The sequence below is a fragment of the Gemmatimonadaceae bacterium genome (assembly GCA_035533015.1).
Taxonomy (GTDB): Bacteria; Gemmatimonadota; Gemmatimonadetes; order Gemmatimonadales; family Gemmatimonadaceae; genus JAGWRI01.
This window is the reverse complement of the sequence record DATLUQ010000012.1, coordinates 1-57,671: the sequence shown is the minus strand read 5'-3', so window position 1 is coordinate 57,671 and position 57,671 is coordinate 1. Positions and strand designations below refer to the sequence as shown.

The 57,671-nt window shown below is 68.7% G+C and carries 43 protein-coding genes (1 of these 43 running past the window's edge); 27 read left to right on the top strand and 16 right to left on the bottom strand.

The annotated features are described in order from the left end of the window. The 3 genes in view from VNF92_02150 to VNF92_02140 are tightly spaced (at most 54 nt apart) and all read right to left on the bottom strand, a layout consistent with a single transcriptional unit that may run on beyond the window. On the bottom strand, window positions 1-255 hold the 5' portion of the coding sequence (locus tag VNF92_02150) for a GntR family transcriptional regulator (protein ID HVA56665.1). Its footprint begins 147 nt before the window's first position; 255 of the gene's 402 nt are visible here — the first part of the coding sequence; its start codon is at window positions 253-255; its stop codon lies beyond the left edge, outside the window. A gap of 54 nt (window positions 256-309) precedes the next feature. Further along, a complete protein-coding gene (locus VNF92_02145; GenBank protein ID HVA56664.1) occupies window positions 310-609 on the bottom strand; it encodes a MoaD/ThiS family protein in 300 nt (99 codons plus the stop codon). Beyond that, window positions 606-1,721 (bottom strand): sialidase family protein, encoded by a 1,116-nt coding sequence (locus VNF92_02140; protein HVA56663.1) that lies wholly within the window; start codon window positions 1,719-1,721, stop codon window positions 606-608. The genes VNF92_02145 and VNF92_02140 overlap by 4 nt, the downstream gene beginning before the upstream one ends. 206 nt (window positions 1,722-1,927) lie before the next feature. Here VNF92_02140 and VNF92_02135 point away from each other — a divergent pair, with 206 nt between their 5' ends. Both VNF92_02135 and VNF92_02130 read left to right on the top strand, forming a co-directional pair. After that, window positions 1,928-2,284 carry a metalloregulator ArsR/SmtB family transcription factor gene (locus VNF92_02135; GenBank protein HVA56662.1) on the top strand — a complete coding sequence of 119 codons (357 nt, stop codon included), beginning with the start codon at window positions 1,928-1,930 and terminating at the stop codon, window positions 2,282-2,284. Window positions 2,285-2,371: 87 nt separating this feature from the next. Next, window positions 2,372-2,656, top strand: coding sequence for an SRPBCC domain-containing protein (locus tag VNF92_02130; GenBank protein HVA56661.1), 285 nt, complete (start codon window positions 2,372-2,374; stop codon window positions 2,654-2,656). 41 nt (window positions 2,657-2,697) lie between these two features. Here the strand turns inward: VNF92_02130 and VNF92_02125 are convergent, their stop codons facing one another. After that, the gene (locus VNF92_02125) at window positions 2,698-3,969 is read right to left on the bottom strand and encodes a FecR domain-containing protein (GenBank protein ID HVA56660.1); all 1,272 of its coding nucleotides are present in this window, start codon (window positions 3,967-3,969) and stop codon (window positions 2,698-2,700) included. A 282-nt stretch (window positions 3,970-4,251) separates the two neighbouring features. Here VNF92_02125 and VNF92_02120 point away from each other — a divergent pair, with 282 nt between their 5' ends. Together VNF92_02120 and VNF92_02115 are read left to right on the top strand one after the other, a co-directional pair. Further along, window positions 4,252-6,444: a penicillin acylase family protein gene (locus VNF92_02120; GenBank protein ID HVA56659.1), complete on the top strand. Its 2,193-nt coding sequence runs from the start codon at window positions 4,252-4,254 to the stop codon at window positions 6,442-6,444. 124 nt (window positions 6,445-6,568) lie between these two features. Further along, window positions 6,569-7,459 carry a hypothetical protein gene (locus VNF92_02115; protein ID HVA56658.1) on the top strand — a complete coding sequence of 297 codons (891 nt, stop codon included), beginning with the start codon at window positions 6,569-6,571 and terminating at the stop codon, window positions 7,457-7,459. A gap of 38 nt (window positions 7,460-7,497) precedes the next feature. On the opposite strand, the gene VNF92_02110 is transcribed toward VNF92_02115, so the two are convergent. Beyond that, entirely contained in the window at window positions 7,498-8,151 is a 654-nt protein-coding gene (locus VNF92_02110; GenBank protein HVA56657.1) for a helix-turn-helix domain-containing protein, read from the bottom strand. Window positions 8,152-8,246: 95 nt separating this feature from the next. On the opposite strand from VNF92_02110, the gene VNF92_02105 reads away from it, so the two are divergent. Next, window positions 8,247-8,765: a DinB family protein gene (locus VNF92_02105; protein HVA56656.1), complete on the top strand. Its 519-nt coding sequence runs from the start codon at window positions 8,247-8,249 to the stop codon at window positions 8,763-8,765. Between the two features lie 25 nt (window positions 8,766-8,790). On the opposite strand, the gene VNF92_02100 is transcribed toward VNF92_02105, so the two are convergent. Further along, window positions 8,791-10,059: an MgtC/SapB family protein gene (locus VNF92_02100; protein HVA56655.1), complete on the bottom strand. Its 1,269-nt coding sequence runs from the start codon at window positions 10,057-10,059 to the stop codon at window positions 8,791-8,793. A 208-nt stretch (window positions 10,060-10,267) separates the two neighbouring features. On the opposite strand from VNF92_02100, the gene VNF92_02095 reads away from it, so the two are divergent. The 4 genes from VNF92_02095 to VNF92_02080 all read left to right on the top strand — a co-directional run bounded on the left by VNF92_02095 (window position 10,268) and on the right by VNF92_02080 (window position 16,739). Continuing rightward, the gene (locus VNF92_02095; protein HVA56654.1) at window positions 10,268-13,510 is read left to right on the top strand and encodes an exo-alpha-sialidase; all 3,243 of its coding nucleotides are present in this window, start codon (window positions 10,268-10,270) and stop codon (window positions 13,508-13,510) included. Window positions 13,511-13,580: 70 nt separating this feature from the next. Continuing rightward, complete coding sequence (locus tag VNF92_02090) at window positions 13,581-15,020, top strand: APC family permease (protein ID HVA56653.1); 1,440 nt, start codon at window positions 13,581-13,583, stop codon at window positions 15,018-15,020. A 121-nt stretch (window positions 15,021-15,141) separates the two neighbouring features. Next, the gene (locus tag VNF92_02085) at window positions 15,142-15,993 is read left to right on the top strand and encodes an NAD(P)-dependent oxidoreductase (GenBank protein HVA56652.1); all 852 of its coding nucleotides are present in this window, start codon (window positions 15,142-15,144) and stop codon (window positions 15,991-15,993) included. Further along, entirely contained in the window at window positions 15,990-16,739 is a 750-nt protein-coding gene (locus tag VNF92_02080; GenBank protein ID HVA56651.1) for an HAD family acid phosphatase, read from the top strand. Before VNF92_02085 ends, VNF92_02080 begins: the two co-directional genes overlap by 4 nt. A 42-nt stretch (window positions 16,740-16,781) precedes the next feature. Here the strand turns inward: VNF92_02080 and VNF92_02075 are convergent, their stop codons facing one another. Then, on the bottom strand, window positions 16,782-17,774 hold the full coding sequence (locus VNF92_02075) for a M14 family metallopeptidase (GenBank protein HVA56650.1): 993 nt from the start codon (window positions 17,772-17,774) through the stop codon (window positions 16,782-16,784). Window positions 17,775-17,893: 119 nt separating this feature from the next. Between VNF92_02075 and VNF92_02070 the strand changes: the two genes are divergently transcribed. The 3 genes from VNF92_02070 to VNF92_02060 are packed head-to-tail and all read left to right on the top strand — an operon-like array spanning window position 17,894 to window position 21,557. Next, window positions 17,894-18,898, top strand: coding sequence for an NADP-dependent oxidoreductase (locus VNF92_02070; protein ID HVA56649.1), 1,005 nt, complete (start codon window positions 17,894-17,896; stop codon window positions 18,896-18,898). Window positions 18,899-18,909: 11 nt separating this feature from the next. Then, window positions 18,910-19,560, top strand: coding sequence for a hemolysin III family protein (locus VNF92_02065; GenBank protein HVA56648.1), 651 nt, complete (start codon window positions 18,910-18,912; stop codon window positions 19,558-19,560). A 35-nt stretch (window positions 19,561-19,595) separates the two neighbouring features. Next, the gene (locus tag VNF92_02060) at window positions 19,596-21,557 is read left to right on the top strand and encodes a glycoside hydrolase family 15 protein (protein HVA56647.1); all 1,962 of its coding nucleotides are present in this window, start codon (window positions 19,596-19,598) and stop codon (window positions 21,555-21,557) included. Here the strand turns inward: VNF92_02060 and VNF92_02055 are convergent. Genes VNF92_02055 through glgP form a run of 5 tightly spaced genes read right to left on the bottom strand, consistent with a single transcriptional unit; the run spans window position 21,550 to window position 30,253 of the window. Next, window positions 21,550-23,472, bottom strand: a complete 1,923-nt coding sequence (locus VNF92_02055; GenBank protein ID HVA56646.1) for an alpha-amylase/4-alpha-glucanotransferase domain-containing protein — start codon at window positions 23,470-23,472, stop codon at window positions 21,550-21,552. The genes VNF92_02060 and VNF92_02055 overlap by 8 nt on opposite strands. Continuing rightward, the gene (locus VNF92_02050) at window positions 23,469-24,902 is read right to left on the bottom strand and encodes a DUF3536 domain-containing protein (GenBank protein ID HVA56645.1); all 1,434 of its coding nucleotides are present in this window, start codon (window positions 24,900-24,902) and stop codon (window positions 23,469-23,471) included. The genes VNF92_02055 and VNF92_02050 overlap by 4 nt, the downstream gene beginning before the upstream one ends. 6 nt (window positions 24,903-24,908) lie before the next feature. Beyond that, a complete protein-coding gene (locus tag VNF92_02045; GenBank protein ID HVA56644.1) occupies window positions 24,909-26,549 on the bottom strand; it encodes a 1,4-alpha-glucan branching protein domain-containing protein in 1,641 nt (546 codons plus the stop codon). Window positions 26,550-26,565: 16 nt separating this feature from the next. Beyond that, on the bottom strand, window positions 26,566-28,092 hold the full coding sequence (locus tag VNF92_02040; protein ID HVA56643.1) for a glycogen/starch synthase: 1,527 nt from the start codon (window positions 28,090-28,092) through the stop codon (window positions 26,566-26,568). 7 nt (window positions 28,093-28,099) lie between these two features. Continuing rightward, the gene (gene glgP / locus VNF92_02035) at window positions 28,100-30,253 is read right to left on the bottom strand and encodes an alpha-glucan family phosphorylase (protein HVA56642.1); all 2,154 of its coding nucleotides are present in this window, start codon (window positions 30,251-30,253) and stop codon (window positions 28,100-28,102) included. A 267-nt stretch (window positions 30,254-30,520) separates the two neighbouring features. Here glgP and VNF92_02030 point away from each other — a divergent pair, with 267 nt between their 5' ends. From VNF92_02030 to VNF92_01990, 9 genes are all read left to right on the top strand, one after another. Continuing rightward, window positions 30,521-30,949: an OsmC family protein gene (locus VNF92_02030; GenBank protein HVA56641.1), complete on the top strand. Its 429-nt coding sequence runs from the start codon at window positions 30,521-30,523 to the stop codon at window positions 30,947-30,949. Window positions 30,950-30,977: 28 nt separating this feature from the next. Further along, complete coding sequence (locus VNF92_02025; protein HVA56640.1) at window positions 30,978-31,724, top strand: SDR family NAD(P)-dependent oxidoreductase; 747 nt, start codon at window positions 30,978-30,980, stop codon at window positions 31,722-31,724. After that, window positions 31,721-32,356 carry a YdeI/OmpD-associated family protein gene (locus VNF92_02020; GenBank protein HVA56639.1) on the top strand — a complete coding sequence of 212 codons (636 nt, stop codon included), beginning with the start codon at window positions 31,721-31,723 and terminating at the stop codon, window positions 32,354-32,356. The genes VNF92_02025 and VNF92_02020 overlap by 4 nt, the downstream gene beginning before the upstream one ends. Window positions 32,357-32,391: 35 nt before the next feature. Next, window positions 32,392-32,748 carry a GIY-YIG nuclease family protein gene (locus tag VNF92_02015; GenBank protein HVA56638.1) on the top strand — a complete coding sequence of 119 codons (357 nt, stop codon included), beginning with the start codon at window positions 32,392-32,394 and terminating at the stop codon, window positions 32,746-32,748. A gap of 298 nt (window positions 32,749-33,046) precedes the next feature. Next, entirely contained in the window at window positions 33,047-34,360 is a 1,314-nt protein-coding gene (locus tag VNF92_02010) for an efflux RND transporter periplasmic adaptor subunit (GenBank protein ID HVA56637.1), read from the top strand. Continuing rightward, window positions 34,357-37,530, top strand: a complete 3,174-nt coding sequence (locus VNF92_02005; protein ID HVA56636.1) for an efflux RND transporter permease subunit — start codon at window positions 34,357-34,359, stop codon at window positions 37,528-37,530. Before VNF92_02010 ends, VNF92_02005 begins: the two co-directional genes overlap by 4 nt. 4 nt (window positions 37,531-37,534) lie before the next feature. Continuing rightward, window positions 37,535-40,648 carry an efflux RND transporter permease subunit gene (locus tag VNF92_02000; protein ID HVA56635.1) on the top strand — a complete coding sequence of 1,038 codons (3,114 nt, stop codon included), beginning with the start codon at window positions 37,535-37,537 and terminating at the stop codon, window positions 40,646-40,648. A 71-nt stretch (window positions 40,649-40,719) separates the two neighbouring features. Continuing rightward, entirely contained in the window at window positions 40,720-41,973 is a 1,254-nt protein-coding gene (locus VNF92_01995) for an SGNH/GDSL hydrolase family protein (protein HVA56634.1), read from the top strand. 14 nt (window positions 41,974-41,987) lie between these two features. After that, the gene (locus VNF92_01990) at window positions 41,988-42,269 is read left to right on the top strand and encodes a rhodanese-like domain-containing protein (protein HVA56633.1); all 282 of its coding nucleotides are present in this window, start codon (window positions 41,988-41,990) and stop codon (window positions 42,267-42,269) included. A 57-nt stretch (window positions 42,270-42,326) separates the two neighbouring features. On the opposite strand, the gene VNF92_01985 is transcribed toward VNF92_01990, so the two are convergent. Further along, window positions 42,327-43,559: a M20/M25/M40 family metallo-hydrolase gene (locus VNF92_01985; GenBank protein HVA56632.1), complete on the bottom strand. Its 1,233-nt coding sequence runs from the start codon at window positions 43,557-43,559 to the stop codon at window positions 42,327-42,329. 91 nt (window positions 43,560-43,650) lie between these two features. After that, window positions 43,651-45,705, bottom strand: coding sequence for a M1 family metallopeptidase (locus tag VNF92_01980; protein HVA56631.1), 2,055 nt, complete (start codon window positions 45,703-45,705; stop codon window positions 43,651-43,653). 124 nt (window positions 45,706-45,829) lie between these two features. Between VNF92_01980 and VNF92_01975 the strand changes: the two genes are divergently transcribed. The 3 genes from VNF92_01975 to VNF92_01965 all read left to right on the top strand — a co-directional run bounded on the left by VNF92_01975 (window position 45,830) and on the right by VNF92_01965 (window position 48,313). Then, window positions 45,830-47,101, top strand: coding sequence for an MFS transporter (locus VNF92_01975; protein ID HVA56630.1), 1,272 nt, complete (start codon window positions 45,830-45,832; stop codon window positions 47,099-47,101). Window positions 47,102-47,250: 149 nt separating this feature from the next. Then, the gene (locus VNF92_01970; protein ID HVA56629.1) at window positions 47,251-47,601 is read left to right on the top strand and encodes an Ig-like domain-containing protein; all 351 of its coding nucleotides are present in this window, start codon (window positions 47,251-47,253) and stop codon (window positions 47,599-47,601) included. A 10-nt stretch (window positions 47,602-47,611) separates the two neighbouring features. Then, on the top strand, window positions 47,612-48,313 hold the full coding sequence (locus VNF92_01965; GenBank protein ID HVA56628.1) for a hypothetical protein: 702 nt from the start codon (window positions 47,612-47,614) through the stop codon (window positions 48,311-48,313). Between the two features lie 36 nt (window positions 48,314-48,349). Here VNF92_01965 and VNF92_01960 read toward each other — a convergent pair whose 3' ends face one another. Beyond that, complete coding sequence (locus tag VNF92_01960; protein ID HVA56627.1) at window positions 48,350-49,270, bottom strand: pirin family protein; 921 nt, start codon at window positions 49,268-49,270, stop codon at window positions 48,350-48,352. A gap of 175 nt (window positions 49,271-49,445) precedes the next feature. Between VNF92_01960 and VNF92_01955 the strand changes: the two genes are divergently transcribed. Next, a complete protein-coding gene (locus tag VNF92_01955) occupies window positions 49,446-51,203 on the top strand; it encodes a hypothetical protein (GenBank protein HVA56626.1) in 1,758 nt (585 codons plus the stop codon). 17 nt (window positions 51,204-51,220) lie between these two features. Here VNF92_01955 and VNF92_01950 read toward each other — a convergent pair whose 3' ends face one another. After that, a complete protein-coding gene (locus VNF92_01950) occupies window positions 51,221-52,069 on the bottom strand; it encodes a sugar phosphate isomerase/epimerase (GenBank protein ID HVA56625.1) in 849 nt (282 codons plus the stop codon). A 208-nt stretch (window positions 52,070-52,277) separates the two neighbouring features. On the opposite strand from VNF92_01950, the gene VNF92_01945 reads away from it, so the two are divergent. Together VNF92_01945 and VNF92_01940 are read left to right on the top strand one after the other, a co-directional pair. Then, window positions 52,278-56,024 carry a carboxypeptidase-like regulatory domain-containing protein gene (locus VNF92_01945; protein ID HVA56624.1) on the top strand — a complete coding sequence of 1,249 codons (3,747 nt, stop codon included), beginning with the start codon at window positions 52,278-52,280 and terminating at the stop codon, window positions 56,022-56,024. 52 nt (window positions 56,025-56,076) lie between these two features. After that, a complete protein-coding gene (locus VNF92_01940; GenBank protein ID HVA56623.1) occupies window positions 56,077-57,435 on the top strand; it encodes a hypothetical protein in 1,359 nt (452 codons plus the stop codon). The last annotated feature ends 236 nt before the right edge of the window (window positions 57,436-57,671 follow it).

The following is a 57,671-nucleotide window of genomic DNA, read 5'->3' as shown; positions in this document are numbered from 1 at the left end:
GGCTGACGCGCGCCGTCCCGTGGTGACCACGGTCCCGATACCCGGGCGAACCTCCAGCAGCCCATCGCGCACCAACTCGGCGATCACCTTCTGCGCCGTGTTGGGATTGACCTTCAGCGCCTGGCTCAACTCGCGAACGGAGGGGAAGGCACTGCCGGGCGCGAGTTCGCCGGCGACGATCGCCCGCGTGGCCGCGTAGACGGTCTGGCGGTAGGGCGATTCGCCCGGCTTGAGGGTGACGCTGAACGGAAGCACTGTGTACTATGTGACATAGTACACCTAGGTGTCAAGGGCGATCTGCCGGCGGGCCTACCCGCCCGCGATCGCCCCCACCACGAGATACGGCTCCCGCCCCTCGGCCACGGCGTTGGGCAGCGGCGCGTCGGGCGACTCGTGCGACAGATCCTGTTCGCAGGCAAAGAAGCGCACGAACGGCCGGCGCTGCTGCGTGACGTGATCGCGGATGGCGCCGCGCAGCACCGGATAGCGCAGCTCCACCGCGTCGAGCACCGACCGCTGCGTGGCCGGGCCCGCGACATCGAACGCCAGCTCTCCGCCCGGCAGTTGGGCCAGGCGGTAGAGCGGCGCCGGCAACACCACGCGGATCATGAGAGCGTCTGCACCTCCACCGACAGCACCGCCGGCAGATCGCGGACGATCGCATTCCAGCTGTCGCCGGCGTCGGCCGATGCGTACACCTGCCCGCCCGTGGTGCCGAAGTACACGCCGCATTCGTCCAGGCGGTCCACCGCCATCGCGTCGCGCAGCACGTTCACGTAGCAGTTCTCCTGCGGCAGCCCCTTGGTGAGCGGCTCCCACTCGTTGCCGCCCGTGCGGCTGCGGTACACGCGCAGCTTGCCCTCGGGCACGAAGTGCTCGCCGTCGCTCTTGATGGGGAGCACGTACACGGTTTCCGGCTCGTGCGCGTGGACGTCGACCACGAACCCGAAGTCGGTAGGCAGGTTGCCGCTCACCTCGCGCCACGACTCGCCGGCGTCGTCGCTGCGCATCACGTCCCAGTGCTTCTGCATGAACAGCGTGTTGGGCCGCGACCCGTGCAGCGCGATGCGGTGCACGCAGTGCCCCACCTCGGCGGTGGGATCGGGGATGTAGGTGGAACGCAGCCCCTGGTTGATGGGCTTCCAGGTCTCGCCGCCGTCGTCCGTGCGGAAGGCGCCGGCCGCGGAGATGGCGATGAAGATGCGCCGCGGATTGGTGGGATCGATGAGGATCGTGTGCAGGCACATGCCCCCCGCGCCGGGCTGCCACTTGGGTCCGGTGCCGTGGCCGCGCAGGGCCGACAGTTCGCGCCATGACTTGCCGCCGTCGGTGGAGCGGAACATCGCCGCATCCTCGACGCCGGCGTACACGGTCTCGGGATCGGCGAGCGAGGGCTCGAGGTGCCAGACGCGCTTGAATTCCCACGGGTGCGCCGTGCCGTCGTACCACTGGTGCGTGCCGGTGATGCCGTCGTACACGAACTTGTTGTCCACCGCGTCCCACGTCTTGCCGCCGTCGTCGGAGCGCTGGATCTGCTGGCCGAACCAGCTGCTGGACTGCGAGGCGTAGATGCGGTCGGGATTCACCGGCGATCCCTTGAGGTGGTACATCTCCCACCCCGCGAAGTGCGGGCCGTCGACCTTCCAGTTCTTGCGCTTGCCGTCGGACGTCAGAATGAACGCACCCTTTCTTGTACCGACGAGCACCCGTACCCCGCTCATGACCGCCTCCGTCGTTGATCCGCCGGCGGACAGAATATCAGCCGCCGGTGGCGTTGTCGATCCTCCGGCGTCCCGCCGAGCCGTCCGGCAGGGCGTCCCCGTCCAGGCGGTCGATGGGGTCCCCACGGCCGCCCAACGGCGCCTTGACAGGGTGGGAATCCGGTTGTATTTAACCTATAAGTTATTTAACTGGATGGTTCACCAGAATGGTCACCGCCGTCGACAACCTGAGCGCCACGCTTGCCGCACTCGCCGATCCCACGCGGCGGGCCATCCTGTCGCGGCTGTCCAGAGGCGAGGCCACGGTCACCGAGTTGGCTGGTCCATTCGAGATGAGCCTGCCGGCGGTCTCCAAACACCTCAAGGTGCTGGAACGCGCTGGGCTCATCACGCGCGGGCGGGAGGCCCAGTGGCGGCCTTGCCGTCTCGACGCCGCGCCGCTGCGCGACGTGGCCAACTGGGTGGGCCAGTACCGCCGGCTGTGGGAGCGGCGCCTCGACCGGCTGGACGACTATCTGCAGAGCGCCAAGTCCAAGGAGGCTTCGCATGGCAGAAAGAAGTAGTGGAAATCGCGCCGATCAGGCGGCGTCCGACCGGGACGTGGTCATCACGCGCGAGTTCGACGCGCCGCGCCGCCTGGTGTGGCAGGCGTGAACCCGGAGCGCATCGTGTACACGACGGACCTGTCGGGGCAGCCCGAAGCGTGGACCGATACCCTCAACGAGTTGCGCGGGATGCCGAAGGGCACGCCGGTGGACGACAGCGTGGTCACCGTGATCTTCGAGGAGTTGGCGGGGAAGACGCGCCTCACGATCAGCACGCGCTTCGTCTCGGCCGCCGACGCCCGCGCGTTCCGCAAGATGAGGATGGAGGAAGGCTGGGGCGGCAGTTTCGTGAAGCTCGCTCGCCTGCTGACGAAGGGGAGCGGAGGGTAACCCCCGCTCCCCTCCCCCTCGCCCTCAACGGGACACGACGCCTATTTCTTTTTCGGCTTCTTGGGCGTGGGCGCGGGCGTCGCGTCCCGGAACACCATCGTTTCCCCTTCGTATTCGAACTTGACGTTCCCGCTCTTCTCGATCGCGTTGATGGCCGCCATGGACGAGGTGGTCGGCGCCTGGATGGAGATGTCGCGCGTGAGCAGAGAGCTGTCGAGCACCACGATGTGCGTGCCGTACCAGCGACGCAATTCGGCCAGCGCCTGTTCCAGCGACTCGTGCGCGATGGTCACCGTGCTGTCGGTCCACGACGTGGCCTCGGCGAGCTGGTCGGGGGTGGGCGCGGCCACCTGGCCGCCCGCGGTGATGCGCAGCGCGGCGCCGGACGCGATGGGATGCAGGTCCTTCGTGTCTTGACCCACGCGTACGGTGGCGCTGCCGTTCTTCACGAACACGACCATGGCTGTATCGGACGTATCGGCGCGCACCACGAAGCTGGTGCCGGGCACGTCGATCACCGCGTTGTCGGCCCGCAACTCGAATGGGGCCGACATCCCGGGGGCGACGTCGATCGTTGCCGCGCCCTGAAGGCTCACGACCCGAAGGTCGTTCCCGAAGTGCTCGGGCACGACGAGCTTGGACTGCGGGGCGAGCATGATCTTGGAGCCGTCGTCCAGATTGACGATGGCGAACTGGCCGGGCCCCGTCTGGTGGGGGCGTGCACCGGGCGAGTTGAGGGAGGCGACGATGGCGCCCTCGCGCCCTGCCCGGTTGAGCCACCATGCCGCCCCACTTGCAGCGGCGATCGCGATCACGCCGATCGTGATCGGCACTACGTACGAGCGACGCTTGGCGAGGCCGGCCACGTGGCTGGCGGCATCCCGTCTGGAATGTGCGGCGATGGCGCCGGCGGCCGCTTTTGAATCGGGGTGGAGTGTGCGGTGAATACGCTGCCACGACTCGTCGACGCTGGCCGCCTTCTCGGCGTGGCCGCCGCCGTGCGATCCCGAGCCGCCAAAGTGATGGGCGCTGGCCCGGCGGCTCAATTCGCGCGCGGCCGCGTGGGCCACCTCGCCGTGCAGGAAGTCTTCGAGCTGTTGGGCGGTCTTGAACTCCTCGCGTCCAGCCCAAGCGCCGAGAAAGAGCCCTTCGACCACATGGGGCGCGGCCGCTGGGGAGTCCTTGAGATGTTTCTTGGCCTCTGCGATGAGGGCCGAAAAATGCGAGCGGAACACCCGCTCGAGCGCGCGTTCGTCAGGAAGGGGTGGCCCGGCGGATGGCGCCGGGCCGGACGGCGGCGGGACTGCAGGCATGGAACCTCCAGGAACGTTTGTCTGGATAACTATGCCCGACTGACCCAGTCGGCGGAAGTCTCAGTTGGCAGGAACGTTCAGCTCTCGGGCATGGCCAGGGAATTCCGACGCTTTCCCTTGGCTTGATATCGCGCGTCCTCGGCGTCGTGGCGCACCACGGCGTGGTGGCCACGCGCCCCGGCACGGCGGCCATCCGAGCGGCTGACTGGACCGTTCCCGGTTCGGCAGGCATGTTTGCCGGCGGACGTCTCACCCACCCTTGGACCTTTCCAGCGAGCCCCGATGAAGAAGTTCCTCGTGCTCTGTGCCGCGGCAGCCGCCAGTTTGGCGCCCCGCGCCGCGCGCGCCCAGTCTGCCCAGGAGGTCGCACGCTGGCAGCAGGAAGCCCAGCGCGTGACGATCATTCGCGACGACTGGGGCATTGCCCACGTGTACGGCCATACCGATGCCGACGCTGTATTCGGCATGGAATACGCACAGGCCGAGGACGACTTCAACCGAGTGGAGACCAACTACCTCGACGCGATGGGGCGGCTGGCGGAGGCGGAGGGCGAGTCACAGGTCTGGCGCGACCTTCGCATGAAGCTGTTCATCAATCCCGATTCGTTGCGGAAGATGTACGGCGAGAGCCCGGCCTGGCTGCGGTCGCTCATGGACGCGTTCGCCGACGGGCTCAACTACTATCTGTATACGCATCCGCAGGTGAAGCCTCGGGTGATCACGCATTTCGAGCCGTGGATGGCGCTCAGCTTCACCGAAGGCAGCATCGGCGGCGACATCGAGCGTGTGAACCTCGCCGGGCTGGCGAACTTCTATGGCGGCGTGCCGCTGCCGGCGGGACGTGGGCGGGGAGCGGAGGGCGACGGGCCGCCGCCCGAGCCGTCGGGTTCCAACGGCATCGCCATTGCGCCCAAGAACACGCTCGACCACCACGCGCTGCTGTGGATCAACCCGCACACGTCGTTCTATTTCCGCTCGGAGCTGCAGATGGTGAGCGACGAGGGACTGGACGCGTACGGCGCGGTCACGTGGGGTCAGTTCTTCATCTATCAGGGGTTCAATCCGACCGCCGGGTGGATGCACACCTCGAGCGGCGTGGACAACATCGACGAATTCCTGGAGACGGTCACCAAGCGGGGGGACGGCTACGTCTACAAGCACGGCGACCGTGAACTCCCCGTGGTCTCCACGCAGATCACCGTGCCGTACAAGACGGCCAGCGGGATGGCCAGCCGGACGTTCACCGCCTATTACACGCAGCACGGTCCGGTCATTCGCCAGGACGGGGACCGCTGGGTGAGCATCAGCCTGATGCAGAGCCCGGTGAACGCGCTCATCCAGTCGTACACGCGCACCAAGGCCAAGGATTACGCGGCGTTCCGGAACATCATGCACCTGCACACCAACTCCTCCAACAACACGATCTTCGCGGACGCCGAGGGCAACATCGCGTACTTCCATTCGAACTACATCCCGCGGCGTGATACGAGCTTCGATTGGACCAAGCCGGTGGACGGCAGCAATCCGGCCACCGACTATCACGGCCTGCTGACGATCGACCAGACGCCGGGCCTGCTCAATCCGGCCACCGGCTGGTTGTACAATTCGAACAACTGGCCGTGGTCGGCGGCGGGGCCGAGCAGCCCCAAGCGGCGTGACTATCCCAGGTACGTGGAGACGGGCACGGAGGAGAGCCCTCGCGGCTACCACGCCCTGCGCGTGCTGCCCGGCCATAAGGATTTTACCATGTCGTCGCTGACGGCGGCGGCGTTCGACAGCTATCTGCCGGCGTTCGCGACCATGATTCCGCCGCTGGTCAAAGCGTATGACGCGACCCCGGCGGGCGATCCGCTCAAGGCGCGGCTGACGAAGCAGATGACGCTGCTTCGCGCCTGGGACTATCGATGGGGGATCAACTCCGTCCCGACGTCGCTCGCCGTGTTCTGGGGCACCGACGTGATGCGGCGCGTGGGGCGCGAGGCGCGGGCGGCCGGGATGTCGGCCGAGGACTACGTGGCCCAGCGGGCCAGCCCGCACGAACTGCTCGCGTCGTTGGCCGCGGCCTCCGACACGCTCACCGCCGATTTCGGCAACTGGCAGACGCCCTGGGGCGACATCAACCGCTTCCAGCGCATCAACGACGACATCGACCCGCACTTCGACGACGCCGAGCCGAGCATCCCCGTGCCGTTCACGTCGTCGGTGTGGGGCTCCCTGGCCTCGTTCGGGGCGCACGCCTACTCGAATACCAAGAAGTGGTACGGCACGAGCGGCAACAGCTTCGTGGCGGTGGTGGAGTTCGGCGACAGCGTCCGGGCCCGCGCCGTGACGGCGGGCGGCGAGAGCGGCGACGTTCATTCGCCGCACTTCGACGACGAGGCCGAGCGCTACGCCACCGGGAACCTGCGCGTCGTGTACTTCTACAAGTCGCAGCTCAAGGGACACACCGAGCGCGAGTACCACCCAGGAGGCTGATGGCGACCGCGCCGCATTGGCGGGGAACGCGCGTCCGCCGCGTCGCACCCCGAACGATGGTGACGGAAGGCGAGCGACAGACGCGCAACAGGCCCGGGACGTACGCTGAACAAGGGAGACGAACATGACGAACCTGCCCATTGGCCGCCGTCTCGTTGCGGCCGCCGCGCTGACCGGCGCCTCGATCTTCTCCGCACCGTCCGTGGCCGCCCAGCGCGGCGGGGGCCGCGGCTCCGGCCCCATGGCCGAGGCGTCGCAACTCGACGTGGAGGGGAAGACCGCACAGGCGCGCGTGATCTTCCAGGCGATCATCGACTCCGCCGCCGATCCGGCAGCGAAGGCCAATGCGCAGCGCGCCATGGCCATGTCCCATGCATTCGACGCGGACTGCGCCAACACGCTCAAGTATGAGCAGATGGTGATCGACTACTGGAAGAGCCGCGAGCAGGCGGAGCCGCAGAACGCGTTCTATCAGGAAGGCGAGATGGCCGACGAGGGCGCGCGGGTGTGCATCGACGCGGGCGATCTGAACGCGGCCGAGCAGTGGTACCGGAAGGGATACGAGTTGGGCACCATGGAACCGCAGCCCCGCACGCATCCCGCGAGCCTGTGGGACTTCCGGCTGGCCCATGCCTTGGCGCGCATCGCCGCGCGCCGCGGCGACAAGGCGGAAGCCGAGCGGCAGATCGCCGCCGCGCGCCGGGCGCTGGACGGCGACTCGGCCATGGCGGCTCAGCAGGAGCGATTCTTCCCGTATCTGGTGGGGTACGTGGCGCTCTATACCGGCGACCTCGCGACCGCGGAGGCCGAGTTCGGCAAGATGCTGGCCATGCGCGGAAACCAGAACGATCCGTTCATGACCTGCCTGCTCGGCATGACCTACGAGAAGATGGGCCAGCAGGCGAGGGCCGACGAGCTATATAAGAAAGCATATGGCCTGGCGACCGCGCACAACCCGCCAGCGGCGTTCGTGCGCCCGTTCGTTCGACGGAAACTCGGGCCCGGGGCGGGGTGACGGACCGGGCGCCGGGTGGGCCGTGATCCGGATGCGCGTTAGGACCTGGGCCGCAAGCGCCGCACGGCCCTGAGCGCGCCGCGGAAGTGCAGCCCTTTGGCGCGAGCCGCCGCCAGCGAGAGGCGGCCCGCCAACAGGCCCATGACCACGTGTGGGGGGCCGGCGAGTTCCGCCGCGGCATGGGCGGCGGTGCCGGGCCGCGCCCGGACCGTGCCCCCGGCCACCTCCACCACCATCGGTTCCTCGCCGGTCCGGAGCTGCAGCGCCACCGGTGGTGCGTCCGGCGCCCCGTCGGTGAGGTACAACTCCACCGGCAGCGCCAGCCACCGGCTGCGGAATTCCTGGCCGGGGGTCCACTCCTCCATCAGCGGGCCAGCCCACGCGCCGAGGGCGCGGATCACGGGCTCGAGTTGGCGCCCGCGGGGGGTGAGCCGGAACAGGGTGGTGGCCACTGGCGGTGGGGCGTCTTCCCGGATCACGAGGCCCGCCCGTTCCATGTCGCGCAACCGGCCGGCGAGCATGTTGGTCGCGATGCCCGGCAGCCCGTCGCGCAGGTCGGTGTACCGCGCCCCATCGTGCGCCAGCAGCTCGCGGACGACGAGCAAGATCCAACGATCGCCCACCACGTCGAGCGCTTTGGCCAGGCCACAGTACTGATTGTAGGACCGCATGGCGGCCAGTATACGGGGCATGGAATCAAATTGCAAGTTATTACTTGACATCATCAAGTCACGGTGCGACACTGGAGGCGTCGGGCCCAGCACTCACCCCTCACCGGTCCTCCCTCATGTCACCGTCCAGTCCCGCTGCCCCCAAGGAGCCATCGCCCCTGTTCGAGGATTTCACCCGGGAGTTCGCCGCCACGCGCCGCGTGCTCGAGCGCTTTCCCAGCGACCACGACGAGTGGCGGCCGCACGCGAAGTCGCGCACGCTCCTCCAGCTGGCATCGCACATCGCCGGCATCCCGACGCGGGGCACGATGATCCTGGCCACGGAAGGGCTGGACATGGCGACCGCCCGACCGGCCGGATCACCGGCGCCGGCCGGCGAGCTGGTTGCCCGATTCGACGCCAACGTGGCCGAGTTCCAGCGCGCGCTGGCCAAAGCCACCCCCGACGACCTGTCGCACGACTGGGTCATGAGCGCTGGTGACCAGGTGATCGTGCGCGATACGAAGCGGTCGCTCATGCGGCTGATGGTCGTGAGCCATCTCATCCATCACCGGGCACAACTCGGGGTGTACTACCGGCTGCTCGACGTCCCCGTGCCGGGCGTGTACGGTCCGTCGGCCGACGAATCGATCTGACCGCGGGGAGCGCGGCCCGGAAGCGTCAGATCCAGAACAGCGGGAGCAGCCCGGCCGCGGCGAGCAGCCCCAGCCCTGCGAAGCTGTAAGCCCCGGTCTTCCGCCGGGCAAGGCTCCACGCGTACACGCCCTTGACCAGGTTGTTGCTGGCGGCGGCGATGACGATACTCGCCGCCGCCACGTCGAGCGGGGTCGCGCCGCCGACGGTCTGCGTGAGGCCGAGGACGAATGGATCCACGTCGGTCACGCCCATCACGGCCGCCAGGGCGTAAGTGCCGCCGCGCCCCAGGTGCTGCATCACGAGCTGCGTGATCACGATGAGCCCCATGAACAGGACCCCGAACAGCAACGCCGTGCGCAGTTGGAGCGGGTTGCGTCCCGACGGCGGCTCGGCCCGCGCCGTGCCGGCGGCATCAGGCCGCCGGCTCCACCACGCGCCGCCCAGCGTGCCGGCCAGGGCGAGCAGCGCGAACGATCCGCCCAGCCGTGCCGCCAGCGGCACGCTGAACAGCGCCAGCAGCACGATGAGCCGCGCGTACATGACACCCGACGCCGCCACGATGCTTCCCGAAAAAAGGTGCGGCCGGTGTTCGGAGGCCGCCCGGCGCGCCAGCACGACCGTGGTCACGGTGGACGAGTATGCGCCGCCGAGCATCGCGGAGAGCAATGGCCCACCGCGGCCTCGCGTCAGGCGTTCGAGCACGTAGCTGCCGTACGACACACCGCTCACCGCGACCACGGCGAGCCACGTCCTGAACGGATTCAGGTGGAATTGCGTGAAGTCCTGATCGGGGACGATGGGAAGCAGCACCACCGTGAGCAGCAGGAACTTGGCCAGGGTGGCGATCTCGTCGGGGGCGATCTTGCGGGCGAGTCCCTCGAGCGCGCCCTTGAGGTCGAGAAGCAGGAGGCTGAACACGGCCAGCGCGCACGACACCCAGATGTGATCGTGCGCGACCAGCGCCCCGACCACGTACGTGCCGAGCGCGGAGATTTCGGTGGTGATGCCGGCGTTGCTTCCGTCGGTGGAGAGTTTGTAGCGGTACGAGAGCAGCATGAGCCCGCCCACGACCACGAGGCCGGCCGCCACGAGGACCAGGTTGTCGCCGCCGACGAGGGCGAGTGCGTAGCCGAGGAGGCCGATGAGGGGAAAGGTGCGCGCGCCGCCAAAGCGGTAGTGCCCGGCCTCGAGCTTCTGCTCCTCGCGCTGCAGGCCGATGAGCAGCGAGAGCAGGAGCGCGAGTGCGAGCTTGACCGCGTCCGGGGGAAGGGAGTTGAGCAGGGCATTTTGCATGCTGAATCCGAATGATGGCGGCGGGGAGCGGGATTACAAGTCTCGGGCCGCCCGCTCCGGCGCGACCGAGGGCGGCGCGGGGCGCCGCCCGACGCCGGGGGTGTTAGGAAATTCTTAGCGGGTCCCCTCCGGACCGTCCCCCTGTCCGGAGCCCGTTCCGAACTCTAAGCTTCACGACATCTTGATCCTCAGCCGGAGCCTCGTTCTCATGCTCAAGCGTGTCCTGTCGCCCCGCTTCCTGTCCACCGTCGGCATTGCCGCGGCGGCGCTCATGACCACTGGCGCGAAGTCGCCGGTGCATCCCGATCTCCTGGCCGGCCTCGTCTGGCGCAACGTCGGTCCCCTGCGTGGGGGACGCGTGGCGGCGGTGACGGGGGCGATCGGCGAACCGGGGGTGTTCTATGCCGGCCTGCCGGCGGGCGGCGTGTGGAAGACCACCAACGCGGGCACCACGTGGGAGCCGATCTTCGACTCGGTGAAGGACGTGTCGTCGGTAGGCGCGATCGAAGTGGCGCCGTCGGACACGAACGTGATCTACGTCGGCACGGGCGATATCATCACGGGTGGCGCGATCAACGAGGGCAACGGCGTCTACAAGTCCACCGACGCCGGCCACACCTGGCAGCATCTGGGGCTCGATGCCACCAAGCAGATCCCGTCGATCCTCGTGGATCCGGCGAACCCCGATCTCGTGATGATCGCGGCGCAGGGCAACATCCACGAGAAGAGCGACATGCGCGGGGTGTTCCGGTCCACCGACGGTGGCAAGACGTGGACCAAGACCCTGTTCGTGGACGACGAGACGGGCGCGGTGAAGTTGGCCTGGGCCCACGACAAGCCGAGTGTGATCCTCGCGACGACCGATCTGCACTACGTGGCGCCGGGCGCCATGGGGCGCGGCGCGTTCGGCGGTGAGAACGGCACGCACCTGTTCAAGTCCACGGATGAGGGACTCACCTGGCACGAAATCAAAGGCGGCGGATTGCCCGAGCTGGCGGGGCGCACCTCGGTGGCGGTGGCGAATCATACCGACGGCGAGCGCATGTTCCTGATCCAGAATTCGGGGCTCTACCGGTCCGACGACGGCGGCACGACCTGGCGCCAGATGGATGCCGAGGATACGCGCATCCGCAACGGGCAGGGCGGCTACAACTGCGGCGTGTACGTCGATCCGGGGGACCCGGACGTCGTGTACACGATCAACACGTCCAGCTACGTATCGCGCGACGGCGGCAATACCTTCACGGGGTTCAAGGGCGCGCCGGGCGGCGACGATCCACAGCAGTTGTGGATCGATCCCACGAACGGCCAGCGGATGCTGCTCGGCATGGACCAGGGCGCCACCGTCACGCTCGACGGCGGGCGCACGTGGAGTCTGTGGTACAACCAGTCCACCGAGCAGGTCTATCACCTGTCGGTGGACAATTCGTACCCGTACTGGATCTACGCGCCGCAGCAGGACGCGGGGGCGATCCGCGTGCGCAGCCGCGGCAACTTCGGCGAGATCACGCCGCTCGACTGGAATCCGGTGGGCGGTTGGGAGTGGGGGTCGATCGTGGCCGATCCGCTGAATCCGAACTTCGTGTTCGCCAGCGGATCGGGCATTCTGCGGATCAGCTATCCGAGCGAGCAGACGATCAACGTCAGCCCGAGCCAGGATCCGAGTCTGCACCTGCGCAGCAGTTCCACCAATCCGCTCGTGTGGGCGCCGTGGAACCAGCACCGGCTGATGGCCGGGTTCCAGTACGTGATGGCCACGACCGACGGCGGCGCGCACTGGTCGAAGATGAGTCCCGACCTCGGCTACCCCAAGGGCGTGACGCCGCCGCCGGAGGCCGCGGCGGGGCGCGGCGGGCGTGGCGGCCGGGGGGGCGCGGGTGGTCCGGTGGGTGGTTCGATCGAATCGATCTCGCCGTCCACGGTAGCGGCGGGGGTGATCTGGGCGGGGACGACCAACGGGTTGATCAAGCTCACGCGTGACGACGGCAAGACGTGGGAGGACGTGAGCATTTCCGATCTGCCGGACTCGTCGCGGTCCGACATCTCGTCGATCGACGCGTCGCACGTGAACGCCGGCGAGGCGTACGCGGCGGTGGATGGGCACGCGGCGGGCGACTACATGCCGTACCTGTACCGCACGCGCGACTACGGCAAGACGTGGACGAAGATCGTGAACGGGCTGCCCACGGGGCAGCCGGCCGGGAGTTTCGCGCGGGTGCTGCGCAGCGACACGAAGAAGGCCGGCCTGCTGTTCGCCGGCACGGAGAGCGGGATGTACGTGTCGTTCAACGACGGCGACGATTGGCAGTCGATGCGACTGAACCTGCCGACGACGTCGGTGCGCGACGCGACGATCAAGGGCAACGATCTCGTGATCGGCACGTATGGGCGCGGCATCTGGATTCTGGACGACATCTCGCCGCTGCGGCAGATCGGGCCGGGGCTGGCGTCCGAAACGGCGCACCTGTTCAAGCCGGGCAACGCGATTCGCGTGCGCCGCAACGTGAACCAGGACACGCCATTCCCGCCGGAAGTGCCGCATTCGCTCAACGCGCCCAACGGCGTGTTGCTGTACTACTACCTGGGAGCGCCGCCGCGCGGCGACGTGACGCTGGACGTGCTGGATGCATCGGGCCACCTCGTGCGCCGCCTGTCGAGCGCGCCGATCACGCCGGTGGAAGAGGCGTCCCATCCGCCGGAACCGAACTTCTGGCTGGCCACGCCGAGGCCGCTGCCGACGGCCGTGGGCACGAATCGCGTGCATTGGGATCTGCGCTACGCCGATCCGCCGGCGTTCTCGCACAGCTTCGAGATCAACGCGAATCCCGGGCTGACGCCGGCTTCGCCGCAGGGGCCGTTGGCCCTGCCGGGCACCTACACGTTCAAGCTCACGGTGGACGGCAAGAGCTACACGCAGACGGCGTCCATCGCCAACGATCCCCGCTCCCCGGCCACGCTCGAGGACCTGCGCGCGCAGCACGTGCTGGAGATGAAGGCATACGACGGCGCGCGCGCGGCCTGGGACGGCTACCAGGCGGCCAACGCGACGCACGCCGCCGTGGAAAAGTTGGCGGCGGGGAGCGGGCCGGCGGCCGTGACGGCGGCGGCCAAGGCGTTGGCGGCGAAGCTCGACAGCGCGAGCGGTGGCACCGGGGGCGGGCGGGGGCGTGGGTTCGGCTTCGGCCGTGGGGGCGGCGGCGCGGCGCCGCCGAACTTCCGGGTCGTGAACGGCGCGATGATCCGCGTGCTGACCACGCTCGAACCGGGTGACATGGCGCCGAATCCGCCCATGCGCGCGGGGTATGCGGCGGCCTGCGAGGATCTCCGCACGGCGGCCAATAATTGGCGGGCGGTGGTGACCAAGGATCTGCCGGCGTTCAACGCGACACTGAAGCAGAATGGCCTGCCGGCGATCGCCGTGCCGGCGGCGGTGGCAGCGCCGGGCTGCTGAAGCAGGGATCCGTCAGCCGCAGGGCCCGGCGGGTATTCCGCCGGGCGGAGGCGCGCCGTACCGTTGGGTCGTGAGATCCAAGACGTCGGCGGCGGAAGCGGCGGACGCGCGCGCCGTGCAGGCGCACAGCGCCGAATTGAAGCGCGAGCTGGGTCTGTTCGACCTGGTGCTCACGCAGGTGATGTTCGTGGTCGGCGCCCAGTGGGTGGGCACGGCGGCCATCCTCGGCCATGCCCAGGTGTTCTACTGGCTGCTGGCCATGGCGCTGTTCTATCTGCCGCAGGCCGCGGTCGTGATCCATCTCAACCGGCTGATGCCGCTCGAGGGCGGCCTCTACCAGTGGGCGAAGCTGGGGTTCAACGACGGCATCGGCTTCCTCGTCGCGTGGAACCTGTGGGTGTTCGCGCTGATCCTGCTGTCGTCGTACGGGCTGGTGATCGCCGACACCTTCAGCTATGCGCTCGGGCCGGGGGCGGCGTGGTTCACGTCCACCAAGTGGTACGACGGCGCCGTGAGCGGGTTCGTCGTGGCCACGATCATCCTCGTGTCGTTGTACGGGCTCCGCTTGGGCAAGTGGGTGCACGACGCCGGCGGGCTCGCGCACCTGATCACCTTCGGCGCGCTCCTGCTGATGCCGCTGATCGCGCTGTCGCATCATGCCATCACGAACTACCATCCGTTCGCCGTCGCGGTGCCCAGGGCCTCGCTGCTGTCGGTGAACATCTTCAGCAAGCTGGCGCTGGGAGCGCTCACCGGGTTCGAGTACGTGGCGATCCTCGCCGGTGAGACACGCGACCCCAAGCGCGCCATCGGACGGTCGGTGATGATCGCCACGCCGATCATCGCGCTCATGTTCATCCTCGGCACCGGCGCCGTGCTGTCGGCCACTCCCATCGGGAAGATCGACCTCATTGCGCCGATCCCGCAGGCGCTCACCCTGGGGCTGCGGTCGTTCGGGTTTGCGGTGTACATCGTGCCGGTGCTCACGATGCTGCTGCTCACACGGCACATCGCCAACGTGAATCTGCTGTTCGCCGCGAACACGCGGCTGCCGATGGTGGCGGGCTGGGACGGTCTGCTCCCCGCCTGGTTCACGCGCCTGCACCCGCGGTTCCGCACGCCGCTCAACTCGATCCTGTTCGTCGGTGCGGTGACGCTGGTGTTCGCGGCGCTGAGCCTGGTGGGTGTGGGGCTGCAGGAGGCGTTCCAGTTACTCGACAACGCGGCGGGCATCCTGTACGCGATCGCGTATCTGGCAATGTTCGCGCTGCCCATCGTCGGCATGCGCGGCTTCGACAAGCCGCCGCTCTGGCTCCGACTGGCCGCCGTGTCCGGATTCGCGGTGACGCTGCTCTACGTCGTCTTCTCGGTGTTCCCGATCATCGACGTGAAGAGCGGGCAATCGTTTGCGGCCAAGATCATCGCCGTGGTCGTGGGAACGAACGTCATCGGCATCGGACTGTACGTCGTGGCGAGCCGGCGCAAGGCCGCGCGCGCTTCCGGATCATGAGGAACGCGGGTCCGCTGCCGAGGTCATCGTGCGATCGGGTCGCCGTCTCCAGCGGACGACTGGTGTCGCGGTGGGCGATCGATGAGATTGCGCGCGGGACCCAATCGCGAGGGATGGGACAATGGTAGCATGGCTGGGAACAGGGCTCCTGGGATCGAGTTTCGTCCGCGCGCTCCTGACGCGCGGCGAGACCGTACACGTCTGGAACCGATCGGGGGACAAGGCGAAGGCGCTCGAGGCGGACGGCGCCAAGGCATTTCTCGATCCGGCCGACGCCGTGCGCGGCGCCGATCGGGTCCACGTCACGCTCTCCGACGACGCCGCCGTGGACGACGTGTTGGAATCGGCGCGCCCCGGGTTCCGCGAGGGCGTGGTGATCGTGGATCACACCACGACATCGGCGGACGGCACGGCCGCGCGGGTGGCGCGCTGGGCGGAGCGCGGTGTGGCGTTCCAGCACGCGCCGGTGTTCATGGGGCCGCAGAACGCGCTGGAAGCAAGCGGGATGATGCTCGCGTCGGGCGACCGCGCATTGTTCGATTGGCTCAAGCCCGAGCTCACGAGGATGACCGGCAAGCTCGTGCACTTCGGACCGCAGCCGGAGCGTGCCGCCGGGCTGAAGCTGTTGGGGAACTCGTTTCTCGTGGCGATGATCGCGGGGCTGGCCGACGTCCTGACGCTGGCCCAATCGCTGCACATACCGGCCCGCGACGCGGCTGCGCTGTTCGATGCGTTCAATCCGGGGGCGGCGGTCCCCGCCCGCCTGAAGCGGATGCTCGAAGCCGACTTCGAGCACCCCTCGTGGACCCTGGCCATGGCGCGCAAGGACGCCCGGCTGATGCTCGATGCCGCTGCCGACGGGGGTCGCGCGCTCACCGTCATTCCCGCGGCGGCCGAACTGATGGACCGGTGGTTGAACGCGGGCCACGCGCAGGACGACTGGACGGTCATCTCGAGCGAGGTGGTATCGTGAAGCATCTCGAAAATGGCGTATGGCGCCGCCTGGCGATGACCGCGGTGGTGGCCGGAGTGGCCGCCTGCACGTCGGCGGTGCGGCCGGCGCCGGCGCCGGCGCCCGCTGCCGAGTTGTCGCCCGCCCTGCGCTGGATGCGACGTTCGGCCGAGTATCGCGCGATCACACGCGAGGTGTACCGGCAGGCGGCGCAGCGACTGGAAGAACTTGCACCGGCCATCGGGCGAGGAAGTTGGGGGGTGATACTCGACGCGGATGAGACCGTGCTCGACAACAGCGAATACGCGGTACGCCGGGAGCGGCTCGACAGCGGCTATACCGAGCCGAGCTGGACGACGTGGGTGAAGGAGGAGGCCGCCGGAACGGTGCCGGGCGCCGTGGCGTTCACGCGCCGGGTGCACGCCTTGGGGGGGCGGGTGGTGATCGTCACCAACCGCGACGACTCCGTGTGCGCGGAGACGCGGGCCAACCTGCGCAAGGTGGGCGTGGACGCCGACGTCGTGCTCTGCATGCTGCCGGGCCAGGACGACAAGAATCCGCGCTTCGCGCGCGTGCTGAACGGCACGGCGTCGCCGGATCTCCCGCCGTTGACCGTGCTCGAATGGCTGGGCGACAACATCCAGGACTTCCCGCGGCTGACGCAGGCCGTGCGCGGTGACACGGCGACGTACGCGCTGTTCGGGCGGCAGTATTTCGCGCTGCCGAACCCGGACTACGGGTCGTGGCAGGAGAACGAAGTGCGGTAGAATGGGGCGACTGGCGTCGCGGCGCTCATCGGCGAACTGCGATCACGAACCGGCGGCAACGGCGGCCACCATGGCCACCGGTTCGCCCTCGCCCATGGCCGGCGACGCCACGACGTACATGACGATTCCCGCCAACGGGGCGCGGACGGTGCCGATCGGATCGCCGAAGTAATTCGTGAGGTGGCCGAGCACCGTTCCCTTGGCGACGAATTGGTCGGCGTGCACGGCGGGGTACCAGAGGCCGGTCCCGGGACTCGTGAGCACCTCCGACGGCTCGAGCCACACCGGGTGTTCCACCAGTTCGCGCGGCCCCGGGAGCATGTTGATGCACCGCATGACGCGGAACGCGCCGCGCACGTTGACGGCGACCATGTCGGCGGTGGGCACGCCCACGCCGCCCGCCTCGGTGGTCACGGCGGGCTTGCCCCGCACGTGTGCCGTGTTGGCGCAGTAGAGCGTGGCGTTCAGGTCGCGCGGCCGGCCGCGGTCGATCACGATGTGGTCGAGGCCGAAGGCGAGCGCCATCTCGCGCGCCACCGTGTCCACGCGCGGATCGACGCCGAGATGGTTCCAGTACGAGTAAGGGCGCAGCGACTCGTTGCCGTCTCCGGAGTGCATGTCGAGCAGGCAGTCGCACCGGTCGATGACCTGCGTGGTGATGGCGTGGGCGATGCGCTCCGACGCCGAGCCGTCGGCGCGGCCGGGGAACACGCGGTTGAGATTTTTCTGATCCCACGGGCCGCGGTAGATGGTACGGTGCTGGAACGACGGCACGTTGGCGATCTGCACGATCACGACGGTGCCGCTGAGAACGGTGGGGTCGAGTTCGGCGCGCACGCGCTGCAGGGCCAGGATGGGCGACGGTTCCGAGCCATGCGTGCCCGCGACGAGCGCGAGCACCGGTCCGGCGACTGCCCCTGCGACGATCGTGACCGGGATGTCGGTGCCGGGATCGGCGGCGTCCGGAACGTGGATGAAGCCCGATACTTTGGCGCTGCGGCGCGCCGTGGCGGTACCGACGACGAGAGCGGACACAGGACGCGGTCCTGGCGAGGGATGGGGCAGAAGATCGCCGTTCCGTGCGGGCCGGGCAAGCCACGCGCAGGGGCGCCGGTTATCCTTCATCAACATTCAGGGTTCGAGGAACCGCCATCATGCCCCTCACCGTCAGCCGCCAGATCCGTCTGGCGTCCCGCCCGCGCGGGACGCCCACCGCCGAGAATTTCGCGGTGGCGACGGTGGAAGTGGGCGAGCCCGCTGAAGGGCAGGTGCTGGTGCGGAACCAATTCATGTCGGTGGACCCCTACATGCGGGGCCGGATGAACGACGTGCGGTCGTACGTACCGCCGTTCGCGCTGGGGCAACCGCTGGAGGGCTCGGCGGTGGGTGAGGTGATCGCGTCGCGGGCCAAGGGGTTCGCCGCCGGCGACGTGGTGACCTCGATGCTCGGCTGGCGTGAGGCGTTCGTGGCCGATGCGACCGCGCTGCGAAAGGTCGACGCCGCGGTGCAACCGCGTTCGGCGTGGCTCGGAGTGCTCGGCATCACGGGGTTCACGGCGTGGGTGGGGCTCAACCTCGCGGGGGTGAAGGCGGGCGACCGCGTGTTCGTCTCAGCGGCTGCCGGCGCGGTGGGAAGCGTTGCGGGCCAGTTGGCCAGACACCGGGGATGCTTCGTGGTGGGGAGTGCCGGCTCCGGGGACAAGGTGGCGCTGCTGACCGGCACGCTGGGGTTCGATGCGGCGTTCAACTATCGGGACGGCGATCTGGCGGGGCAGTTGGCGGCCGCGGCGCCGCAGGGGATCGACGTCTATTTCGACAACGTGGGTGGCGATCACCTCGAAGCGGCGCTGTCGGCCATGCGTCCCTTCGGACGGATCATCGCCTGCGGCGCCATTTCGGTGTATAACGAGGCGGTACCCCCGCCGGGGCCGCGCAATCTGGCGCTGGTGATCGGCAAGCGCCTGACGGTGAAGGGATTCATCGTGGGCGACCACCTGGCGCAGATGCCGGCGTTCGCCGACGAGGCGCGCGGCGCGCTGGCCGCCGGGCGACTGCGGGCGCTGGAAACGATCGTGGCGGGGTTGGAACGGGCGCCGGAGGCGTTCCTGCAGCTGTTCCGCGGCGGCAACACGGGCAAGATGGTGGTGAGCCTGGGGTGAGGATATAACAGATGTCACATCGTACGCAGACGCTCGGCGAGGAGATCGCGAATTCGGTGAGTCACGGCGCTGGGCTGTTGGCCAGCATCGCGGCATTGCCCCTGCTCGTGATGGCCGGCGTGCGGCGTCACGACGTGTGGCAGGTGGTGGCCGGCGCCATCTACGCCAGCACCCTGGTGCTGCTCTACGGCGCGTCCACGTTCTACCATGCGGTTCCGGCGCGGTCGCACGCCAAGCAGGTGCTGCGCGTGGTGGATCACGGGGCGATCTATCTCTTGATCGCCGGCACGTACACGCCGTTCGCGCTGGGCGCGCTCCGCGGGCCGTGGGGATGGTCGCTGCTGGGCACGATCTGGACCCTCGCCGTGGCGGGGATCGTGCTCAAGGCGGGCGTGGGGTTCGCGTACCCGCGCCTGTCCACGGCCGTGTATCTGCTCATGGGCTGGCTGGTCGTGATCGCCATTCACCCGTTGGCGGTGGCGGTGGGGCCGGCCGGACTGGCCTGGCTGCTCGCCGGTGGCCTGAGCTACACAGTCGGGGTCCTGTTCTACACCAGGCCCCGCATGCGGTATGCCCATCTGGTCTGGCACCTGTTCGTGCTGGCCGGCAGCGCGTGCCAATTCGTGGCCGTGGCGGCGTATGCGAGCGGGATTCCGCGCTGAGCCTGATTCGCACCCATTCCTGAGAGGGGCCGTCCATGCCTCGTGACCTTCCGCTCGCCAACGGATCGCTGCTCGTGTGCTTCGGTCGCGACTACGTGATTCGCGACATCTATTTTCCGAACATCGGCAAGGACAACCACGCCACCGGGCACCCGTTCCACTTCGGCGTCTGGACCGAAGGGCAGATGGCGTGGATGGGTCCCGACTGGCAGCCCGACATGCGCTACGCCGCCGACACGATGGTCACGGACGTCAGGGCGCGGCACGGGGGGCTGGGGATCTCGCTCGTCTGCCGCGACGCGGTGGATTTCTTCGAGAACGTCCTGGTGCGCCACATCGTCGTGCGCAACGAGGCCGCGCGGCCGCGCGACATCCGGGTGTTCTTCCATCATGATTTTCATATCAGTGGCACCGACGTGGGCGACACGGCCTTCTACGATCCCGACACGCAGGCGATCATCCACTACAAGGACGACCGCTACTTTCTGATGAACTGTGCCAGCGGCGGCGTCGTGGGCGTGCCCCAATACGCCTGCGGAAACAAGGAAGTGGACGGCAAGGAAGGGACCTGGCGGGACGCCGAGGACGGCGAACTGCAGGGCAATCCGATCGCCCAGGGATCGGTGGATTCCACGATCGGCATCACGCTCCACGTGCCCGCGCAGGGGGCGGCGGAGCTGTCGTACTGGATGGCGGCGGGCACGAAATACCAGGTCGTGGCGATCATCGACCGCGTCATGCGAGCCAAGACGGCGGAACGGCTGCTCGACCGCACGCACAACTACTGGGCCCTGTGGGGCGGTCGCGGACCCGGGGCCGACAGCGACCTCTCGGCGCGGGCGCTCGAACGGTATGCGCAGAGTCTGCTCATCATGCGCTCGCAGATCGATGGCAACGGGGCCGTGTTGGCGGCCAACGATACGGACATGACGCTCGAGGCCCGGGACACCTACTCGTACGTGTGGCCGCGCGACGGCTCCCTCGTGTCGGTGGCGCTGATCCGCGCCGGGTACGCGCGGCCAGCCGAGCGGTTCTTCGAGTTCTGCTCGCGCGTGATCTCTCCCAAGGGATTCCTGCGCCACAAGTTCAACCCCGACGGCACGCTCGCGTCCACGTGGCAGCCGTACGTGCGCGACGGCCAGGCCGTGCTGCCCATCCAGGAAGACGAGACGGCGCTGGTCGTGTGGGCGCTGTGGGAGAACTTCGTCAAATTCCATGACGTCGAGAGCACGGCGCCGTTCTACCGTTCGCTGGTCACACGGCCGGCAGACTTCATGCTCGGGTTCGTGGACCCGCAGACCGGGCTGCCCAAACCGTCGTTCGACTTGTGGGAGGAACGCTGGGGCGTGCACGCGTTCACGGTGGCCGCCGTGATCGCCGGGCTGCGGGCGGCGGCCGAACTGTCGGATGCGTTCGGTGAGGGCGAGCGCTCGGCGCGCTATCGCGCCGGCGCGGACCGAATGCTCGAAGGGTTCCGCAGCGTCATGTGGAACGACCGCGAGCAGCGCTTCGCCCGTATGGCGTCGCCGACGCCGTCGGGCTACACGCTGGACATGACCATGGACTCGAGCCTGTTCGGATTGGTGGAACTGGACATCCTGCCGCCGGACGACGCCCAACTGGAGTCCACGGTGCGGCAGATCGCGGAGCGGCTGCGGGTGCACACCGACATCGGGGGTATGGCGCGGTACGAGAACGATCGCTACCACCAGGTCGAGACGCAGCAGCTCGACGTGGCGGAGGGGAACCCGTGGTTCATCTCCACGCTCTGGCTGGCGCGCTACCACATCAAGCGGGCCACGCCGGACGATCGCGCGATCGGCCGCGCGCTCATCGAGTGGGCGGCCGAGCGGGCGCTGCCGTCGGGAGTGATGGCGGAGCAGTTGAATCCTTATACCGGCGAACCGCTCTCCGTGTCACCGCTCACGTGGAGCCACGCGGCGTACGTGCTCGCCGTGCACGACTACCTGGATCGCGCGTCGCCGCCGGCTATCTGAGCGAGAGCGCGGCCTGGCCGGCCGCGGCATCGAACAACGGCGTCACCGCCTCGCCCTGCCGCACCCGTTCGACGCCGCGCTCCGACTTGGCGGTGGTGGCGATCTCGTAGCGCCATACCTCGTGGGCGCCGGGCGCGTCGAGTTCGAGGGGATGGGCGAGCGACAACTCCGGCGCGAACCGCGCGCCCGGCGGCAGCGCGGCACCGTCCCACGTGTAGCGAACATTGATCGTGCCCGCGGGGGACAGGCGCCATGCCACCGCGTATCCGGCGGCGGTGCAGTGCACGACCACGTCGAGGCCGATCTGCTCGATGCGCGCGGCGCAGCGGGTGCGGGCGAACGTCACCACCGGCTCGTACGCTGCCCGCGCGTAGTCGTCGGCGGTCACGTCGCCGCTGACGATACGCGGCACTCCGATGGCGCGATCGTCCAGATCGACCGGCGGGGGCGTGTCGAATACCAGGGAAGCTTCGATTTCGTGGATGCTGGCGGTCCCCTCGTGGGCCGGCGCGTCGGCGTGGTGCGGTCGCGGCAGGTGGTACGGCTCGAGGCGCCGTGTGAGCGTGTCGGCATGATTCCGTCCCGTGTCGAAGCGCGTGTATTCCTCCAGCGCTCCGCCACGGGCCGGCGCGACGATGGCCGAGAAGCGGCCCGAGTGGATCCACACCTCGTCGGACCCGTCGCCGTCGAGGTCCAACATCTCGGCGGCGAGGCCCTCGTCGCGCCGGAGTTCGCGTTCGGCGATCGCGAGCTGGCTCCACACGCCGGCCCGCAGGTGGGGCAGGTACAACCCGCCGAACACCCCGTGCCACAGCGCGTCGTTGCATTGCGCACGTCCGATGGCGCGCCGCGCCGTGACCGGATCACCGCGCTGCCGGCAGAGCGTGCTGAGCGCGAACGTCTTCTTCTGCATCCGGTTGGACTCGGCGTACTTGACCAGGAAGTTGCGCCAATGCGAACCGCGTACGAGGGAGCCGTCGGGGCCCGCCATGCGCTCGGTGCCGAGTTCGGCCTCGAGCGCGAGGAGCCGGGTGGCGGCGTCGGGTGGCAGGGCCCAGCCCTCCATCTCGCGATAGGACGCGGTGGGCAGGTAGGCGATACCGCCGCACGGCACCTCGTTCAGCGCATCGCGACCCGAGCAGAGCCGCACCACGCCGTCGTCGCGCAGCTGGTCGAGCATGTCGCAGAATTGATCGAACCAGCCGCGGTCGTACACCCACTCGTGTGTGCCGGGCCACCCGCCGAATTTCTCACCGTCGTCCGCGAACACGGCCAGCGGCTGCCGCGCGGCGTGGAGCGCGCGCAGGTAGTCCGCCATCTCTTGGGGCGGGCGGAACGGGATCAGGTAGCGCAACCGCTCGTCGATCGCGAGCAGCGTCACCGGCCGGCCGTCGCTCTCGGTGCGATAGGGGACGTGCAGCTGGTCGCGGCGGAACCCGGCGACCAGGAAGTGCCGGTCATCCACGAGCGCGTAGCGGACGCCGGCGGCGGCGAGGTCGGCGGCGAGTTCCGGTTCCCACACACGCTCGGTGAGCCAGAGGCCGTCGCCGGCAACGCCGAACCGCGTCTGGAGCGCCTGGCGCATCCAGGCGATCTGCTCCACGCGGTCGGGGCGCGGAATGGCGGCGAGGATCGGCTCGTACATGCCGGCGAGCAGGAATTCCACGGCGCCGTCGGCGGCGAGCCTGCCGAGTTGATCGACCAGCGGCCGGTCGTGTTCCTCGATCCATTCGAGCAGCGGCCCCGAGATATGGAGCAGCGCCGGCCCGAGGCGACGGCGTTCGAGTTGGGCGAGCAGAGGCCGGTACACGTCACGCGCGTGGGTCGCGAACACGTGATGGAAATTGCCCACCGGCTGGTGGAGGTGCACACCGAACACGAGCCGCACCGGGGGGACCGCGGCGTGGTCGCTCATGCAGCGGTCCTGGGACGTGCGGTGAGTACCCGCGCGCGATAGACGCGCTCGGCATCGCCTTCGTCGGGATCGTTGCTCGCCGCGGCGGCCAGCCGGTCGCGCAGGCCGCGCTCGAGCGCGGAGTCGCCCAGGCAATCGATGGCGTACGCCGCGCGCCAGAGCATGAGCACGGTCTCGTGGCCGGCCACGTCGTCGAAGAACCAGGCGCACGATCCGAACATGCCATGGCGCGCCCACATCGCGTCGAGCAGTTCGCCGGCGCGCTTCTCGCTGGCGCCGGGGGCGATGTGCGCTCTGACGAGGGCCCGCCGCTCGGCGGCGGACGCGCCCGCACCGGCGCCGAGGGCGTCGAGTGCGGCGGGTGGATCGGTGAGCAGCGCGGGCCCCTCCGCGTCGAAGCGGGCGTCGATTTCGCGGCCCAGCCAGTTGAGCGCCGCGCGCAGCGGACGCCGCCAGGCCTGCGACGTGCCGGGCGTAATACGGTCGCCGCAATCGGAGCGCCAGCGCTCGACGCCGTGGGTGCAACTCCACGACGATGGTTCGATCACCAGCGCGTCGCGGGTGGGCGCGGAGCCGGCGAGCACCGACGCGTAGTTCTCCACGCGGATGCCGGGGTGCGCGGCGAGTATGGTGAGCGCGCGCGCGAGCGCCATCTCGCCGAACTTGTGGTGGTGTCCAAAGGTCTCGCCATCGGTGGCAATGCTGCGCAGCGCGAAGCCGTCGGTGGCTCCATCGGGGGCGGGATCCAGCGCGCGGGCCAACGCGTCGCCGCTCTCGAGCAGTCGTCCGAACGCGACGCCCGCGGCGAGCGTGCCGTCGTATACGAACAGGGCGATCTCGCGGCCGCCGCCGGCCGCGAAGCGCAACGGCTCGCCGTTGGTCGGGGCCTGCGCGACCTGGCGCGGCGCGACGATCGTGAACTTCACTCCCTGTTCGGCGAGCACGACGAGCGTCTCCTCATCGACGGCGGTCTCGGGCATCCAGAAGCCTTCGGCGTCGCGGCCGAACCGGCGGCGGAAGTCGGCCAGCCCCCACCGGATCTCGGTGATCTTGTCGCGGCGCGAGGCCAGCGGGAGAATGACGTGGTTGTACGGCATGGCCACCGCGTTGCCGTGGCCGTCGAGGCGCCGGGCGCTCTCCCCGTCGGCGGCGATGATGGCACGGTAGACGTCGGGGGCGTTGGGTTCCAGCCAGCGGAGCAGCGTCGGCCCGACGTCGAAGCTCATCCATGCGAACAGGTTGGTCTCGCCGCGCAGGTGCCCGTCGGCATCGAGGATCCGCGCCGCGACGCATGGTGCGTAGCACTCGTGGGTGATGCGCTCGTTCCAGTCGTGGAACGGCGCCGCGTTGGGCTCGACCTCGACGCGGCCGAGCCAGGGATTCTCACGGGGGGGTTGGTAGAAGTGTCCGTGGACGACAACCGAGCGCATGATGGCTCAGGCGATCGCGGCCGACGGTACCAGCGCGCGGGCCACGGCGTCGAGCACGTCGGGAAACAGGCCGTCACGCGCGCGGAGCTGGTCGGCGTGCGCGGCGGCGCCGGCCAGGTCGTGCCCGCTCTCGAGTGCGGCGACCAGTGCTTCGGTGGCGTCGGCGTGCAGGCGGAACCGGCGTTCGCCGTAGTCCGCCACCTCGCCCGTGGAGATGATGAACTGCCAGTCCGACGCCTGCGCGAGCAACAGTTCGCGGGCGGCCTGGGCGAGCACCGGGTGAGCCGCGGGGAGGGCCAGGGCGGCGGGCGCGGCGCGCCAGAACCGCTCTTCGAGGTCCCACAGCCGCGTCCACGTCCACGCCGTACCGGGATTGAGCCACATGCTGAAGTCACCGTTCCGGCCCCACGATCCGGCGGGCAGGTCGAGCGCGGTGGGCTCGCCGGCCCCGTCGACGTGCGCCGAGCCGGTGGTTGGGCGGATGCGCGGATGCGCGCGCAGGGCGCGATAGGTATCGGCCAGGAAGTCGGGGCCCTCGAACCACCAGTGGCCGAACAGCTCGGAGTCGAAGGGGGCGACGATCAGGGTTTCGGCCGGCGTCGCATCGCGGGCGATGTCGTCGAGCAGCCCCGCGAAGTGGCCGGCGTGCTCGCGGGCCAGGGCCCGCGCGGCCGACGCGTCGTACGGGCGCTTGTCTCCCAGCGACACGCCGGCGCCGGTCACTTCCCAGAGCTTCAGTCCGCCGGGCCAGCGGATTTTATGAAATTCCAAATAACGAAATGCGCCGGGATATCCCTCGTCGCGGCTCCACACGTGGCGGGTGGACGCGGGATCACGCACGAGCGCGCGTACGGCGCCGGCCGCATGGCCGATGGCGTAGTCTCGGTACGGCGAGCGCAGGGCTTCGCCCGCCGCGGCCGCGGTCAGCGAGTGGTACGCTTCGAGCGGCCGGCCGGCACGCGCGAGGTGGGAATCGATGACGGTGTAGCGGTAGCCGGCGTCGGCCACGTGCGTCTCGATGCCGGCGCGGATGCCCGTCGCCGGGGCGCCCGGCCAGGGCGCCCACTCGCCGCGTGGACGATAGGCGCACTCCGGAAGCCAGAGGCCGGCCGGTTCGCGGCCGAACAGCCGCGCGTGCTCCAGGCGGCCGGCGTGCAACTGCAGGCGAATGCTCTCGTCGCGCGCGAGCAGCGGCAGGAATCCGTGGGTGGCCGCCGAACTCATCAGTTCCAGCCGGCCCTCCGCCTCGAGCGCGCGCAGGGCACCGATCAGGTTGCCGTCGAGCGAGGCGAACCGAGCGTCGAGGCGGCGTAACCGGTCGCGCCACCCGTGGACGATGGGGACGAGCCCGTGGTCGCCGCTGTGCGCAAGTTCGCGTTCCGCCTGATCGCACGCCGCCAGCCGCTGCGCGAAGAACGCGCGCAGCTCGACGCCGAACTCGGGATCGGCGAGTTGGGCGGCGAGCACGGGGGTGACGCCGAGCGTGACCGGCGCCGACACGTGTTCCTCGTCGAGCTGCTCCAGCGCGTCGAGCAGCGGGAGGTACGAATCGACGGCCGCTTCCATGAGCCAGTCGCTGCCGTGGGGCCAGCGGCCGTGCCCCAGCACGTACGGCAGGTGCGAGTGGAGAACGAGGACGAAATCCATCACTTGCACAATGCCCTCATCGCCTCGTCGACGCCAGGCGGTCGGCCTGGGCGTACACGCCGGCGTACGATGATGCCGCCCGTTCCCATCCGAAATCCGATGCCATGGCCCGGCGCATCGTCGCGGTCCAGGCGCGGCGGTTGGCGGAGCGGGCGAGCGCCCGGTCGATGGCGCCGTCGAGCGCCGCCGGCGTGAAGTCGTCGAACAGAAACCCCGTGACGTCGTCCTGCACCGTATCGCGGATGCCGCCCACGCGCCGGCCCACGACCGGCGCGCCGTAGCGCTGGGCGCGCAGTTGGGTGAGCCCGCACGGCTCGTAGAGCGACGGCATGAGGACGATGTCGGATCCGGCCATGAGCCGGTGCTCGAGCACGTCCGTGAACGCGAAGTCCACGGCCACCGCGTCCCGTCGTTCGGCGGCCAGCGACGACAGGGCGGCGCGGTAGCCCGGCTCTCCCTCTCCGAGGAACACGAACTGCGCGTCGTACGTCCGCACGCGCGCGCTCTCCAGAATGATGTCGAACCCCTTCTGCTTCACGAGCCGTCCGGTCATCCCGAACAGCGGCACCGTGGGGCGCTCGGCGAGGCCGAACGAGTGCTGGAGGGCGGCCTTGCACACGGCCTTGCCGGCGAGGTCGTCGCGGGAATAGTGCGTGGCGATGTACTGGTCGGCGGCCGGGTTCCAGACTTCCTGGTCGATGCCGTTGATGATGCCGACCAACCGGTCTCCAAGGTCCTGGAACGTATGGTGGAGCCCGAAGCCGCCCTCCGGGGTGCAGAGTTCCCGGGCGTGCGTGGGGCTGACCGTGACCGCCATGTCGCAGGACGTGAGCCCACCTTTGAGCACGTTGAGTTTGCCGTACCATTCGAGGTGGTCGAGCGTCCACAGCTCCCAGGGCAGTCCCAGGTCGGCCATCGCCGACTCGGGAAAGTGGCCCTGATATCCTGCATTGTGCACCGACACGACGAACGGCGTGCCGGCAAATCGCTCGAGGAGGGCATCGTAGGTGCGCGCGTACACCGGGGCGAGCGCCGTGTGCCAGTCGTGGGCATGGACGAGCACGGGACCCGGCACGAACCGGACGATCCCCTCCAGCGCCGCGCGCGCGAACAGCGCGAAGCGGCGATCGTTGTCGGGGTAGTCGGCGCCGTTCTCGCCGTAGAGACCGGCGCGTTTGAAGTAGGCCGGCGCGTCGACGAAGATCACCTGTGGTCCGTCGGTCACGCGGTCCGCGCGGTAGAACCGCACTTCTTCCAGGCGCGGGCCAATGGCGATCATGCACGCGGGGCCGATCGGCTCGAGGTCGGGGGCCGTCTCGCGCACCAGCGAGTAGAGCGGCATGAACACCACCACCTGGTCGCCGGCCCGAGCCTGGAAAGTGGCCAGGCCGGCCACCGCTTCGGCGAGGCCGCCGGTGCGGGCGTACGGGTAATATTCCGCCGTGAGGTGGACGATGGTCCGCCGCATGGCCTCGGGCTTGGCGCGCCGCGAACCGGAGGCCGGCCGCCGGGTCTTGTGGGGCGCCGTGCGCCGTGTGCTCATGGGCCGGCTATCCGGTGGGCGGGACGTCGGGCATCGTGTCACCGACGATCAGTGGCACGTAATAATCGCGGACGTATTCCGTGAGCATTCGTTTTCCCGTAAAGTGCAATCCCGCCGCGCGGATGGCGTGCTTCATGTGTTCGATCCAGCCATGCGGCACGCCCCGGCTGTCGCGCTCGTAGAACTCGGGCACCACCCGGCGCTCGAGCAGCTGATACACCTGAGCCGCTGCTTGGGTGCTCACCTCGGCCTCCGACGCCGATGGGTCTTCCACCACCGACCAGCCGTTGTGTCCGTTGAAGCCCTCTTCCCACCAGCCATCAGCCGTCCCGAGCTGGGGTACGCCGTTGAGGGCCGCCTTCATGCCGCTGGTGCCAGAGGCTTCCATCGGCACGCGGGGCAGGTTCATCCAGAGATCCACGCCCTGGACCAGTACGTGCGCCAGGTGCAGGTCGTAGTCTTCGACAAAGGCGATCCGGCCTTCGAAGCTCGGATCGCGCGTGGCCTGGTACACGCGCTGCAGCACCTGCTTGCCATGGTCGTCGGCGGGGTGCGCCTTGCCGGCAAAGACGATCTGCACGGGGCGCGCCGGGTCGGTGAGAATCCGCAGCAGCCGCTCGGGATTCTCGAAGATGAGGTCGGCGCGTTTGTACGTCGCGAACCGGCGCGCGAAGCCGATGGTCAGGGCGTGCGGGTCGAGCAGCACCCCCGAGCCGACGAGCTGGTCGGCTGCCTGCGCGCGCCGCGCAAAGGCATGGCGCGCGTGCTCGCGGACGTGCATGAGGAGGGTTTCTTTGAGGCGCCGGTGGACGCGCCACAGCGCGTCGTCGTCGAGCGTCAGCACCTGCTCCCAGAGCTGGGGATCGTCCACGCGCGTGCCCCAATCGGCCCCCAGGTGCCGTTCGAGCAGCACCATGACCGAGTTGGCCATCCAGGTGGCGAGGTGCACTCCATTGGTCACGTATCCGATCGGCACATCATCCTCGCGGCGGTCCGGCCAGAGCGACGCCCAGAGGCGCCGCGTGACGGCGGCATGTGGTCGCGACACGGCGTTCACACGGCGGCTGAGCCGGATGGCCGCCGCCGTCATGTGAAACGTATCGTGGTCGATCAAGGGATGGTGACCGAGCATCAGGAACGTGTCACGATCGATGTTCATGGCCTCGTCGATCGGGCCCGTGCATGCCAGCACCTGGTCCACGTGGAACATGTCGTGGCCGGCCGGCACCGGGGTGTGCGTGGTGAACACGCTCGTCGCGCGCACCCGGCGGATGGCGTCGTCCAGCGGGATGCCGCCCTGGAGGAACTCGCGCAGCCGTTCCATGTGCATGAACGCCGCGTGCCCCTCGTTGGCGTGCCATACGGCGGGCACGATGCCCAGAGCGCGGAGCACGCGCACGCCGCCCACGCCCAACAGCCACTCCTGCTTGAGGCGCAGTTCGGGGCCGCCGGCGTAGAGTTTGCTGAGCAGCAGACGGTCGTCCGGATGGTTCTCCTCGAAGTCGGTATCGAGCAGGTACACCGACACGCGGCCCGCGCGCAGGCGCCATGCCCGGATGAACACGTCGCGGCCCGACGTGCGCACCGCGGCGAGATACGGCCTGCCGTGGGGCGACTCGATGGGTTCGAGGACGGTGTTGTGGATGTCGAATGGATCGCTCGCGTCGTCCTGCCATCCGTCGGAGCGGACGCGCTGATCGAAGTACCCGTGCCGGTACAGAATGCCCACGCCGACGATCGGAACGCCGAGGTCCGAAGCCGACTTGCAGTGATCGCCGGCCAGCACGCCGAGCCCGCCGGAGTAGATCGGCACGGAGTGGTAGAACCCGAATTCGGCGCAGAAGTAGGCGATCGTGCGGTGGCGCTGGTCGGGGTGCGCTTGGCGGAACCAGGTCAACTCGTCCGATTCCTCCGACGCGTGCCAGCGCATGACCGTGTCGTACTGTTGGAGAAAGTCGGGGTCGGCGGCGCACTGGGCGAGGCGCTCGCCGCTCACTTCATTCAGGATCCGGATGGGATCGTGCCGGCAACGTGTCCAGATCTGCGGATCGATGGTGCGGAAGATCGCGCGGGCATCGCGATTCCAGCTCCAGGATAGATCGCCGGCAATTTCGGCGAGCCCGGAGAGGCGCTGCGGGAGCAGGGGGAAGCGTGGGGGCATAGCGGGAAGCAGGACAGCGGGCGTCGGGGTGAACTCCGGGGCGCCGGGCGGGATTCGAGTGGGGAGAGGACGAGCGGGACCATCGGATGGCCGGTCCGGCAACGCATGGGTGGCGGACCGATGCACCAATGTAGGGTTGCTGCACAGTGACGACCAGCCTTTCGGCGGACCTATACGGCGGCATACGTTCCTCTGTACCCTGGTCCGGCTCCATGATCGACGGGGCACGGGCCGCGGTGTCGCCAGGACTCACTCGGAGGAAAGCACATGGATCGCAGAGCCGAAGCCCGCTGGAACGGCGGACTCAAGTCGGGTAGCGGAAGCGTAAAGCTGGGATCGGGCGCGTTCAGCGGCCCATACTCCTTCATCAGCCGGTTCGAGAACGGCACCGGCACGAACCCGGAGGAGCTGTTGGGCGCCGCGCATGCCGGATGCTTCTCGATGGCGCTGTCGTCGGCGCTGGAGCGCGCCGGTCATCCGGGCACGAGCGTGACGACGACGGCGAACGTACACCTCACCAAGGACGACGCCGGCTTCTCGATCAGCGGCATCGACCTCGTGACGCGCGGCGTGGTGCCCGGGGTGACCGAGGCCGAGTTCAAGAAGCTGGCCGAGGAAGCGAAGAGCGGGTGCATCGTGTCGCGCGCGCTCGCTGCCGTGCCGATGACGGTCGACGCCAAGCTCGCATCGGCTTGAGCGGCGCCAACCGCGACGGAGAATGGGGATGACGGACCGTGTGGTGGTGATCACGGGGGCGAGCGGCGGCATCGGTGCAGCCCTGGCAGAACTGCTGGCGGGGCAGGGCGCGTCCGTCGTGCTCGTGGCACGGCGCCGGGCGGAACTCGACGCGGTTGCCGCTCGCTGCGGCCGGCGCGCGGTGGTGATCGTGGCCGACGTGACGCGGCGCGACGACGTCCGCCGTGCCGTGCGCGAGTCGCTCGCCCAATTCGGGCGCATCGATGTCTGGGTGAACAATGCGGGCCGCGGGATCTCGCGGCCGCCGTCGCAGCTCACCGACGATGACATCGACGAAATGATCCAGGCCAACGTGAAATCTGCCCTCTACGGCATGCAGGAAGTGCTGCCGCACTTCAGGGAGCGCGGCGAGGGCCAGATCGTCAACGTGTCGTCGATGCTCGGGCGCGTTCCGTTCGCCCCGTTCCGTTCCGCCTACAGCGGGGCCAAGCACTTCCTGAACGCACTCACCGCGACCTTCCGGGCGGAGGTTCAGGCGGAGCATCCGGGCATCCAGGTATCGCTCGTGTCGCCGGGCGTGGTCCGGACGGACTTCGGCCTGAACGCCAGGCACGGCGGCCCCGACTCCCGGTCGTTCGCCGCATCGCAGAGCGCGGAGGAGGTGGCGGCCGTCATCGCCGGCGTCATCGCGTCGCGCGCGGCGGACGTGTACACGAACCCCGGCGCGCACGATCGCGTGGTGGAGTACTATGACCGGGTGGGTATCGATCCGTGAGCCCGCGGGGCGGACGCAGCGCCGGCCCGGCCTCCGAACTGGCGATTTTGCTTTTCGAGACGACGCGCGAATGGGACCGCTGGCTTGCCCGCAACGGTGAGTCGGCGGGGGTGTGGATGCGCATTGCGAAGAAGGCGGCGGCGCTGCAGTCCATCACCTACGCGGAAGCGCTCGATGTCGCCCTCCGTCACGGCTGGATCGACAGCCAGAAGAAGAGCCACGACGACGCGTCGTTCCTGCAGAAGTTCACGCCGCGCGGGGCACGCAGCATCTGGTCCAAGGTCAATCGTGAGAAAGTCGAGGCGCTCATCGCCGGTGGCGCGATGAAGCCCGCTGGGCTGCGCGCTGTGGAACGCGCCAAACAGAACGGCCAGTGGGACCAGGCTTACGACCCGCACAGCCGGGCGATGGTGCCCGACGACCTTCAGGCCGCGCTTGATCGACATGAGAAGGCCAGGGTATTCTTCGCGACGCTCACCGGTGCCAACCGCTATGCCGTTCTGTTCCGCATCCAGACCGCGGTGAAGCCGGAGACGCGGGCCAAGCGCATCGCGCAGTTCGTCGCCATGCTCGGGCGCGGTGAGACGTTCCACGGGCCGCCCGGTGGGCGTCCGGCCAAACGGCGATCGTAGCCCCTCGACCCCCATCCCCTAACCGCGCCCCGCCCATGGATCGCAAGTCGCTCATTCGCCAGTACAAGGAAGCCCGACGGCCGATGGGGGTCTTTCAGGTCCGCAACACGCGAACGGGCCGCGTCTTCGTCGGGTCGAGCATCGACTTGCCGTCGATTCTGAACCGCCTGCGGTCGCAACTCCGATTAGGCGGCCATCCGGACCGTGCGTTGCAAGAAGACTGGCGGTCGATGGGTGACGACGCGTTCGCGTTCGAGGTCCTGGACACGCTGGCTCCCCCAGACGAGCCGACCTACGATCCCACCGACGACTTGCGCACGCTCGAAGGTCTGTGGCGCGCGAAGATCGCTGAGGCCGGCGGATCTTTGTACAACGCGCCCAAGCGCCGATAGCCCGCAGCGCCAATAAGTCCATTCGGTGCATGCGATTAGGCGTTGCGACCCGGGCGAGCGCCGCGGCGCGGCCGGGGTTTCGGTGGGGGATGGCTGGCGTCGACGGTTGCGCGCCGGGCCACCGCTGCTCGACCGCCGCCGGCGAGCGGCGAGCAACCGTCGAAATTTCAAACGTCCGGGGGGGCTCGGACGTATGATGTGATGGGAACGAGATGGGCCGCGCCGATCCTCGTTGGCAGGGAAGATCGGTGCGCCACGTTCTACTTTTTTGCGACCCTTACTTCCGGCACCGTACTCGATGCAATCCAAGCAGTCATTTTCGCGCGCGATCCTCGTCGTTCCGGCGTTGGGCGCCGCGTTTGCAGTCGCGGCCTGCTCCAAGGCGCCGCAACGCCCCGCGCACACTCCAGTGACGGTGAGCGTCGTCGCCGCCCGGCGGGCCGACATTCCATACATCGTTCAGGCCAACGGCATCGTCACGCCGATCCAGACCGCGAACGTGGCGCCGCAGGTGAGCGGAATCGTGACGCGGGTGGCGTTCCAGGAAGGTCAGGAGGTGACCAAGGGGCAGGTGCTCTTCCAGATCGATCCCGTGCCCTACCAGGCCACCTACCAACAGACGCTCGCGACGTTCGAGCGCGATTCGGCCACCGCCGCCAATGCCCGCAGCGAGCGCGACCGCTACCGGAAGCTGGTCGCCATGGGCGTGATCACCGAAGAAGAAGCCGATCAGTACGAGACCACCGCCGCCACCACCGCTGCCAGCATGCGCGCCGACGCGGCTCAGGTCGCGAGCGCGAAGTTCAACCTCGACAATACGACGGTGCGGGCCCCCATCTCGGGCAAGACGGGCAGTGTGCTCGTGCGCGTAGGAAACCTGGTGTCGGCCGCAGGCGGCCAACCGCTCGTGGTGATCAACCAGGTGCGGCCGATCACCGTGCGGTTCTCGCTGCCGTCATCCGAACTGCCCAAGTTGCAGCGCTACGCGCTCAAAGGTGGGCTTCCGGTCACCGCGCTTCCCGGGGGCGGCACCGCGGGCGCCGCGCCGTTCGACACGACGACGACCGCCTCGCCGATGGACGAATCGTCCCCCGTGGCCGATGCGCTGGCCGCGCAGCAGGGCGCGGACGTCAGGCCCGAAACGGGGGAGTTGACGTTCATCGACAACGCGGTGGACACCACTACGGGAACGGTGCAACTCAAGGCGACGTTCGCCAACCGGGACGAAGCGCTGTGGGTGGGCCAGTTCGCGTCGGCCAGCATGCGGCTGTACGTGGAGCGGGGGGCCCTGGTCGTGCCCGCGCAGGCCATCCAGAGCGGGCAGCAGGGTACGTACGTGTACACGCTCGACGCCGACAACAAGGCGCAGCAGCATCCGGTGGTGGTCGAGCGCACGGCGAGCGGCCTCGCCGTGATCGCGGCCGGGCTGGCCGAGGGCGACCGGGTGGTGACCGAAGGCCAGTCGCGGCTGACGCCGGGCGCGGTGGCGACGTTGCGGAGCGCGTCCGACACGGGGGCGATGACGGCCAAGCGCGGCCAACGGGGCGGCGCAGGCGGCGCGGGCGGCGTGGGTGGAAGTTCGGCGGCGCGCGGTGGGGCCACCGGCGGATGACCGTGCAGGACGGTGGCAACAAAGCCGGCGCGCGGCCCGGCGCGGGGGCAATGAGCGTCACGGGGCTCTTCATTCGCCGCCCGGTCATGACGACGCTCCTCATGCTCGGCGTCCTGGTGTTCGGCGTGTATTCCTATCGCACGCTGCCGGTGAGCGATCTCCCGATCACCGACTCCCCGAGCATCGGCGTGGGCGCCAGTTTGCCGGGCGCCAGTCCCGAGACCATGGCGGCCACGGTCGCGACGCCGCTCGAGAAGGCATTCTCGGCCATCGCCGGCATCGACGAGATCACGTCGAGCAGCTCGCTCGGCTCCACGAACGTCAGCCTCACCTTCTCGCCCGATCGCGACATCGACGCGGCGGCGCAGGACGTGAACGCGGCCATCTCGCAGGCCATGCCGGCACTGCCGGCGGGAATTCATCCGCCGTCGATGCACAAGCAGAACCAGGCGGCGGCGCCGATCCTGTTCCTGGCGCTGACTTCGGCGGTGCTGCCGATGCAGCAGGTGGACGAGTACGCCGAGACGGACATCGCGCAGCGGCTGTCCATGGTGGAAGGCGTGTCCGAGGTGCAGGTGTGGGGCTCGGCGAAGTACGCCGTGCGCGTCGAGCTCGATCCCGCCAGGCTGGCGGCCCGCGGCATCGGCGTGTCGCAGGTGGCGGCGGCGATCCGCAACAACAACGTGATGCTCCCCACCGGGGTGCTCTACGGGCGCAATCGCACGGTCACCGTGCAGGCGACCGGCCAGCTGTCGAACGCCGACCAGTTCCGGAAGTTGATCATCGCCTATCGCAATGGCGGCGCGGTGCGGCTGGGCGACGTGGCCAACGTGCTCGACGACATCCAGAACGACAAGGGTGCGAGTTGGATCGGCGACGAACGCGCGATCGGCCTGGCGGTAATGCGTCAGCCGGGCGTGAACACCGTGGCCGTGGCCGCGGGGGTGAAGGAAGCGTTGGCGGAGATCGAGCGGGGGCTCCCGCCCACGATCACGGTGCACGTGCAATACGATCGTTCGGTGTCGATCCAGGCATCGGTGCACGACGTGAAGTTCTCGCTCGTCCTGGCGCTGTGCCTGGTGGTGATGGTGATCTTCCTGTTCCTGCGGAGCGCCGTGGCCACGCTGATCCCGAGCCTCACGCTGCCGATGTCGATCATCGGCACGTTCTCGATCATGGCGATCCTGCACTTCAGCGTGGACAACCTGTCGCTGATGGCGCTCACGCTCGCCGTGGGGTTCGTGGTGGACGATGCGATCGTGATGCTCGAGAACATCGTACGCCATCTGGAGATGGGAAAGCCGCCGATGCGCGCCGCGTTCGACGGCGCGCAGGAGGTGGGGTTCACGATCCTGTCGATGACCCTGTCGCTGTCGGCGGTGTTCATCCCGCTGATGTTCATGGGCGGGCAGATCGGGCGGCTGTTCAGAGAGTTCGCGATCACGATCTCGGTGGCGATCCTCGTTTCGGGGTTCGTCTCGCTCACGCTCACCCCCATGTTGTGCAGCCGGCTGCTCAAGGCGAAGAGCGAGGAGCGCCACGGCCGCTGGTTCGACGCCACCGAGCGGATGTTCCAGCGGACGTTGCATGCGTATGAGCAGAGTCTGGCATGGGTGATGCGGCACCGCCGGTACGCCCTGGCCTTCTCAGTCGTGATCCTCGTGCTGACGGCCGGGCTGTTCATCATCATTCCCAAGGGGCTGTTCCCGCCCGACGACACCGGGCAGCTCAACGGTTCGACCGAGGCGGCGCAGGGCACGTCGTTCCCGGAGATGGAGCGGCTGCAGAAGATCGCGATGGCGCGGCTGGCCACCGATTCCAACGTCCAGTCGTTCAGTTCGTGGGTCGGGGGCGGGTTCGGGTCCTCCAACCAGGGACGGCTGAATGTGACGCTCAAGCCGGAGGGGCAGCGGCCGTCGGCGGACGACATGGTCAACGAACTGACGCAACGCCTCTCGGGCATCCCCGGGCTCGCCGTCTACTTTCAGAATCCGCCCGCCATCCACATCGGGGGCCGCTCGGCGAAGGCCCAGTATCAGTTCACCCTGCGCGCCAACGATATCGACACGCTGTACGCCGAGGCCGGGAAGTTGATGGAGCGGATGCAGCGGGTGCCGCTGCTCACCAGCGTGACGTCGGATCTCGAGAACCGCGCTCCGATCCTGCAGGTGCACATCGACCGCAACCGTGCGCTCTCGCTGGGCGTGACGCCGGCGGCGATCGAACAGGCCCTGGCCGACGCCTATAACGAGCAGCAGGTGTCCACCATCTACACCCCGACGAACGAGTACTGGGTGGTCATGGAGACGGTCGCCGCGGCGCAGACCGACGCCAACGTGCTCAAGCGGTTCTTCGTGCCGGGCTCCAACGGCCGCATGATCCCGTTGTCGGACGTGGCGACGTTCGAGCACACCGAGGGACCGCTCAGTGTGGCGCACTCCGGCCAGATGGCGTCGGTGACGATCTCGTTCAACCTCGCGCCCAACGTGTCGCTGGGCACCGCCGTGGACGCCGTGAACCGCCTGGCGCGCAGCACGCTTCCGGCGACGATCTCGGCCAGCTTCTCCGGCGCCGCCCAGGCGTTCGAGGCGTCGCAGCAGGGGATGGGCCTCCTGTTCCTGATCACGGTATTCATCATCTACATCATTCTCGGAATCCTGTACGAGAGCTTCATCCACCCGATCACGATCCTCACCGGTCTGCCGTTCGCGGCGTTCGGGGCGCTGTTGGCGCTCTGGATCACGCACGTGGAGCTCGGCGTGTACGGCTACGTCGGGATCATCATGCTCGTGGGCATCGTCAAGAAGAACGCGATCATGATGATCGACTTCGCGATCGCCGCCGAGCGCGAGGACCACTGCACGCCCGCCGAGGCGATCGTGCGGGCCGCAAGCGTGCGGTTCCGGCCGATCATGATGACGACCGTGTCGGCCATCGCCAGCACGCTGCCGATCGCGATCGGCGTGGGGGCGAGCGCCGCGTCGCGGCGGCCGCTCGGCGTCGTGGTCGTGGGCGGGCTCGCCTTCTCGCAGATCGTGACGCTCTACGTCACGCCGGTGTTCTACACCTACCTCGACGAACTGCAGGGCTGGACCGGCCGCGTATTCGCGCGTGCCACCGGCGCCACCACCACCGCGGGCGGCCAGCCGGTCCCGGCGGCGGGCGACTGACCCCATGAATTTCACGACGCTGTTCATCAAACGCCCCGTCATGACCACGCTCGTCATGGTGGGCATTCTCGTATTCGGCATCGTGGCCTACCGGCAGCTGCCGGTGAGCGACCTGCCGAACGTCGACTTCCCGACGATCACGGTCACGGCCACGCTGCCGGGCACCAGTCCGCAGACGATGGCGGCCACCGTCGCCACGCCGCTCGAGAAGCAGTTCTCGACCATCGCCGGCATCGACAACATGACGTCGACGTCGAGCGTCGGGCAGACGCAGATCGTGGTCCAGTTCGCGCTCGACCGCGACATCGACGCCGCCGCGCAGGACGTGCAGGCCGCGATCGCCCAGACCGTGCGCAGCCTGCCGCAGGGCATCGTGCCGCCGTCTTACCAGAAGTCGAATCCCGCCGACGCGCCCATTCTCACGCTGGCCCTCACCTCCACCCAGGTCCCGCTGTCCACGCTCGACGAGATCGGCGAGACGACGCTGGCCCAGCGGCTGTCCATGGTGGGGGGCGTGGCCCAGGTACTGGTATACGGCGCGCAGAAGTACGCCGTCCGCGTGCAGCTCGACCCGGCGCAGCTCGCCACGCGCGGCATCGCGCTCGAGGACGTGGCCACGGCGATCGCCGCTCAGAACGTGAACCTGCCCACCGGCGTGTTGTGGGGCCCGAAGACGGCGCTCACCGTGCAGGCCACCGGACAGCTCTCCAACGCCGATCAGTTCCGCGACGTGATCGTGGCCTACCGCAACGGCGCGCCGGTGCACCTGAGCGAGCTCGGCCGGATCACCAACGACGTGCAGAACGACAAGACGGCCAGCTGGTACAACGGGCAGCGGTCGATCGTGCTCGCCATCCAACGGCAGCCGGGCACCAATACGGTGGACGTGGCCAATCGCGTCAAGGCGTCGATCGCCCGCCTGCAGGCGGAGATCCCGCCCACGGTCAAGGTGTCCACGCTCTACGATCGCTCGGTCACGATCCAGGCGTCGGTCCACGACGTGACGTTCACCCTGGAACTGACGCTGGTGCTCGTCGTCCTCGTGATCTTCTTCTTCCTGCGCAACCTCTCGGCCACGATCATTCCCAGTCTCGCGCTGCCGATGTCGATCATCGGGACGTTCTCGGTGATGTACCTGCTGAACTACAGTCTGGACAACCTGTCGCTGATGGCGCTCACCCTGGCGGTGGGCTTCGTGGTCGACGATGCGATCGTCATGCTCGAGAACATCGTGCGTCACCTCGAGATGGGGAAATCCAAGCGACAGGCGGCGATCGACGGAGCCGCCGAGGTGGGATTCACCATCCTGTCGATGACGTTCTCGCTGGCCGCGGTGTTCATTCCGTTTCTCTTCATGGGCGGCATCATCGGCAAGCTGTTCCACGAATTCGCGGTCACGATCGGCGTAGCGATCCTGGTGTCGGGCTTCGTGTCGCTGACGCTCACGCCCATGCTCTCCAGCCGCTTCCTGCGCTCGGAGCACAACCGCGTGCACGGGCGGCTCTACCTGCTCGTCGAGCGGTTCTTCGACGGGTGGCTGGGCATCTACGAGCGCACGCTGGCGTGGGTCATGCAGCGGCGGCCGGCGGCGCTGGCATTCTCGCTCGTCACGCTGGTCGTCACCGGCTGGCTGTTCTGGGCCGTTCCCAAGGGGCTGTTCCCGTCCGACGATACCGGGCAACTCCTCGCGACCACCGAGGCCGCGGAGGGCATCTCGTTCGACGCCCTCTCGCTGCGGCAGCAACAGGTGGCGGCGGTCGTGGCGCAGGATTCCGACGTACGGTCGGTGACGTCGGCGGTCGGCACGACGGCGGCGGCCAACCAGGGGCAGCTGACGATCGACCTCAAGCCGATCACCGAGCGGCACCGCAGCGCCGACGAGATCGCGCGCGACCTCACGCGCGCCGTGGCCAGCGTGCCCGACATCGCGGTCTTCATCGAGAATCCGCCGGCCATTTCGATCGGCGGCCTCGCGTCCAAGAGCCTCTATCAGTACACGCTCCAGAGCGCCAACATGGGCGCGCTCGACACGGCGGCCCGCGCGCTCGAGGCGCGGCTGCGAAAGCTCCCGATCCTCACCGACGTCACCAGCGACCTGCTGATCAACAATCCACAGGTGACCGTGGACATCGATCGCGAACAGGCCGGACAACTGGGCGTGTCGGCGGCCGAGATCGAGAACACCCTCTACGACGCATTCGGTCAACGGCAGGTGTCCACGATCTACACGTCCACCAACGAGTACTGGGTGGTGATGGAGTTGATGCCGCAGTACCAGTCCGACGTCGGCGCGCTGGGGGGGCTGTGGGTGCGGTCGTCGCGCGGGCCGCTGGTACCGCTGTCCACCGTGGCGCGGTTCGACGACAGCGTGGGGCCGGTCACCGTGAACCACTCGGGCCAGCTCCCGTCGGCGACGATCTCGTTCAATCTGGCGCCCGGGGTGTCCCTGGGCACCGCGCTCACCGCGGTCACGCAGGCGTCGGCCCGGATCCTGCCCGCCAACATCACCGGCAGCTTCTCGGGCATCGCCCAGGCGTTCATGGACACGCAGGCGGGGCTGGCGGTGCTTCTCATCCTCGCCGTGTTCGTGATCTACGTGATCCTCGGCGTGTTGTACGAGAGCTTCATCCATCCGGTCACGATCCTCACCGGACTGCCCTTCGCGGCGTTCGGGGCGCTGAGCACGCTCTGGCTGGCGGGACTCGATCTCGACATCTACGGGTTCGTGGGTGTGATCATGCTCATCGGAATCGTGGAGAAGAACGCGATCATGATGATCGATTTCGCCATCGAGGCGCAGCGCGGGAGCGGGAAGTCGCCGCGCGAGGCCATCCTGGAGGCGGCGAGCGTGCGCTTCCGTCCGATCATGATGACGACCATGGCCGCGCTCATGGGCGCCATCCCGATCGCCGTGGGGTGGGGCGCCGGCTCGGCCACGCGGCGGCCGCTGGGCGTGGCCGTCGTGGGGGGCCTGGCGTTCTCGCAGCTCGTGACGCTGTACGTGACGCCCGTGTTCTACACGTACCTGGACGAGCTGCAGACCTGGTTCTCGCGCGGACGGGCGGCCGCCCGGGACAGTGGCGGCGCCGCGATTCCCGAGGCCGTTCCGGGCGACTGATGTGCGCGCCGGGCTTCCGAAGCCAGCGCCCGATGCGTTAGTCTGAACGTTCACCGACGACCATTGCTCAGATGAAACGCTTCTTTCCCGCCCTCGTGGCGCTGCTCACGGCGGCCGCCGCTCCACCGGCCGCCGCCCAGGGGAGCGCGCCGCCGCACTGGATCGCCACCTGGGCCCCGAGCGCGTCGTGGATGCCGGCGCGGCCGCCGGCCGGCACCGTCGATCCCGTGCCCACGTACGTGAACCGCACGTTGCGCGAGATCGTGCACACCACGCTCGGCGGCGACAGTGTGCGAGTGCGGCTGTCCAACGAATACGGTGACCGCCCCCTCGTGATCGGCGATGCCCGCGTGGCGTTGCACGCCGTTGGGGCGAATGCGATCGCCGGTTCCGACCGGGCGCTCACCTTCGGCGGTCGCGCCACGGTGACCATCGGGGCCGGCGCCGCGGTGGTCAGCGATCCCATCGCGTATCGCGTACCGGCGCTGGCTGACCTCGTCGTGAGTCTCTATCTCCCCGACTCCGCGCGAACCTCCACGCGCCACCTGCTGGGGCTGCAGACCAACTACGTGTCGGGGCCCGGCGACGTCGCGGCCGCCGCCGCGTTCGCGCCCGACACGACGCTCGACATGTGGGTCTTTCTCACCGGGGTGGACGTGACGAATCCGCTGGCGGCGGGCGCCATCGTGGCGATCGGGAACTCGATCACCGACGGCTACCAGTCCACGCCCAACGCGAACCACCGTTGGCCGGACGACCTGGCCCAACGGCTGCTCATGACACCGGGCGCCCCGGTCATGAGCGTCGTGAACGCGGGGATCTCGGGCAATCGCGTGCTGAACCCGGGGGCGGGACCGAGCGCGCTGGCGCGATTCGGCCGCGACGTGCTGCTGCAGCCCGGAGTGCGGGACGTGATCGTGATGGAGGGCATCAACGACATCGGCCGCGCGAACGACTCCAGGAACCCGGACGACTCGGTGAGCGCCGAGCAGATCATCTTCGGGCTGTCGCAGTTAGCCCAGCGGGCGCACGAGCGCGGGCTCACGGTACTCGGCGCCACGCTCACACCGTTCGAGGGCTCCGGGGACTACTACTCGCCGGCGTCGGAAGCCAAGCGGCAGGCGGTGAATGCCTGGATCCGCACCGGCGGGGCGTTCGACGGCGTCATAGATTTCGACGCCGTGACGCGCGATCCGAGTCATCCGGCGCGATTCCTGCCGGCCTATGATTCGGGAGACCATCTGCACCCGGGCGACGCCGGCTACCGCGCCATGGCCGAGTCCGTCGACCTCGGACTCTTCCGGGCGACCCCGGGCCATCATTAGCCAGGCATCGATTCATGAAGTATCGCAACAAGACGGTGACCGTCGTGATCGACGTCCGATCGCGACTGGAGTTCGTGTTCGGCCACGTGCCGGGCGCCGTGTGCATCCCGGTGCAGAAGGTGGGGCGCGAGGCGCTTGCGCAGCGCGGCATTCCGCCGGACGCGTCGATCCTGGTGTACTGTGCCAGCGGCTCACGGTCGGCGATGGCGGTGGACGTGCTCAAGCGAGCCGGCTACAAGCGCGTGGTGGACGGCGGCGGCCTCGCCGCCGTGCGGCGCGACCTCAAACACGACTGACGCCGGCGCGCCGCGCATCCGGCACGCCGGCGTCGCCGGCCGAAACGGATCGGCGGCCTATTTCTGGATCGTGGCGCCGGTGAGTTCGGCCACCGCGGCCAGCGTGGTCTGGGCCGCGTTGAGGCCCAATCGGAAATCCTTGTCGTGGTAGGTCGTGTAGACGTCGGTGGGCTGGTGCCAGTTGGGATCCCAGCCGGCGCCGATCTGCGTCCCGCGTTCGTTTTCACGAAGACTAATAGCCGGCACCAGGTCCTTGAACGGATCGGAGTCGGTGTTGGTCATGTGGCGGCCCACCTGGGCCGGATAGTCGGTGGCGTACTTCTCGTTGGCCGCCTCGAAGGTCCAGGCCAGCTGTTGCGACTCGGCGGCCATCTTGGAGTTCGATTGGAATTCGATGTTGACGTTCGCCTCGGGGCGTTGCTCCTTGCTCACCGTGCCGTCGGCCCGCGGCATGCCGTGGTCCCACAGCATCATGTCGTGCTGGATCATGCCCAGCCATCGGGGCTCGGGATACTTGCCGGAACCTGGCGGGTCTTCCTTGCCCTGCAGTGCGAATCGTTGGGCGATGTAGGCGCGGCTCCCGTTGAGGCCCGACTCCTCGTTGTTCCATAGAATGAAGCGGATCGAGCGTTCGGTCTTGACGTCCGGGTTGCTGAACACGCGCGCCAACTGCATGACGAGCGCCGCGCCCGAACCGTCGTCGTTGGCGGCCTGGCCCCAGCCGATGCCGTCCATGTGGCCGCCCACGATGTACATCTCGTCGGGGTGGGTGGTGCCGATCTTGGTGCAATACACCTCTTGCCGTTCGCCGGGCACGCTGGCCTCGGCGTCCTCGGCGCGGATGGCGAGGTCGGGCTGCTTGAGCGAGTCGTTGTTCACACCCGTGCGGGCGCGGATGCCGCGATACCGTCCGCCTCCCGACGCGATGTCGGACTCTGCGAAACCGCGGCCACCGCGACCACCGCGGCCCGCACCCCGACCGCGCGGCGGCGGGGGCTCGAACATGTAGGTGAGCCGCTCGACGTCCGTGCAGCCGTAGCTCTTGAGTTGGGCCTCGATCCAGTCCACCGCCTTGCGATTGCGCTCGGTGCCCTGGCGGCGGTCCCCGAAGGTGGTGAGGCCTTTGATGTTGGCCTTGTACTGGTCGAGGCTGAGGCGGCCGACGAGTGTGGCGATGGGATCGTTGGCCGGTGCGGCCTGCTCGGCGCCGCCCTGCGCCGTGGCAGGGGCGGGGGCGGCGAGCACTGCGGCGAGTCCGACGGTGACGGCAAATAGCGATGTGGCGCGCATGGCACTCCTCTGGGACGGCGGTCGGGCGGGGGACGAAGAAATCATACGCCGCGGCACCGGGGGTCGCCAGCGGGTGGCGCGGGCGCGCCGGTCACCGCGGCGTCCAGGTGAGGTGCGCGCGGTCCACGTACGGGAAGGCAGCATCCGGATCGATCTCCACCTTGATGATCGCCGGCCGCACCGCCACCCGCACCGTGGCCCGCCGGGCGCCGGCGAGCCACGCCTCCACCGGCACCTCCAGCCGCTGCACGCTGCCGTCGGCGCGCGTGACCGCGAGCGGCACCGGCATCGGCGCCAGGCCGCGATCGACGATCGTGATCGCCGCCGAATCGCCGTCGGCCGTCACCCCGGCGATGGCCTGGTCGAGCGGCCAGGCGTGGTAGAACCAGCTCTGCCAGAACCACGACAGGTCGCGCCCAGAAACGCTCGCCATGGTATTGAAAAAGTCATATGGCTGCGGATGCTTGCCGATCCAGCGGCGGCCGTATTCGACGAACGCGCGATGGAAGGTGTCGGGGCCGAGAATGGCGCGCAGCGCCGCCAGCGCCTGTGCCGTCTTGTCGTAGTACATGACGAAGTACAGATCCTGCGGGTACTCGTCGCCCGGCAGCATCAGCGGCGCATCGCCCCCGGCGCGCACGCTGCCCACGTAGAGCGCGCGCTGGCCCTGCTCGGAGTCGTTGGGGCGGCCGCCGCTGCGGGGCTCGGCGTACAGGGCGCGCATTCCCTGTGCCACGTCGAACTGCGTGAACCCCTCATCCATCCACGGATAGCGCGTCTCGTTGGACCCCACCTGCATCGGGAACCACATGTGCCCGGTCTCGTGCATCAGGTCGCCGGCCAGCGAGAGCGTGTCGGCCCACGGCTGCATCAGCGTCATCATCGGGTACTCCATGCCGCCGCTGTTGAGCACGCCTTCCATCGACGTCATCTTCGGCCACGGATACGGCCACAGATAGGCCGACAGCTGCTCGATCGCGTCGCGCGTGAACCGCGCGCCGCCCAACCGCCAGGCGGCGGCGGGCCCGGTGAGCGTGAAGAAGCTGTTGATGGCCACGGTGTCGAGCCCGCCGTTCACGAGGGCGCGCGTCGCGTCCCATGCATACTGGTCGCTCGTGCCCCACGCGAAGTCGCGCACGTCGGGGGCCACGAAGTGCCAGGTCGTGGTCGCGCCGCCCGGCCGGAACACCCCGGCAGCGCCCGGCGTGAGCACGCGCACCACGCGGCCGGTGCGCCGCGCGGCGGCCAGGCTGTCGCGCGCCGCGGGTGTGAGAATGGCGTCCGCGTTGGCGAGCGTGCCGGTGGCGTCAACCACCCACCCGTGCGGTACGGTGACGCGCACGTCGTAGTCGGCCGGATCCATGTAGAACTCGGCCTCGAGCAGGTACGGGTCGGTCACCCATCCGTCCACGTCGTCGTACACGGCGATCTCGGGATACCAGTAGCCCATGAAGTACACGTGCCCGTCGTGGCCCTCGCGTCCATCGGCCGGGGCCGGTGCCGGCGAGTACGACCAGGCGAACGTCAGTTGCACGCTGTCGCCCGGCAGCAACGGCCGGGCGAGCGGAATCCACATCACCGTGCCGTCCACGGCGTACTGCCCCACCATCGGCGGCTGCTCCGGTGGTGCCGTGATCGGCATCGCGGGGTTGCGATGGCGCTCGCCGACGATCGCGCGGCCGTTCACCGTCACGCGGCCGAGCGTGACGCCGCCCGTGATGGGCGCCGGCTGGCGCCGCGGCACGCCGGGCGCGAAGACGTTCTGCCGCAGATACACGGCGATCGTGCGCAGCGAGTCGGGTGAGTGGTTCACGTACTCCGCCGTCTCGCGCCCGGTCACGCGATTGCGCGCCGGGTCGAGCGTGGCGTCGATCGCATAGCGTGGGTGCTGCACCCAGTAGTTGGGGCCGGGGAGGCCGCTGCGGGTGCGCGTGCCGCGGGCCACGGCGCGACTGAAGGCGAAGGACTCGTACACCGGTCCCGGGGTGGGGCGGGGGCCGGCGGCGGTGGCGGCGGGGTCGAACGCCGGCGCAGACTGGGTCTGGGCGGCGGCGCGCGCCGCGAGGAGTGGGGCTGCGGCGAACGCGGCGGCGAATGCAAGGCGGATGGCGGGACGGCGGCTCGCCGGGAGCAGGTGGTTCGGCACGGGAACCTCATGAAGGCGTGGCGGACGCGATCCACCAAACTACAGCGGCGGGGCGCTGCGTGCCCCTCCAGCTTCCACGTGCCGAATTCGCGCCGCGACCGCCCCTTCCGTATGTTCGCCGGTCATGGCGCCCGCCGAATCCGCGATTTCAGAGGAGTTGCTTCCCCCGGTGGCGGACGGCGGCACATCGTCGCCCCCCGCAGCCCGCCACCCGTGGGTATGGGCGGTACTCTACTTTCCGTTCGGGATGTCGTTCGGCTTCCCCTCCATCGCACTCGGCTACCTCGCGGTGCGGGCCGGCGTCTCGGTTTCGGCCATCGCCGGCGTGGTGGGCATGACGCTGCTCGCGTCCGGGTGGAAATTCGTGTGGGCACCGGTGGGCGACTACACGCTCACGCGCAAGGCGTGGTACCTGATCGCCATCGCGACCGTATCGGCGGGGTTCATCGCGATCACGGTCGTGCCGCTCTCACGGCAGACCATGCCTCTGCTCTCACTACTCGTCCTGTTGTCCAGCGTGGCGGCGACGTTCGTGGCGTTTGCCACCGAGGGCTTGATGGTGCACAACACGCCGGTCGCGGCGCGGGGGCGGGCGGCGGGGTGGTTCCAGTCGGGCAACCATTTCGGGCAGACGGCGGGCGGGGGACTGGGGCTCTGGCTCATGCAGCACACGCCGGCGCCGTGGATGGCGGGCGCCGGGCTGGCGGTGGTGCTCTTCCTGTGCGCGCTGCCGTTGCTGCTCGTCGAGGAGCCCGAGCGCCCGCGCCCCGGGGTGTCGGTCGGCGCGCGCGCGCGCGACGCATGGCGGGAACTCGTGGGGATCATGCGCTCCAAGGCAGGGCGCATCGCGTTGCTGCTCGCCATCCTGCCCATCGGCACCGGCGCGGCCAAGGACCTCTTCGGCTCGCTCGGCCCGGAATGGCACGCGTCGGCAGATACTGTTTCACTAATACTTGGGCTTGGTGGCGGAATCGCGATCGTCGCCGGGTGTTTCGCCGGAGGGCGGCTCGCCGACCGGATCCACAAGCCGACGGCGTACGCGGTGAGCTGCGCGCTGGGGCTCGTGGCCTGCGTGGTCATGGCCTGGTCGCCGCGGACCGCGCTCGGCTACACGGTATCCACGCTGTTCTACACGTTCACGCTGGGCATGGTGGCGGCGTCGTTCACCGGACTCGTGCTGGCGATCGTGGGGCACACGGCGGCGGCCACGAAGATCAATCTCTTCTTCGCGATGAACACGCTGTTCACGCTCGGCGTGCTGCGGATCGACGGCTGGGCGCACGACGCATGGCACACGAACGGGATGCTGTACACGGAAGCGGTACTCGGTGTGGCGGCGCTGATGCTGTTCGCGTGGATCGTGGGCAGGATCCGGGGGGCGGAGGCGGCCGCCTAGGAGCGCGTCGTACGCCGGGCTCGGCCGTCACCAACGCGCCGGCTGATCGGCATGCCACCGGTTGGGCCTTGCGGAGCCTCGGAATCGGGGTATCAGTGTACATGCAATACGTGACACGCCAATCCAGAACTCCGGAGGCTCGGATGAGAATGTCACGCTTGATTGCAGGGCTCGTGTTCGCGGGTGCGGCGGGGTGTGGGGCGAAGACGACGACGGCGGCCAACATGGCCGAGAATTGCGGGAACTCTTTGCAGACGGCGATCGTCTCGCCGTTGAGCGTGACGTTGAATGTGGGCGACACGCTGCGCTTCTCGGCGTCGATGCCGGGATGCACCCCGGCGCCGCAGTTCCGATGGTCGTCGTCATCGCCCGCAGTGGTCAGCGTGGACTCGCTGACCGGGCTCGCCACGGCGCACGCGGTTGGAACGGTCGCCGTCACGGCAGTGCCGACTTTCGACCGCACCATCGTCGGAGCATCGACCGTTCGGGTCGTCCAGTAGGGCCGGTGTCATGACTTCCACACGGTCGGCGGCCGGGGCCGCGCGCGCCGTCGTCGCTTCATGGAGCGGCGGCAAGGATTCGACCTTGATGCTCGAGTCCTTGCTCGCGGATCCCGACGTCGAGGTCGTGGCGCTTCTCACCACCGTGACGGCCGGCTACGACCGCGTCAGCATCCACGGCGTGCGGCGCGCGATCCTCGACCGGCAGGCGGCGGCGCTCCATCTGCCGTTGGAAGTGGCCGAGATCCCGATGCAGTCGTCCAACCCCGAATATGAGGGGGCGTTTTCCCATGCGCTGGCGCGGCTGCGCGAGCGGTGGCCCGGGCTCGACACGGTGGCGTTCGGCGATCTGTATCTCGTCGAAGTGCGCGAATATCGTGAGGCGCTCCTGGGCCGCCTCGGCTGGGAGGGGCTCTACCCGCTCTGGGGCCTGGATACGCGCCAGCTGGCGCACGAGTTCATCGCGCGCGGCCACCGGGCGATTCTCACCTGCGTGGATACGACACAGCTCGCCGCGAGCTTTGCCGGGCGCCCGTACGACGAGGCCTTGCTCGCCGATCTTCCGGCCACGGCCGATCCGTGCGGAGAGAACGGCGAGTTCCATTCGTGCCTGGTGGGCGGCCCGCTGCTGAGCGACGAACTGCCGGTGCGGCTCGGGGAGCGCGTGCTCCGTGACGGCCGGTTCCAATACTGCGATCTCATGCTGGACTGACCGGCGATCGGGCGGCGCCCGTCGTGGGCCCCCGCCTCACGCGTGCTTGATGAACGTCCCCCGGTTCAGCTCGTCGAGTGCCTGCCGCAGCTCCTGCTGCGTGTTCATCACGATCGGCCCGTACCACGCCACCGGCTCGGCGATGGGCTTGCCCGACACGAGCAGAAACCGGATCCCCTCGTCGCCGGCCTGCACGGTCACCTCGTCGCCGCTGTCGAACAGCACCAGGCTCCGATTGCCCGCGGTGTCGCGCACCGTCTCCTCGGCCACCGTGGCGCCGTTGTCGCCCACCCGCTCGGTGAGCGCACCGAACGGATCGGACGCGCCGCTGAACGTGCCGCTCCCCTCGAACACGTACGCGAACGCGTGCCGGTACGTCTCCACCGGCAGCGTCTTGCGCACGCCGGCCGGCACGGACACGTCGAGATACTGCGGCTCGGCGGCGATGCCGTCCACGGGGCCCGTCTTGCCCCAGAAGTCGCCGCACACCACGCGCACGATCGTGCCGTCGTCGTCCGTGATCTCGGGGATGTCCTTCGATCCGATGTCCTGATAGCGCGGGTCGGTCATCTTCCGCGACGCGGGCAGATTGCCCCACAGCTGGAACCCATGCATCCGTCCGGCCGCGTCGCCCGTGGGCATCTCCTGATGAAGAATCCCACTGCCCGCGGTCATCCACTGCACGTCGCCCGCACCCAGCGTGCCCGAATTGCCCAGGCTGTCGCCGTGGTTCACGGTGCCTTTGAGTACGTACGTGATGGTTTCGATGCCGCGGTGCGGATGCCACGGAAACCCGCGCAGGAAGTCCTCCGGCTTCTCGTTCCGAAAGTCGTCGAACAGGAGGAACGGGTCGAACTCCTCGGTGGCCCCGAAGCCGAACGCGCGACGGAGCTTGACCCCCGCCCCTTCCATGGTGGGCGTGGCTTCGACGATGCGCTTGACGGGTCTGATCGACATGGGTCCTCCGGGACTCCCTGGCCCGGGAATCGGGCCCAACGGTCAATCTAGAAAGTCTGGCAAGGGGGGGCTGGTTCCGGGTCGCCCGCGCCCCCGCGCCTCGCTATCATAGGAAGAGCGCCCGCTCCCCGGCACGCTTCGCCAGGAACCCGCCATGCTCCGTCATCTGAGACCGATGGCCTCATCGGCCATCCTGCTCGCCATCGCCGCGTTCGTGGCGGCCGACCGCTACAGCGCCGCGCGCGCGGCGGCCGCCGTATCGCACCCGCTCGTGGCCACGCACGACGTGCTGTTCAGCGCGGCCGTCCATCACGACCTGTCTCGCCCGCTCGGCACGCTTCCGTCAATGACCGGGGCCGCCGCCGAGCCGACGCCGACTCTCGACCCACTGCCACCCTACGCGCTGGCCCCTGATTCGCTCGACGACAGCGTTGCCGACGGAAGGGTGGTGCCGCCGCCCATCACCACGCCCCCCGGTTCGGCGGCGGTCGAACAGCGGACCCAGGGGCGCGAAGCGGCCCCCGCGATCGTCGCCGGCTTCGACGGGCTGGGCGCCGGGTTCGAGGGGCCGCAAGGCGCGGCGCGTCTGCGGAATCCGTCGGACAACACCCTGGCCGTGGGGCCGGACCATATCGTGCAGATCGTGAATAGCCGCATGGCCATCTTCACCAAGAAGGGCGCCACCTTCGACACCACGGGCAAGGTGCTCTACGGCCCCGTGGAAACGCGCAGTGTGTTCGCGGGATTCCCCGGCGCCTGCTCCAGCCACAACAACGGCGACGCCGTGGTGCGGTACGATCAGCTGGCCGGCCGGTGGTTGATCGTGATGCCGATCTTCACCAGGCTGTCGCCCGCCGACTCCACGCTCGCGCGCGGCGACACGGCGGCGGGGCACTACGCGATGTGCTATGCGGTGAGCGCGGGCGCGAGTCCGTTCGGGCCGTACTACCGATACGAGTTCAGCCGCCATCTCTTTCCCGACTATCCGCGCCCCGCGGTATGGCCCGACGCGTACTACGTGGCCACGAGCAGCGGCGACAATGTCATCCAGAAAACCGTATGCGCCGTGGATCGCGCTCGCATGTTGATCGGCGAGCCCGCCACCGAGCAGTGCGTTACCGTGGACGGCGCGAACTTTCTCAACGTGGCCGACCTGGACGGCACGCAGTTGCCCGACGCCGGCGCTCCGGCCATCGTGATGGCGGCCGGCGGCACACAACTCAAGGGCGTGATGGAGGACGACGGGGTGTACGTCTGGCGGTTCCACGTGGACTGGAAGGATTCCACCCGAACATCGCTGTCGGGGCCCGTGAAGATCGGCGTGGCTCCCTACCACTATCTGTGCGACGGCCAACTCTCGGACTGCGTACCGCAGCCCGGCACCGATCGCCGGCTCGATGCACAGGGCGACAAGCTGATGGCCCGCCTCACCTATCGTCGCATCGGCGACCAGCAATCGGTGGTCGCGGTGCATTCCGTGAACACCACGGAGGGTGCCGGCGGGGTGCGTTGGTACGAGTTCCGGCTGGGCGCGAGCGGCACGCTGTCGCTGTACCAGCAGGGCACCTTCGCGCCCGACAGCGACTACCGCTGGATGGGAAGCGCGGCGATGGACGGAGCGGGAAACATCGGCATCGGTTACTCGTTCGGCGGAGCGAACGTGTTTGCCGGCCAGCGATTCGCCGGGCGGCTGGCGGGCGATCCCCCGGGACAACTTGCGCTTCACGAAGCCGTATTGGCCGACGGCGAAGCCGCCCAGACGGCCACTCGCCGGTGGGAAGACTACAGCCAGACCGCCGTGGACCCGAGTGACGATTGCACGATCTGGTATGTGGGCGACTATTACAGGAAGGGCGCCGACACGTACTCCACGCGGGTTGGCGGATTCCGGATGCCCGGATGCCCGGATGCGGAAAGGACAGTAGGACAGTAGGCCGGTGAGACGGCGATCTAGAAGGCGAGTTTGGACAGGTACTCGTAATTGGAGCGCGCGCTCGCCAGTTCGTCGGCTGGACTCTCCTGCTCCACGTAGCAGGGTTTGGCATCGATATCCGTGACGGCGCCGAGCAGCGCGCTCAGGTCGAGCACGCCGGCGTCCAGTTCCGTGTCGTGCGTCCGGTCGGCCACCACGTTCTTGACGTGGAAGGTCCAGTAGCGGTCGCCGTACCGTTTCAGATACGCCATCGGGTCACCACCGCCCACGACCATGTTCCCGAAATCGAGCTGGAGGCGGACGATCTTGGGATCGGTGCGCTCGATGAAGAGGTCGTACGGGATCTGCCCATCGATGGGATGCACGTGCTCGGGCTCGTTGTGCTGGGCCAGCCAGATGCCGGCGGTCCGGGCCGCGGCGCCGGCGGTGTTGAACACGTCCGCCCAATGTCGCCACGCGTCGAGCGACGTCTTGGTCTCGTCGGGCAGGCTGGGCACGATCAGGTACTGGTGGCCCAGGTACTTCGCCTGATCGAGCGCTCTGGCCCAGTCTCCCAACAGGAGTTCGGGCGCGATGTGCGCCGAGGGCGCCGTGAGTCCGAGCCCGTCGAGCGTGGAGCGAACCTGCGCCGGCGTCTGCCCGAAGTTGTCGAACGTCCAGAGCAACTCGACATCCCGGTATCCGATGTCGCGCACGGCGGCGAGGGTGCCGGTGGGGTCGCGTTTCATGGCGTTGCGCACGGAGTACAGTTGCAGGCCGACGCGGTCCAGGTGCCGCGCTGTTCCGAAATCGAACGGTGCGCGTCGGGCGAAGGCCAACCCGGCCATCGAGAGGCCGAGCGAGTGGAGAAAGGTGCGCCGCTGCATGCCCGAATGTGGTACGCGGGACCCGGACGCGCCAGCGGCCGCGGGCAGCGATGGCGCAGTAAACCCTGATGGCGCAGGCCGGGACCAAGAGGTCGTTCCGTCGGGATTCGCGTCGTCCACGGGCCGGGCCGGCGGGTGTTAGAATTCGGATCGCTGGCGACCTCCCCGCGAACTCGATCAGGCGCCACCACCCCCTGGGATCATCCCCGTGCCCGCTCGGCGCATTCTGCAATCACTGGCTCTCGTGGCGGCCGCCCTCATCCTCGCGCGACCCGTGCTGGCGCAGGGCGCCGACGTCATCCGCGGCCAGGTCACGAGCCCCGAGTCGCTGCCGGTGCCCAATGCGATGGTGTCGGCCACCTCGATTTCCGGAAACGTGACGCGCACGGCACGGACCGATCGCGACGGCCGGTTCACGATCATCTTTCCGAACGGCGACGGCGACTACATGGTGGCGTTCAACGCCGCCGGGTTCGCGCTCAAGCGGTTCGAGGTCAAGCGTACGGCCGATCAGGAGATTCTCGTAGCCGATACGAAGCTATCGCGCACCGTGGCCACGCTCGACACGGTTCACGTACAGGCCGGTCGTACGCGGCCCAACCGCTACGAGACGCCACCCGACATCGGCGGCACCGAGCGCACCGTGAACAGCAACGCGCTGACGGCCGCCCAGCAGGGAGACCTGGCGGCGATGGCGGCGTCGCTGCCCGGCGTGCTCTTCGTGCCGGGCGCGAATGGCGATCCCTCGGGCTTCTCGGTGCTCGGCCTGGACGGCAGCCAGAACACGAACACGCTCAACGGCATGGATTTCAGCGGGTCGAACATCCCGCGCGACGCCCAGGTGAGCAGTTCGCTCGTCACGGCGCCGTACGACGTGTCGCGCGGCGGGTTCAGCGGCGGACAGTTCAACATCACCACCGCGTCGGGCACCAACTTCATCAACCGGTCGGCGAGCGTGGTGTTCGACGCGCCGCAGTTGCAGTGGACCGATCCGGCGGCGCGCGCGCTCGGCCAGCAGTACACGAATGTCAATCTCAGCGGTGGCCTGTCGGGGCCCATCCAGTTCGACAAGTCATTTTACAACTTCTCCTATCAGCTCGGCCAGCGGGCCAATCCGTGGCGGTCGTTGCTCAATACCGACGCGCTCGGCCTGGAGACGGCGGGCATCGCGCCCGACTCCGTGCGCCGGCTGCTCGGCATCCTCCAGCAGGACCAGGTGCCCGCCACCGTGCGCGGCGTGCCCGGCCAGCAGCTCACCGATCAGGGCGTGGTGCTGGGCAGCTTCGACTTCGCGCCGCCCACGTCGACGTCCGGCCAGGCCCTCGACGTCACGGTGAACGGCAGCTGGTTCAAGTTCAATCCGTTGTCCCTCGGCACCACCCAGTTGCCGGCGAGCAGCGGCTCGATGACCAACTGGAACGCGGGCGTCCAGGCCCGCCATTCCGCCTACTTCGGATTCGGCATCCTCACCGAGACCGGCCTCTCGGTGAGCGGCTCGCGCCGGTACGCGACACCCTACCTCGAGTTGCCGAGCGGAAACGTACTCGTGAACTCCGACTTCCCCGACGGCACGGCGGGCGTCCAGACGGTGGGCTTCGGGGGCAGTTCGTTCCTCCACACGAGCAACGCCAGCCGGAGCGTGGATCTGACCAACCACCTGTCGTGGTTCAGTCTCGACAACAAGCATCGGATCGAGCTCACCAGCGAGATCCGCCAGGACGGCTACACGCTCGATCAGACCACCAATCCGCTGGGCACCTTCACGTATAACTCGCTGGGTGAACTCGCGTCGGGAGCGCCGGTGTCGTTCACGCGCACCCTGCGGCCCCGCACGCGGAGCGGCGATGAATGGGTGGGCGCCGTGTCCCTGGGCGATTCCTACCGGTACAGCCCGGATCTTCAGGTGCAGTACGGCGTCCGCCTGGACGGCAATCAGTATGGCTCGGCGCCCAACGCCAACCCGCTCGTGGCCCAGACGTTCGGCGTGGCCAACGACCTCGTGCCCAATCGCGTCTACGCGAGCCCGCGCATCGGATTCTCGTGGAGCTACGGCATGGCGCCGCAGATCGGCGGGTTCCTGGGCGCCGTGCGCGGCCCCCGCGCCGTCGTGCGCGGCGGCATCGGCCTGTTCCAGAACGTGGGGCGCGTGACCGACATCGGATCGGCCGTGGACAACACGGGCCTGGCGAGCGGCCTGCAGCAGCTCACCTGCGTGGGCGCGGCAGCTCCGGTGCCCGATTGGAGCAGCTACCTCGCCGATCCGGCGTCCATTCCCACGACGTGCGCGGGCGCCGGCAGCGGCACCGTGTTCTCCAATTCGGCGCCCAACGTGACCCTGTTCGCGCACGACTACAACGCGCCGCGCAGCCTGCGCTCCAACCTGCAGTGGACCGGGGCGATACTCGACAACCGCTTCAACGCCACGTTCGGCGCCACGTACTCGCTCAACGTCAACCAACAGTCGTCCGTCGACCTCAACTTCGACCCCAACGCGGCGTTCCGGTTGGCCAGCGAAGGCAACCGGCCGGTGTTCGTGCAGCCGGGGAGCATCGTGCCCATCACGGGCGCCATCGCGTTCAACGACGCCTACCGGTCGCCGCTGTTCAACCACGTGACGGAGATGCTCTCCGATATGCAGTCGCGCAGCGCCCAGTTCACGGCCCAGATCGCACCCGCCTCGTTCAACACCAATTACAGTTGGAGCCTGTCGTACACGTACCAGGACATCCGCGAGCGCACGCGCGGTTTTGGCGGTGGCAGCACGGCCGGCAACCCACTCGACGTGTCGTGGAGCCGGTCGAGTTTCGATTCCCGGCACCAGATTCAGTACAGCCTGGGCTACAACTTCTTCGATTGGGTGCGCGTCAACTGGTACGGCAACATCCGGTCGGGCACTCCGTTTACGCCGATGGTCGCCACCGATATCAATGGCGATGGGTACGCCAACGACCGCGCCTTCGTCTTCGACCCGGCGCACACCACCGACCCGACGCTCGCCGCCGCCATGCAGTCGCTGCTCGCATCGTCGTCGGGCCGGGTGCGCGACTGCCTCGAAGGGCAGCTCGGCCGGGTCGCAGGACGCAACAGCTGCGAAGGCCCGTGGACCACCTCGGCGAGCCTCACGTTCTCGTTCAACCCGATCAAGGTGCACATGCCGCAGCGGGCCACGCTGTCGTTCCAGATCGCCAATCCGCTGGGCGCCGCCGACCTCCTGCTGCACGGCCAGAACCACACGCACGGCTGGGGCCAGTCGGCCGTTCCCGATGCGTCCCTGCTCTACGTGCGGGGGTTCGATGGCCAGACGCAGAGCTACCTGTACCAGGTGAACCAGCGGTTCGGCGCCACCAATCCGCAGTTCACCACGGCCCGGTCGCCGGTCACGCTCACGGCCATGCTGCGCGTGGACGTGGGGCCTGCCCGCGAGCGACAGCTGCTCACCCAGCAACTCGATCGGGGCCGCACGCACGACGGCATCAAGCTCAGCGAGCCCATCCTGCGCGCCCTGTATGGAAACGGCGGCCTCACCAACCCGATGACCGTGATGCTGCGGCAGCTCGATACCCTGGGGCTCACCCCGCGGCAGGCCGACAGCGTCGCCACGCTCAACCGGTGGTACGTGATCCGGTTGGATTCCATCTGGACGCCCATCACCAGATACTTCGCCGGTCTTCCCGATCGGTTCGACGAGGATCAGGCCTACGACCGGTACCGGCGCGGGCGCGAGGGATCGGTGGATCTGTTGCTCAAGCTCGCGCCCGCCATCAAGGGGCTGCTCACGCCCGAACAGCGGCGCAAGCTGCCCGCTATCGTGGCCAGCTACCTCGATCCACGCTATCTCGCGGCTATTCGTTCGGGCACCGCGGGGCTTGCCAACTCCGGATTCGGCCCGAACGCCGGCACGTCCTTCACGGTAGATGCCGGGGGCGGCGGCATGCGCGTTATCATCAGCAGGTAACTTTCCGCGCCGCCGCCCGCGTGCGCCCCGCCGCAATCACTGGAGCCAGATCATGATCCGCCGACTCGTCCTCTTCCTCGGCCTGTGGGCTACCGCCATGGCGGCGCCGGCCCTCGCCCAGCAATCGCTGCCGCCGATCCGCCCGCTCGGGCCCATCGAGCACGTATCCACGGTGCCCATGCGCGCGGTCTCCGCGGTGCGCGAACTGAGCGGACGCCGGGTGCTCGTCAACGACATCGTCTCGCATCGCGTGCTGCTGTTCGACTCCACGCTGTCGCACGCCACGCCGGTGGCCGACTCCACCGCCAGCACGGCCAACGCGTACGGGAACATGCCGGGCGGGCTCATCCCATATCGCGGCGATTCGACGTTGTTCATCGATCCCGCGTCGCTGTCGATGCTGGTGTTCGACGACTCGGGCAAGGTCGCACGCGTGATGGCGGTGCCGCGTCCCAACGAGGCCATCTATCTGATCGGCGGTCCGTTCGGGATGTCCGGATTCGATCCCGCGGGCCGCCTGGTCTATCGCGGAAACACCAACCTGGTGCGCACGCCGTCGAGTCCGGCGGATGTCAAGAGTTTCACGCCCCAGTTCCCCGATTCGGCGCCGATCGTGCGGGTCAACCTTGCCACGCGCGGCGAGGACACGGTGGCGTTCTTCAAGATTCCCCCAACGAAGATGGTCGTCGTGCGCAACGACAACGGATTCACGGCCAGTGCGATCGTGAACCCGCTGCCGATCGTGGACGACTGGGCGCTGCTCCCCGACGGCACGGTGGCGGTGGTGCGCGGCAGCGATTTTCACGTCGACTGGTACCACCCGGACGGCACGACCGCGTCGTCGCCCAAGATTCCCTTCGACTGGCAGCGGCTCACGGACGACCAGAAGGCGGCCGTCATCGATTCCGCCAAACAGGTCATGGAACAGCGGCGCCAGGAGCGAATCGCCGCGCTCGACTCCACGCGGAAACTCACCGGCAACGGGCAGCAGCAGCGGGTCACGGTCGGGGGCGATCCGGGCGGCGGCGGTGGTGGCATGGGCGAGATGGTGATGGTCATGCGCACCGACGGCGGCGGGCGGGGCGGTGCACCGCCCCTGCGCGGCGGCGCGGCCACCCAGATCACGATGCCGCCGCTGCAGTTCGTGGCGCCCTACGAGCTGCCGGACTACCGGCCGGCATTCGGCGCCGGCGCCACGCGGAGCGACCTGGACGGCAATCTGTGGATCCGCACGTCGCAGGCCAGCGACGGCCGGCCGGTGTACGACGTGGTCAACCGTCAGGGTCAGCTCACCGATCGCGTCCAGCTTCCGGCGTACCGCACGATTGCCGGATTCGGGCCCGGGGTCGTGTACATGGGCGTCACCGACAGCGTGGGTGTGGTGCACCTCGAACGGGCGCGTATCAAGTAAGCTGGCGCGCGGGTCCGAGGCCGCGGTTCTACCGGCGGTCCGTCAGGGGACTGCTGATGGACTGGGGGGCGTTCTGCTCCCACTATTTGGATGTGTGAATGTCGGGGATCTGACGACCCGTTCTCGCGGCCTGCGGCGCGGCGTGCTCGCATGCGCCCTGTTGGCGACCGCGGCGGTCGTTCCGGCGCAATCGGTCGACGTGCGCGCGGTGCGTGAGGGTTCGCTGGTTCGCCTCC

What these genes read in the sequence shown, in the direction of transcription:
- VNF92_02145 (HVA56664.1), bottom strand. Translation starts at nt 609, where the DNA reads ATGATCCGCGTGGTGTTGCCGGCGCCGCTCTACCGCCTGGCCCAACTG.
- VNF92_02140 (HVA56663.1), bottom strand. Translation starts at nt 1,721, where the DNA reads ATGAGCGGGGTACGGGTGCTCGTCGGTACAAGAAAGGGTGCGTTCATT.
- VNF92_02135 (HVA56662.1), top strand. Translation starts at nt 1,928, where the DNA reads ATGGTCACCGCCGTCGACAACCTGAGCGCCACGCTTGCCGCACTCGCC.
- VNF92_02125 (HVA56660.1), bottom strand. Translation starts at nt 3,969, where the DNA reads ATGCCTGCAGTCCCGCCGCCGTCCGGCCCGGCGCCATCCGCCGGGCCA.
- VNF92_02120 (HVA56659.1), top strand. Translation starts at nt 4,252, where the DNA reads ATGAAGAAGTTCCTCGTGCTCTGTGCCGCGGCAGCCGCCAGTTTGGCG.
- VNF92_02115 (HVA56658.1), top strand. Translation starts at nt 6,569, where the DNA reads ATGACGAACCTGCCCATTGGCCGCCGTCTCGTTGCGGCCGCCGCGCTG.
- VNF92_02110 (HVA56657.1), bottom strand. Translation starts at nt 8,151, where the DNA reads ATGCCCCGTATACTGGCCGCCATGCGGTCCTACAATCAGTACTGTGGC.
- VNF92_02105 (HVA56656.1), top strand. Translation starts at nt 8,247, where the DNA reads ATGTCACCGTCCAGTCCCGCTGCCCCCAAGGAGCCATCGCCCCTGTTC.
- VNF92_02100 (HVA56655.1), bottom strand. Translation starts at nt 10,059, where the DNA reads ATGCAAAATGCCCTGCTCAACTCCCTTCCCCCGGACGCGGTCAAGCTC.
- VNF92_02095 (HVA56654.1), top strand. Translation starts at nt 10,268, where the DNA reads ATGCTCAAGCGTGTCCTGTCGCCCCGCTTCCTGTCCACCGTCGGCATT.
- VNF92_02085 (HVA56652.1), top strand. Translation starts at nt 15,142, where the DNA reads ATGGTAGCATGGCTGGGAACAGGGCTCCTGGGATCGAGTTTCGTCCGC.
- VNF92_02070 (HVA56649.1), top strand. Translation starts at nt 17,894, where the DNA reads ATGCCCCTCACCGTCAGCCGCCAGATCCGTCTGGCGTCCCGCCCGCGC.
- VNF92_02065 (HVA56648.1), top strand. Translation starts at nt 18,910, where the DNA reads ATGTCACATCGTACGCAGACGCTCGGCGAGGAGATCGCGAATTCGGTG.
- VNF92_02060 (HVA56647.1), top strand. Translation starts at nt 19,596, where the DNA reads ATGCCTCGTGACCTTCCGCTCGCCAACGGATCGCTGCTCGTGTGCTTC.
- VNF92_02055 (HVA56646.1), bottom strand. Translation starts at nt 23,472, where the DNA reads ATGAGCGACCACGCCGCGGTCCCCCCGGTGCGGCTCGTGTTCGGTGTG.
- VNF92_02050 (HVA56645.1), bottom strand. Translation starts at nt 24,902, where the DNA reads ATGCGCTCGGTTGTCGTCCACGGACACTTCTACCAACCCCCCCGTGAG.
- VNF92_02045 (HVA56644.1), bottom strand. Translation starts at nt 26,549, where the DNA reads ATGGATTTCGTCCTCGTTCTCCACTCGCACCTGCCGTACGTGCTGGGG.
- VNF92_02040 (HVA56643.1), bottom strand. Translation starts at nt 28,092, where the DNA reads ATGAGCACACGGCGCACGGCGCCCCACAAGACCCGGCGGCCGGCCTCC.
- glgP (HVA56642.1), bottom strand. Translation starts at nt 30,253, where the DNA reads ATGCCCCCACGCTTCCCCCTGCTCCCGCAGCGCCTCTCCGGGCTCGCC.
- VNF92_02030 (HVA56641.1), top strand. Translation starts at nt 30,521, where the DNA reads ATGGATCGCAGAGCCGAAGCCCGCTGGAACGGCGGACTCAAGTCGGGT.
- VNF92_02025 (HVA56640.1), top strand. Translation starts at nt 30,978, where the DNA reads ATGACGGACCGTGTGGTGGTGATCACGGGGGCGAGCGGCGGCATCGGT.
- VNF92_02015 (HVA56638.1), top strand. Translation starts at nt 32,392, where the DNA reads ATGGATCGCAAGTCGCTCATTCGCCAGTACAAGGAAGCCCGACGGCCG.
- VNF92_02010 (HVA56637.1), top strand. Translation starts at nt 33,047, where the DNA reads ATGCAATCCAAGCAGTCATTTTCGCGCGCGATCCTCGTCGTTCCGGCG.
- VNF92_02005 (HVA56636.1), top strand. Translation starts at nt 34,357, where the DNA reads ATGACCGTGCAGGACGGTGGCAACAAAGCCGGCGCGCGGCCCGGCGCG.
- VNF92_02000 (HVA56635.1), top strand. Translation starts at nt 37,535, where the DNA reads ATGAATTTCACGACGCTGTTCATCAAACGCCCCGTCATGACCACGCTC.
- VNF92_01995 (HVA56634.1), top strand. Translation starts at nt 40,720, where the DNA reads ATGAAACGCTTCTTTCCCGCCCTCGTGGCGCTGCTCACGGCGGCCGCC.
- VNF92_01990 (HVA56633.1), top strand. Translation starts at nt 41,988, where the DNA reads ATGAAGTATCGCAACAAGACGGTGACCGTCGTGATCGACGTCCGATCG.
- VNF92_01985 (HVA56632.1), bottom strand. Translation starts at nt 43,559, where the DNA reads ATGCGCGCCACATCGCTATTTGCCGTCACCGTCGGACTCGCCGCAGTG.
- VNF92_01975 (HVA56630.1), top strand. Translation starts at nt 45,830, where the DNA reads ATGGCGCCCGCCGAATCCGCGATTTCAGAGGAGTTGCTTCCCCCGGTG.
- VNF92_01970 (HVA56629.1), top strand. Translation starts at nt 47,251, where the DNA reads ATGTCACGCTTGATTGCAGGGCTCGTGTTCGCGGGTGCGGCGGGGTGT.
- VNF92_01965 (HVA56628.1), top strand. Translation starts at nt 47,612, where the DNA reads ATGACTTCCACACGGTCGGCGGCCGGGGCCGCGCGCGCCGTCGTCGCT.
- VNF92_01960 (HVA56627.1), bottom strand. Translation starts at nt 49,270, where the DNA reads ATGTCGATCAGACCCGTCAAGCGCATCGTCGAAGCCACGCCCACCATG.
- VNF92_01955 (HVA56626.1), top strand. Translation starts at nt 49,446, where the DNA reads ATGGCCTCATCGGCCATCCTGCTCGCCATCGCCGCGTTCGTGGCGGCC.
- VNF92_01950 (HVA56625.1), bottom strand. Translation starts at nt 52,069, where the DNA reads ATGCAGCGGCGCACCTTTCTCCACTCGCTCGGCCTCTCGATGGCCGGG.
- VNF92_01940 (HVA56623.1), top strand. Translation starts at nt 56,077, where the DNA reads ATGATCCGCCGACTCGTCCTCTTCCTCGGCCTGTGGGCTACCGCCATG.